Genomic DNA, 57,671 nt, shown 5'->3' with positions numbered 1-57,671 from the left:
ACCGGCTGATTGAAACACTGAAGACCTACCAAGAAGCTGATGACGCAGCACTCAGGGCCTTGAGGAAAATCTACACGGGTGGAGGTCATGCGTTCGATGTTCAGGAGTGAACTGGGTACAACGGAAGACCCGAACATCCTTATTCCAGGCAATGTAGAGAGTATTTATCGCGTAGCGCGTGCGATGAGGGTCTACGGTAGGGCATTCGAACAGGTCGGCAGCACCCTGAAGAAGCTCGATGAGGGCAACTATCGTGGTGCTGCTGCGGCGGCATTTCGGCAATGTTTCGACATGCAGCCGAAACGCTGGCTTGAGGCGGCCGACGCGTTCGACATGGCGGAGGGTGCACTGGTTCCTTATGCAGCGGCGCTCGGTGAATCCAAGAGAAGAGCAGCAGAAGCAGTAGCCCTCTGGAAAAGAGGTGTTGAGTTGACGAGGGCGGCAGGAGCGGTCAACCCGCTGCTACTCCCTGCTGATAACTTGGTTGGCTTGGGAGGTGCCCTCGGAGGTATAGATTCGAAGAACCCGTCCGACCCAGGCGTCGAACTACGAGCTGCCGCAAGAGACATGCTTCATCGAGCCCGGTTGCATCTCAGTGACATCGGAACGGAAGCGGCCCGGAAGGTTAGGGAGGCGAGCGAAATAGCTCCGCCGGAGCCTACCCTGTGGCAACGGTTCCAAGGCTTCCTTGATGGCGCACGTGGAGAAGTTGGTGGGACGCTAGAAGTTATTAATCCGGCGAACTGGGCAGATGTTGCAACTGGCTTGGCCGGCATGTCTGACCTTGCCCTTAAGGATCCCGTTGCTGCTGGAAAGATCGTTCTCGATTACGAGACAATGCGGGATGATCCAACGAAATGGGTTGGCGGGATGGTTGCTGGCGCGCTCCTCGGTAAGGGGCTTAGCAGAATTTCGAAGGCGTCGAACTTACCGAGCAGTCTGACCGGTCATGTGTTCGAAGGTCATCACAAAGAAGACCGAATCACCGGATACCACCATCGGTACGGAGGTCAGGACACCGGTGAGTTCAAGGTCGTGAAAGAGGGGCGGCATGACGAAAACGGCGTTTACCGCGCTACCGTTTGCGGTCCGAACGTCGAGGGAGCCTGGAGGTGTAAGGGAAGTACATTTTTTCCGGACGACTGGACTCGTGCACAGGTTGAATCGGTAATCGAGCGGGCTTTCGAGGCCCGTCGGCCAGTATATGATAGCGAAGGCGTACTCGTCCCCGAGAAATGGCAGGCGCGTGTAGATGGCGTATTGGTGGAAGGAAAACTCGACAAAAGCTTTACCGGCAGTGTCGATCAAGCCAAACTTTTCGACGTAGAAACGGCATACCCGAAGTATAATAAGTAGTGGCACAATAATAATATGAGGAAAAGCGAATCATGAATCTACTTCAAAAACTGACTATTGCAATGCGCGATGATGGCGAGCTCGATGTTTCGGGGTCAACGGATCTGTCAGTTTTGGTGAGAGTTATTGAGGATATCGGCGGCTTTGAGGATCTATGGAGCGGAGTGCTTGATGCCATAGATGGAAAGGGTGATCTGCCGTTCTGGACAGGTGGCGATGAGGGAGAGGTTCGAGTTGATGGTGACGGTGTGTGGTTTGGAATGCAGTCTGACCCAGGCGTAGGTATTAGAGTTGCGCCGTCAGATGCTCGGCCGTTGGTCTCTTATGTTCTGCAACTTATCCAGGAATCTGAGTCTGAGTAGCGGAACTGGGACGGCAGGGCCTCTCATGGCTATCCTTTAGTCGCGACCCCCGACCTCCGCAAAACCTCCACCGAAGCAGTCACCTCTCGCGTCCAGCAAACCCTCGCCGTCGACTTCGACCCCCCAGTCCGAAGTCCGCAAACGTCGCTCCTTCGGCTACGCCACCACGCGCGACACCTGGGTGCGCATCGAAGTCAAAGACCTGGCGCGGATGGACGGACAGGGCTGGGGCCTCGAAACTGCCGCCGTCCTAGACGGCGTCGCCATGCCCGCCTGGCTGCAAGGCGTCTCTTGGATTGACCACGACCTCGGCGTCATGTGGCGAGCCGACGAAACCGAACTGGTGGCAGACGCGCCCATCAAGGCCGGAGGCACCCTGAAGCAGGACCCCGACCTGTCCGAGTCGTGGTGGGATACGTTCCGGAGTTCCATGCAGGCCTTGGCCGCCCACACCACGACCCGAACCGCCACACCGCACTCCGCCCGGTCACCCAGGAACGGCTTACGAACACTATCCACAAGCCGAGCCGCAGCTTCCGCCACTTGTTGCCGCGAAGCTCGGGGTGGATGAGGTCGTCCCGCTTGAGGTGCAGCCGGACACCCCGCGTGCTGAGCCACTCGTCGTGGAGCTGGGCGAGGGGTGAGGGCAGCTGGAGAGCGGGAGCGGGCATAGCGGCAATGTACGGGGCAGGACGGTGCGCTGGCAGCTGACGACTATGCACGGGGTCTGTGAAGGATGTTGCGGCTCCGTCACGGTAGATCACCGAGGGCTAACGAGTATCAGGCGAGCGGCGATACCAGTTCGAGTCGAGTTTCGGTGTTGCTCGCATTATGCAGAAGTGAGTTTCGGAGGCTGACCGAGTGGCGAAGCGTAAGGTGAACACTGAGAACCACGTCAGCGGTACCGTCGAGGGCAATGTCCTTCAGTCCGGGCGTGTTGACGCGGCCTATATGGCACCTGTCAACGCGGGCATCCAAAACTTCTCTACTACTCACCTCCACGGACGGCGCCGGAGCCTGTCGGAACTTGGCCCGGTTCCGCTCCCTTGGCGATTAATGATCCTTGGTGTTCTGATAGTAGAGTTATTTGCCCTGATCGTTGTGCCGAAATCCGAGTCGGTTGCAGGTAGAGCGACGGCGTCGCCGCGGGTCGTAGCCGCATTGCCGCCTGAAGCTCACGAGGTCTTCAACATAAAAGTCCTCACAGATACCACAGACGTCAACTTCGGCATAAAGACCGGTGGTGCAAGTAGCTATCTGTTCCCTCCGGGAGCGTTGGCAGGCTTACCGGCGCCCTATCCGCCGAACGGTTGCTACGACTGGCAACAGTGGGCGCTGGATAACGGCGGCGTTCCGACGGGTACGAGTTATGTTTCCTTCACGGTATCTGCGATCTCGGACGAGACTGTCCGAGTGCACGGCGTCAAGGTTCACGTCGAGCGACTGGTAGGGGAGCTGGTTGGTGACGTTGCTGCTTGTCAGCAAGGAAGCCCTCCTGAGATGTCGTACCTGCGCATTGACCTCGACAAGGCCCAGGCAACATATCGGTACTCTGAAGATGCGGCCGACCCTGACCCCCCGATCCGGCCATTTGCACTTGAGGTAACCGCAGCCAGGTCTGATCAAGTTATGGTAATGGCAGATTCCGGGCCTTGCTACTGTCGCTGGCACCTTGACCTCGACGTCGAGGTGGGAGGTCACTACTACCCTTATAGAGTGGATAATGGTGGGGAACCTTTCGTGGCCGCTCCACTGCACGCGCCAGGTTATAGTTACTTCGCCTACAGTTCGACCTGGATTAGTTTGAACTAGTGGATTCCGACTGCGGCCGATGTCGCGACGAGGAGTTCGGGGGCATCGAGGGCGTCGGGCGCTGTATGCGGGTTACCGAGACGTACCGCCAGCTGCTCGGCTGCATGATGATGACCCGGTACACCCCTAACACCATGGTGCAGGACGTCGTGGTCAGCCGGATCGCCACGCTCGAGGGCTTCGACCGGCAGCGCTTTGGTGGCAACATCACGCTGTTGGCCAGGCTGGAGCGGCTTGCCGATCATGCTGGTGCACCGTTCGAGCGGCTGGTCGGTTGTGGCAGGGGCACTGCGTGGTGCACGAAGGCCAAGGACTACCGCAACGACATCGCGCACCACTTGGCGCGCTTCCCTGGTGTCGACGGGCGGAGATGCACTACGTCGGCCAAGCCGCCTACTGGCTGTTCGTCCTGTGCCTGCTCCGCGGGGCCGAAGCACCCGAGGCTTGCTTCGACCGCCTGGTGCAGTCGCAGCGGTTTCTGTTCGAAGCGGAGGAGATCCGACGGCTTCTCGAGCGCATCGCCCGTGTCCTGCGGGAGCATCCGCGAGAGGCCATCGGCGCCGCCGAGGAGCTGATCGAGTCCACGGCGAAGGTGGTTCTGGTGCAGCTCGGTCGAGGCAGTTGACGAGCGCAACGATGACCTCCCAGCCCTCATCAGCCGAGCGCAACGCGCCTTGCACCTGCACCCGGCAAGCGCCACGCAAGGGCCGGATGGTTCGGATGCCGTCAAGAAGTTCCTTGGCGGCTTGGTCTCAGCCGCAATCGGGGTGGCCGAGCTACGCAACCGCGGGTACGGCACCGGTCATGGCCCTGCACAAGCGCCTGTCGGACTTCGACCGCGCGATGCGTATCTGGCGGTCGGTGCCGCACACACGTGGTGTCAGCTCATCCTCGACACACTGGCCGATCCCGAAGCGCCATGGCAGCGAAGCAACGAGCCATAGCGCCAGCCCGGTTCTCGGGAGCCGGTCACTGCCGTGGAGCGGCTTCCTAACCCCTTGCTCGCTCATGATCCGCCGCACCGTCCGCGCGCTGATGCCGTACCGCTTCGCCAACACCTCTCCGGTAGTGCCCTCGGCGTACAGCTCAGCCATCTTTTCCAGCTCCCGCTCGCCGAGCCGATCCTTCGCCGACCATGGTCGAGGGTTGGGTGATGCGACCGATGACATGGCCTCCATCGTCTCGTCCACGCCCGAGTCGATCATCTCCATGACCTGACCAGCGGCCCCAGGAGCTCGGGGCGGTTGGAATATCTGGATAGGAGCTCCACCAGAGACCAAGGTGTACGAACACCTTCAGAGGCGGGAACCGGTAAGCCGGTTTCCGCCTCTTCTGTGCGTGGCCGCGTCGGGCACGGTGGGTTCGTTCTCCAGTTCTTCGAGGAGATCGGCTTCGCGTTCGCGGAGTCGGCGTTGTCGGGTCCGGTGCTTGAGCGGTCGGGCCTTGTCGTCGGCGTCGGCGTCGGCGTCGGTGTCGGCGTCGGTGTCGGCGTCGGCGTCGGCGTCGGCGTCGGCGTCGGCGTCGATACGGTCCATGTCGACGACGTCCTCGCATGTCACCGATCGCACCGCGGGCCGGTAAACGGAGTGGGCCATGCGCTTCGGCAAACACCCGGATCGAGTTCCTGGGTGGCCGCACGGGGTTCCTGACGATGCCGGTGATCGCGGAAAGCGCGAACCATCTCGCCCGCCGCCCCGGAACTCAGCCATCCGCGCCCGTCTTCGTGGCGACCTCCGCGGTGGGTGCGGCTTGGCCGAGTGGCTTCGCGTGGCGGAGCAGCACGACCGTCGCCACGGTCAGCGCCGACACGATCACCGCGCTGGTGCCCGCCGCGAGCGTCACACCGCCGGTGAACGCCTCGCGAGCCTCCGACAACAAGCCCGCGGCCACGTCCGGCGGCAGTCCCTCCGCCGCGGTCAACGCGCCCGGCACCGTGTCGCGGGCGTCGACGACGGACGAGGTCGCCATGTCGGCCCGGTAGACGGCGACCGCGATCGTGCCGAAACCGGCGATGCCCAGCGCGGTGCCCAACTCGGTCCCCGTCTGCACCAACGATGAAGCGGAACCCGCCGCCTCCGCCGGCGCCGTACCGACGACCAGGTCGGTCCCCAACGACCCGCCGGCCCCGATGCCGAACTGCACCATGATCGACCCGGTCACGAGCAGCGCGACACCGCTGGTCGTGGTCATCTGCGTCAGCACCGCGAAACCGGCGGCGGCGATCGCCAGACCGACCGCCATCACGTAGCCGGGCCTCAGCCGTCGTGCGGCGATCGGCGACAGCAGTGAAGCCGTCACCAGCCCGATCGCCGGCACCACGAGCCAGAACCCGGCCCGCACCGCCGAGAACCCGAGCACCTGCTGCAGGTACTGGCTGGCCAGCAGCATCGAGCCGGAGATGTTCGCCGACGCCAGCAGCATGATCCCGATACCGCCCGCGAACGTGCGGTTGCGGAACAGCTTGAGGTCCAGCAGCGGGCTGGGCAGCTTGTGCTGCCGCACCACGAACACCGTGCCGAAGCCGAGGCCGACCAGCAGCGCGACCGCGTTCACGGCGGTGACGCCGTCGCGGGCGAAACCCTTGAGCCCGTACACCACGGGCAGGATCGCGGCCAACGACAGCACCACGCTCGGCAGGTCGATCCGCCCGGCCCGCGGGTTGCGGAACTCCGGCAGCGTCAGCGGACCGAGCACCAGCAGGGCCACCATGACCGGCACGCCGACCAGGAACGCCGCGCCCCACCAGAACGCGTCGAGCACCAGCCCGCCGATCACCGGGCCGACCGCGATGCCCGCCATGAAGCAGCTGATCCAGACGCCGATCGCGAGGCTGCGCTGCTTGGGGTTGGTGAACATGACCACCACCAGCGCCAGCGTGTTCGGCAGCATGATCGCGCCGGCCACCCCGAGCAGCGCCCGGGCCGCGATGAGCATGCCGGGGCTGCCGGAGTAAGCGGTCAGGATCGACGCCAACCCGAACAGCGCGCCGCCGATGAGCAGCAGCTTCTTGCGGCCGACCCGGTCGCCGAGGGTGCCCGCCGTGACGAGGGAACCGGCGATCATGAAGGGGTAGATGTCGCCGATCCACAGCAGCTCGGCGCTGTCGGGCGCCAGGACGGCGCTGAGCTCCGGCAGCGCCAGGAACAGCACGCTGACGTCGAGCGAGAGCAGCACCGGGACCAGCGCCAGGACCGCGAAGCCCAGCCAGTCGCGGCCACTGGCGCGCGGTTCGGACCCGCCGTCCGCTCCCACGTCACGCCTTCCCGGTCGACCGCGTCACGCGGTGCGCCCGCGCCGCGCCGCTTCCTCCAGTTCCGGGACCACGTCGTGCGGGCTGGGGGTCGCCATCAGCTCGGCGTGGACCCGCTCGACGCCGTCGCGGATGCCCGGCTCTTCGAGCACCACCTTGATGCGGGTCCGGGCCTCTTCCGGAGCGCCCTGCACGTCCAGGGCGAAACCCGCGCCGCGGTCGGGCACGTAGCGCGCGGCGTTCTTGGAGATCATGGTCCGGCAGGCGGCGGACCACTCGTCGCCGAACGCGGGGTTCAGGTGCTGCGCGTGGGAGTCGACGATCAGCTGCGGCACCTTGAAGGTCGCCGCCGCGCCGAACGTCCCGATTGCGCCGTGGTGGATGATCGCGTCACACGTCGGCAGCAGCACGTTCAGCGGCATGTAGTCGATCACGCGCACGTTGTCCGGCACCGAGGGCACGTTCGCCAGCTGGGTCGCGTCGAGGGTCGCCACGACCTCGACGTCCAGCTGCCCGACCATGTCCAGCACGTCCGCCATCGGGTCCCAGCCGTCGTCCTTGATGACCAGGCGGCGGGACTGGCCGAGGGACAGTGCGACCCGCGGCCTGGAACGCTCGGCGTGGAGCCAGTCCGGGATGGTCGTGGTGCCGGTGAACGGCACCCAGCGCATCGGCATCGCCTTGGTGGCGTCCGGCAAGCGCATGCCGGTGGGCATCGCGTCCACGGTGAACTGGCCGAGCAGCAGCTCTTCGTCCACCTCCACGCCGTGCCGCTCGGCGGCCGGGCGCACGGTCTCCACGAACGGGTCCCAGTCACCGGGAGCGCGTTCCATCGCGCGCACCGCGAACGGGAAGTAGTCCTGGCTCCACATGAGCCGGGCGTGCGCGACACCGTTCACCTTGGCCGCGATGGAGCCGGCGAGGAACGGCGGATCCCACAGGACCATGTCCGGCCGCCACACGCGGGTGTACTCGACCAGGTCGTCGACCTCGGGGTGCGGGTCGGACGCCGCCGCGCCGAAGGGGTGGAAGTCCCACATCGGCGGCAGCATGAAGTAGCGGACGACGTCCCAGGTGGCGAGTTCGTCCCCGGACAACCCGAGCCGGGCGGCGAGGTCGTCGAAGCGCGCCGAGACGTCCGCCGGCGCGATCTTGCCCGGACCCGTGGGTGTGCCGGAGCCGTCGCCGAGGGGCACCGCGGTGAGGCCGCAGGCGCGGATCGCGTCGGCCAGGGAGGGCGCGGACGCGACGCGCACCTCGTGGCCCGCGCCCATGAGCGCGTGGGCCAGCGGAACGAGGGGGAACAGGTGCGAAGGCGTGGGCCATGCGGTGAACAGAAAACGCATACTGCGCCTTTCCCGACCATTCGGCGAACGGCGCGCGGGCAGCCGTCCGGATAAACGTCCCCATTTCTTTCCGGCACATGCTGTCAACCGGCACGCGCGTCCGTCCAGGGTCTTCTTCGAAAATGCGGATCTTCCAGGCGGCTGTACCCGGTCCGCGTGGTGGTGTGGCACGCTGCCGGTTCGCGACCGGAGGAAGAAGTCATGCATGCGGTGGTGGTGGGCGCCCGCGGATTCCTCGGATCGGCGCTCGTCGCGGGGCTGGAACGGGCATCCGCGCAGGTCTCGAAGGTCACCAGGCGTGAACCCGCCATCGTTGACGACGGGCTGTCGCCGGCACTCCGCACCGCCGGTGTGGTCTTCTACGTCGCCACCAGCGTCACGCCCGGAACAGCCGAGAAGTTCCCTGAAAGAGCGGACCGCGATCTCGCCGACTTCAGCCGGCTCGTCACCGCCCTGGGCGCTCTGGGAACCAATCCGACGGTAGTTCTGGCCGGCACCGCCGACTGCTACGACCGGGCCGCGGAACCACCATTCACCGAGCGCACGCCGCTGCGGCCGGGCACCGCGTACAGCCGGTGCAAGCTGGAGATGGAAAAGGCGCTGCGCGCCGCGCCGGGGGTGCGCCCGGTGGTGGCGCGCCTGGCCAGCCTCTACGGGCCCGGCCACCGGACGGACCCCGGGCACGGCGTGATCGCGCACTGGCTGACCGCCGTCGCCAAGGGGGAACGCCTGCGCCAGATCGGCGACGACGACATCAGCCGGGACTTCGTGTACGTGGACGACGTCGTGGACGCCCTGATCCGCGTCTCCCGGCACGACGGCGGCGACCTGCCGTTCGCCCTCAACATCGGCTCCGGCGACCCCGTCTCCCTCGGCCGGTTGCGGCGCGAGGTCGAGGACGTGACCGGCGTGCGGTCGACGGTGGACCGGTCACCCTCCCGCGAGTTCGACCGGCGGACGATCCTGCTGGACGTCGGGCTCGCCGAGGAGGTGTTGGGCTGGCGACCGTCCACCACGTTCACCGAGGGCCTGCGCCGCACCTGGAAGTCCGTCCTGAACGGCTGAGCCACCGCCCCGATGACCAGCGCGAACTCCGTGACGCGCCACGAACGCGGTGACCGGTGCGCGGTGCCTGTGGTCAGACGACGTGCACGCGGGGCACGTAGAGAATCCACTTGCCACCGGACTCGCGGAACGCGCGTTCTTTAGCCATGATCTCGTCGGCGTGGTTCCAGGCGAACAGCAGCGCGTAGTCCGGGTAGGACCGCGAGAACCGCTCCGGCGCGACGATCGGGATGTGCGAGCCCGGCGTCACGCGGCCCTGCTTCACCGGTGTCGTGTCGGAGATGTACGGCACGAGGTCCGGCCCGATACCGCAGTAGTTGGTGACCGTCGCGCTCTTCGACGTGGCGCCGTACCCGACGACGGTCTTGCCCTGAGCGCGCAAGTCGGTCAGGAGTGCCGTCAGTTCCGATCGGATCGACTTGATCTCGTCGCGGAAGCGCGCGTAGACCGCGAGCCGGTCCAAGCCGATCTCCGCTTCGCCGTCGGCCAGGTCGAGCACCGCCTGACTGACCGCACGGCGGCCGGCCCGCGCGATCGTGTAGCGCATCGCGCCGCCGTGCACCGGGATGCGCTCGGCGTCGACGAGCTCGAACCCGAACCTGGCCACCATCGCGCCGACCGACTTGATCGCGAACAGGTAGAAGTGCTCGTCGTAGATCTGGTCGAAGTAGTTGTGCTCGACCACGTCGCCGAGGTAGCGGTCCTCCACGACGAACACGCCGTCGTCCGCGAGCAGCGCGTCGACACCGCGCAGGATCGAGTCCATGTAGGCGATGTGGCTGATCGTGTTGGCGGAGAAGATCACGTCCGCCGGGCCGTCCTCGGCGCGGATCGCCCGCGCCGACGACTCCTCGAAGTAGTCGACCCGGACGCGGATGCCCTTGTCCCTGGCGACCTCTGCCGGCCCGCCGGACGGGTCGACGCCGAGGTGGCGCACGCCCGCCCGGCGGACCGTGTCGAGCATGATGCCGTCGTTGCTGCCGATCTCCACGATGAACGGGTCGGGCTTGGCCAGCTCGGTTTCCAGCAGCTGCTGCGCCGTCTGCTGGAAGTGCTTGCGCATCAACGCGGACATGCACGAGCGGTACGGGTAGTCGAAACCGAACATGGCCTCGCGCGGCACCTCCTCCAGCTGCTGCACCATGCCGCACGACTGGCACAGGCCGACGGCCAGGTGGAAGTACGTCTCGCGGCCGATGTGCTCGGGCAGCAGGAACGCGTTCGACACCGGCTGGGTGCCGAAATCGAGGCACTGCTCGACGGTGCCACCGCAGATCCGGCAGAATCGTCGCCCGGGATCCACCTGGGTCATCGAGATCGCCTCCTGCTCCGCGGTGGGCTGGACAACCCATCGTCGGCGGCTCGGCCGGCGGTGCGCTACTTCGACAATGCGAGGTTTCCGCATCGTCCGAAGTGGTGATTCGGTCCGGCGCGATGGCCGCACCCGGAAAGGGGAGCCGCCCGGTCAGGCGGACCGTGCGGCCGCGCTCAGCCGAATTCGCGCACGACAGGTCCTGGTGGTGGAGCGCATCCTGTCCGATGATGACCACCGGGCGCACGTCGCGACGCCAACCCGCGGATCTTGTTCCCGCTCGCGGCGAAGAGCGCACGCCGGCCGGGGCGAACGACAGCGGGCGCGGGCCGGGCTGCGGCCGGGGTCGGTCATCCCGACCCACCACTCCCACACGTACCCACCCGGTTCCGTCCCGACGCACGCGAGTCGGCAGAGCAGCAGGAGCGCATCCATGACCGTCCACGAGAAGGCGACACCCGACCGACCGGTGTCGGGTGAACGCACCCGGCTCGACTCCCTGACCACGCTGCGCTTCGGCGCGGCGCTGCTGGTGTTCGTCCTGCACGTCTACGTCTACGTCTGGTACACGGGCGGCGACATGGAGCAGGTGCCGTTCGGCGCGGTGGCGCTGCGCTCGGCGCTGGCCGGCGTCTCCTTCTTCTTCCTGCTCAGCGGGTTCGTGCTGACCTGGTCGGCCCGCGAGGAGGACACGCCGCGGACGTTCATCCGCAGGCGCCTGGCCAAGATCTACCCCAACCACCTGGTCACGTGGGTGGTGGCGCTGGTCCTGCTGCTGTGGGCCGGCGAGCAGGTGGGTGCGTTACGGGCGCTCAGCACGCTGCTGCTGGTGGAGGCGTGGATCTCCCTGCCGGAGGTGGGGCTCGGGGTGAACCCGGTCTCGTGGACGTTGGCCTGCGAGCTGTTCTTCTACCTCTGCTTCCCCCACCTGCACCGGCTCATCGCCAAGATCCGGCCGGAGCGGTTGTGGCACTGGGCCGCCGGCTGCCTCGCGGCGATCGCCGTGGTGCCCCTGGTGATCATGGCGGTCACCCCGGCGGAACCCAAGGGCGGTCCCTTCCAGACGACGCTGCTCCAGACCTGGCTCACCTACAACTTCCCGCCCGTCAGGCTCCTGGAGTTCGTCCTGGGCATCCTGCTGGCGCGGATCGTCATCACCGGCCGGTGGTACCCGAAGCGCCTCGGCCTCGCGCTGATCGCCGTGCCGCTCGGCTTCGTCGCCTCCTTGCAGGTGGTGTTCCCGTACCTGGTCACGGCGATCCTCGCGGTGCCGCTGGCCATGATGGTCCTGGCCTCGGCGCACTCCGACATCACCGGCTCGCCCGGCCTGCGCAGGCGGAGCTGGATCTGGCTGGGGGACATCTCCTTCGCGTTCTACATGACACACGTGCTGGTGATCCTGTACCTGCACCGGCTCCTGGACCCCGAGGGCGACGCCGGGGCCGCGGCGGACACCGGTTTCACCGTGCTCTACCTGGTGATCTCGGTGCTGGTGTCCTGGCTGCTGTACGGCGTGGTCGAGCGGCCGGCCATGCGCCGGTGGGGTTCCTCGCGCGGTCGGCGGACGGCGGCGCCGTGAGCCCAGGCGGAAACGCGCGAACGGCCCCCGCCCGGTGTCGGGCGGGGGCCGTCGTCCGTGCCCGTTACGGCAGGGACTCGCACGCGATGCGGTCGTTGTCGCTGTCCAGTTGCGCCACGTCGCCGTAGTACGGGTAGTAGAGGTCGAACCACGCCTGCGCCTCGCGCTGGGTGGCGAAGTGGTGGCAGTCCTTGCTGTTGCCGGGGTTCCCCGGCGCACGGACCTCCGGCCACGGGCTGCCGGCGCCGACCCACTCGGCGTAGCTCACGGCCCGGTGGAACGCGGGGCCCTGGTAGTAGATCGTCGGGGCGGTGCCGTACTTGTAGAAGACGTCGTTCGCGACGCGACGCACGACCTGCGGCGTCGGGAACGCCTCCGCTCGCCACTCGTCGTAGCCGATCGAGTAGCCGGAGCCGGTGGCCAGGTTGGACATCCGCATGATGTTCGGCGCCCACGACAGCTTCTGGAAGCCCTCGTTGGCACGCCGGTCGAACGCGCGGAAACCGGAGGCGGACCACTCGTCGTAGGTGAGCTTGTGGTTCACCCCGTCCTCGCCCTCGACGAAGAGCTCGTTGGACGTGCCCCACTGGTAGTAGTAGCTGCCCGCGATCCAGCCCGCGTTGCGCGGCGCCGGGCTGCCCGACGCCCGCCACTGGGATTCGGTGAGCCGGTCCCAGTCCCACGTCGTCTGCGGATCGCCCCAGAAGGTGACCGCGTAGACGGTGGGCGACCACGCGTACTTCACGTAGTCCGTCGGCGAGGCGGCGGGCTGCGGGAAACCGGCGGCGGCCCACTGGTCGTAGGTGATGGCGCGGGCGGTGCCGGCGTCGACGCGCCACACCGTCGGGTCGAAGGGCTGCTTGTAGTAGCCGTCGGCGACCGCCGCGCTCGCGGGCGCCGCCACGGCGACGGCCAGTCCCAGCCCGACGGCCGCGCCGACCAGCGCCGCCGCCACCCGTGTGATCTTGTTCAAATGACTCGCCTTCCGTCCACCCCGAACTCGCTCTGCGGTGGGACATTCGGTGCGCGCCACCAGTTGTTACGCACCGGAGTCAAAAACGGGCTCAGTTAACTCGATTGGACTAGCAACTGCGCTGATTGTGAGGATTTGTCATCACGTTCCGTACGAATCGACGGATCATTCCCTCGTGTCGCGCCACGTCGACCACCAAGCCGCCGACCCGGTGCAGCCCCGGCGCCACCGGCGCGGCCCGCCGCAGCACCGTGCGCACCCGGGCGACCAGCTCACGCGGGCTGCACGGCTTGGCGAGGTGGTCGTCGGCGCCCCCGGCCAGGCCGAGCAGCAGGTCGTCCTCGCCGGTCCGGGCGGGCATGGCCGGAAGTGTGGACCCCTCGGCTGTGGATTCCTTGGGAGAACCCGCGATGGGACGCCTCGACGTGACCTCGCGCGGGCTCGGTGTGGATCACTCGCTACGCTGTGGCCGGTGCGCTTTGTGGCGGATCTCCACATCCACTCCAAGTACTCCCGGGCCTGCAGCCGCGACTGCGACCTCGAACACCTGACCTGGTGGGCCCGCCGCAAGGGGATCTCGCTGGTCGGCACCGGCGACTTCACCCACCCCGCCTGGTACGACCACCTGACGTCGAGCCTGGTCGAGGCGTCACCGGGGCTGTACCGGCTGCGCGACGACCTCGACCGCGACATCGACCGCCGGCTGCCGCCGTCGTTGGCCGCGGCGCCGGTGCGGTTCATGCTCTCGGTGGAGATCTCGACCATCTACAAGCGCGGCGACCGCACCCGCAAGGTGCACCACCTCGTGTACATGCCCGACCTGTCGTCGGCCGCGCGGTTCAACGCCCGGCTGGCCAAGATCGGCAACCTCGGGTCGGACGGGCGGCCGATCCTCGGCCTCGACTCGCGCGACCTGCTGGAGATCACGCTGGAGTGCGGCGGCTACCTCGTGCCCGCGCACGTGTGGACGCCGTGGTTCGCGGTGCTCGGCTCGAAGTCCGGGTTCGACGCGATCCAGGACTGCTACGTCGACCTCGCGTCGCACGTCTTCGCGGTGGAGACCGGGCTGTCCTCCGACCCGGCGATGAACTGGCGGGTGTCGAGCCTGGACGGGTACCGGCTGGTCAGCAACTCGGACGCGCACTCGCCGCCGGCGCTGGGACGTGAGGCGACCGTGTTCGACACGGAGCTGGACTACCACTCGGTGCGGTCGGCGTTGGAGACCGGCGACGGGTTCGCCGGGTCGTTGGAGTTCTTCCCGGAGGAGGGCAAGTACCACGTCGACGGGCACCGCAAGTGCGGCGTGCGGATGGAACCCGAGGAGACGCTGGCGCACAACGGGATCTGCCCGGAGTGCGGCAAGCCGTTGACGGTCGGGGTGCTCAGCCGGGTGGCGGAGCTGGCCGACCGGCCGCACGGCTCCCGGCCCGCCGGCGCGGCCGGGTTCACCAGCCTGGTGCCGTTGCCGGAGATCATGAGCGAGATCGTCGGCACCGGGCCGAAGAGCAAGAAGGTGGTCGCGGAGGTCGACAAGCTGACGGCGGCGCTCGGGCCGGAGCTGGTGATCCTCCAGGACGTGCCGGCGGACGACATCGCCGTGCACTCGCCGTTGCTGGCCGAGGCGGTGACCCGGCTGCGGCGCGGCGAGGTGGTGCGCGACTCGGGGTACGACGGCGAGTACGGCGTGATCCGGGTGTTCGAGCCGGGGGAGCTGGAGCGGCGGCGCTCGGCGTTCGCGTTGTTCGACTACGCCCCTCCGGCTCCGTCCACTGTGGAGCGTGCGCGGCCGGTGCCCGCGCCGGTCCCCGTCGTCGGCCCCGAGCCTGTTCGGCCGGAGTCGGGTGGTTCGTCGTTGCTGGACGGTCTGGACCCCGAGCAGCGGGCGGCGGCCGAGGTGGACGGCGGACCGTTGCTGATCATCGCCGGGCCGGGGACGGGCAAGACGCGGACGTTGACGCACCGGATCGCGGACCTGGTGACGTCACGGGGCGTGCCGGCGTCGGAGTGCCTGGCGATCACGTTCACGCGGCGTGCGGCGGAGGAGATGGCGGAGCGGCTGGCCCGGCTGGCGCCCGACGCCGTCGGCGAGTTGACGATCGCGACGTTCCACTCGCTCGGGGTGCTGATCCTGCGTGAGCACGGCGCGTACTTCGGGTTGTCGGCGTCGTTCGGGGTGGCGGACCCGGATCTGCAGCTGGCGGTGGCGCTGTCCGTCGTCGCGGAGGAGAAGGCGGCACGGGCGCTGATCGCCGACGGGGACGCGCGGTACAAGAAGGCGTTGCGCGCGCAGGACCTGGTGGACTTCGACGACCTGATCTCGTTGCCGCTGTCGTTGTTGGAGGAGTCGCCCGCGCTGGTCTCCGGTTACCGGGCGCGGTGGCGGTGGGTGTCGGTGGACGAGTACCAGGACGTCGACGAGCAGCAGTACCGGCTGTTGCGGCTGCTGGCGCCGCCGGACGGCAACCTGACCGCGATCGGCGACCCGGACCAGGCGATCTACCGGTTCCGAGGTGCCGACGTCGGGTTCTTCCTGCGGTTCCGGGAGGACTTCCCCGCGGCGCGGACCGTGCAGCTGACCAGGAACTACCGGTCGTCGGCCGCGGTCGTGACGGGTGCGCTGGAGGTGATCGCGCCGTCGTCGCTGGTGCCGGGGCGAGAGCTGCGGCCGATGGTGGACCACGGCGACGCGCCGATCGGTGTGCACCACGCGTCGTCGGAGGCGGCCGAGGCGGGGTTCGTGGCGCGGACGATCGAGCAGGTGCTGGGCGGTGCGTCGTTCCACGCGTTCGACAGCGGGCGGGTGGTGGGTGACGGGACGCAAGGGCTCGGCTTCTCGGACTTCGCCGTGCTGTACCGGACGGATCGGCAGGCGCGGGCGTTGGTGGAGGCGTTGACGCAGTCCGGCCTGCCGTTCCAGAAGCGCTCGCACGACCGGTTGGCGGACCGGCCCGGGGTGGCGCGGATCGCGCAGGACCTGAAGTTCGCGGCCGGCTCCACTGTGCTGGAACGCGTGCGTGCCGTCGCGGGTGACGACCACACTGCCTATGAGCTGCTGAAACCTCTGGCGGCCGAGTGCGGGGCGGACTTCGAGCGCTTCCACACGGCGCTCGCGCTGGGGGTGGAGGTGGACACGTGGGACCCGCGGGCGGACCGGATCTCGCTGCTCACGCTGCACGCGTCGAAGGGCTTGGAGTTCCCGGTGGTGTTCGTCGTCGGGTGCGAGGACGGTCTGCTGCCGTTGCGCTGGCCGGGGTCGGTCGACGCGGAGGCGGTGGACGAGGAGCGGCGGCTGTTGTTCGTCGGGATGACCCGGGCGCAGCGACACCTGTTCCTGAGTCATGCGGCCGGCCGACCGCGCTCTCCGTTCCTGGCGGCGCTGAAGGCCTACGACCAGCTGGGCGACACCCAGCCGCGCCGGAAGCGCAAGGGCACCCAACTCAGCCTGCTGTGAACCGTGTTCGGACTTACCGGACCTCCGGGCTGCGGGGAATTGTCGGACCTGGGCGCTACCGTCGCGGCATGGCGCACACCATTGGCTTGGCCCTCGACTGCCACCACCCGAGCGAGCTGGCGGAATTCTGGAAACTGGCCCTGAACTACGAAACCGAGCCCCCGCCCGCGCCGTTCAAGACGAGGGAGGAGTGGGCGGCGCAGTTCGCCGATCCGGACGATGATCAGGAGGACGGCGCCTGGCTGCACGACCCAGCCGGCGTCGGTCCGCGACTGTTCCTGCAACAGGTGAGGGAGCCGAAGACCGAGAAGATCCGCCTGCACTTGGACGTCCGCGTGAGCTCGGCGGTGCCGGAGGCGGAGCGTTGGTCGGCGATCACGAACGCCGTGGGGCAGTTGGTCGCGGCCGGCGGCAGCGTGGTGAAGGAACATCCGGAACACCACGTGGTCATGGCCGACCCGGAGGGCAACGAGTTCTGCGTCTGCTAACCCCGTGGCACACCTTCGAGTGATCATCGCCCCAAACTGTACGGAAACACTGTTCCCGTACCTCGGTTAAAACGAAGCCGACCCCCGAACCCGCATCCAGTCGCCCTGCCATCTGGTGCGCCGACTGTCGCATGATCGCCGAACTCCAACGCCCGCCGCCTGCGCTTGCGGTTGCCGTGTCTGCGGCCGTTGATCGCGCCCATTGACGGTCGGCGGTGCGCGTTGGCGTGGGCGTTGTTCGCCTCGGGTGGCAAACGTTTGCGGGGGTGCCGGGGTGGCGGTGGGTGGGAGGTCTTCGTGCGGTGGTGAGTTGTGAGTTGTGAGTTGTGGGGTGGTGGGTGGGTGGCGGATGGGGTTGAGGTGCGGAAATGGGTGGGTGAAGATCGGGAGTGGACTGGACCATAACGTGGCGTTATGACTTGACTGGCATATCCGGTGGGCGTTTCGGCCGGCTAGCGTCGGGTTCAACGGCCCCGCATCCCGTGTCACCACCCCTGCAAGGAGACAAGCGGATGACTCGACGTAGCGTCGCCGCGGTCGCCGTGGCGGTTCTGAGCGCTGCCGGATTGGCAGCTGCGCTGGCCACCACCGCGAACGCGGGTCCACCACCGCCACAGCTCGCCGTCGACGGAGCCGTGGTCGCGGCCATGGCGCGCGACCTCCACCTCACCCCCGACCAGGCCCGCGCCCGCATCGAACGCGAAGCGGTCGCCGCACGGACCGAGAGCACGCTCAAGGCACGGCTCGGCCCGGGCTTCGCCGGCGCCTGGCTCAACGCCGACGCCACCCGACTCGTCGTCGGCGTCACGGCCGCGTCGCAGATCCAGACCGTCGAGGCCGAGGGCGCGCGGGCGACGGTGGTGCCCCGGTCGCTGGCCCAGCTCGACGCGCTGAAGGACAAGCTCGACCGGAACGCGCGGAGCGCACCCCGGTCCGTGCCCGGCTGGTACGTCGACGCCCCCACGAACACCGTGGTCGTCCTCGCCCGCGACACCGCCGCCGCGAAAGCGTTCGCGCACGCCAGCGGCCTGGCCGACGACGACGTCCGGGTCGAACCCTCCACTGAGGAACCGCGCCCGCTGATCGACGTGATCGGCGGCAACGCCTACTACATCGGCAGCGGCTCCCGCTGTTCGGTCGGGTTCGCGGTCAACGGTGGCTTCGTCACCGCCGGGCACTGCGGCCGCACGGGCGCGACCACGACCCAGCCCAGCGGCACGTTCGCCGGCTCCAGCTTCCCCGGCAACGACTACGCCTGGGTCCGCACGGCCGCCGGCAACACCGGCCGCCCCCTGGTCAACCGCTACCCCGGCACGGTGCCGGTCGCCGGTTCCACCGAGGCTCCGGTGGGCGCCTCCGTCTGCCGCTCCGGCTCCACCACGGGCTGGCGCTGCGGCACCATCCAGCAGAAGAACACCTCCGTGACCTACCCCGAAGGCACGATCACCGGCCTCACCCGCACGAACGCCTGCGCCGAACCCGGCGACTCCGGCGGCTCGTGGCTGACCGGTGACCAGGCGCAGGGCGTCACCTCCGGTGGCTCCGGGAACTGCACGTCCGGCGGGACGATCTACTTCCAGCCGGTCAACGAGATCCTCCAGGTCTACGGCCTCCAGTTGATCGTCAGCGGCGGCACGCCAACCAGCACCACCTCGCCGACCACGACGACCACCACGGACCCCGGCCAGACCACCTGGCAGCCAGGCGTCGCGTACGCGACCGGCTCCCTCGTGACGTACGACGGCGTCGGGTACAGGTGCTTGCAGGGGCACACGTCCCAACCAGGCTGGGATCCGCCGACGGTGCCCGCCTTGTGGGAGCGCGTGTGAGCTAGCGGCAAGCGCACGCGCGGGGTCCGGCTCGCACCCGGTGAGCCGGACCCCTTCCCGTCGAGGCCGCGTCAGCAGTCGAGGTCACGTCACAAGTGGGCGCCTCCTGTCGCATCGAGCCACGCTCCCGTCATCCACCGCGATTCCTCCGATGCCACGAACGACACCACGTCGGCTATGTCCTCCGCGTAACCGATCCGGCCCAACGCCGAACGCGCCGCCATCGCCGCTTCCGCCGCCGGATCCCCGCGCAGCCACGACGCGTTCGCATCGGTGTCGACCACCCCCGGCGCGACGGTGTTCACGGTGATCCCGCGCGGCCCCAGGTGCTGCGCGAGGGTCCGCGTGAACGTGTCCAACGCGCCCTTCGTCATCGAGTACGCGATGCCGACCGGCATGGCGATGCGCGTCGCCCCGGACGAGATGTTCACGATCCGCCCACCGTCCCGCAACACCGGCAGCGCGCGCTGCACCAGGAAGAACGGCGCCCGCACGTTCACCGCGAACACCGCGTCGAACGCCTCGGGCGTCACGTCCTCGATCGGCGCCGGCAACCCGATCGCCGCGTTGTTCACCAGCACGTCCAACGGCGGCAGCGCCGCCACCAGCGCGTCGAGCTCCGAGGGCAACGACGCCCGCACCGCGAACGCGCCACCACCGGCCTCCTCCACCACGGCTCGCGCCGCGTCGTCGTCCCGCGCGTAGTGCACGACCACCCGCATCCCGTCCGCCGCCAGCCGCAACGCGATCGCCCGCCCGATCCCGCGACTCGCCCCGGTCACCAATGCCGTCTTCACCAGCACCCCAATCTGTAACGACCACTACACAAAGCCGAACTGTAGCGGACGTTATAAAATGACCGCCGTGGTGGGGCGCAAACGCGGGTTCGACCGGGACGAGGTGCTGGACCAGGTCACGCGCGCCTTCTGGCGCGACGGCTACCAGGCGACCTCCGTCGCCGACCTCACCGCGACCACCGGTGTCAACCCGCCGAGCCTCTACGCCGCGTTCGGCGACAAACGCGCCCTCTTCGCCGAAGCCGTCGCGCGCTACCAGCAGACCTACGGCGCGTTCACCGCGCGAGCCCTCGAAGAGGAGCCCACCGCACGTCAGGCCGTCGAACGGATCCTGACCGAAGCCGCGGTCGAGTACACGACCCCGGACCGGCCCAAGGGCTGCCTGATCCTCAGCGCACCCGAGCTGACCGGCCCGCGCGACCAGGCGAGACGGGCGGTCGAGGCCAAGATCCGGCACGACGTCGCGACCGGCGCGCTCCCCGCGGGCACCGACGCGCGCCGCCTGGCCGTGTTCGTCGCCGCCACCGTCCGGGGCATGTCGTCGCTCGCCCGGGACGGCGCCACGCGGGCTGAACTGCACGATGTTGCCCGGACGGCGCTGTCGGTGTGGCCCGCACCCGTACCCTGAGAGGCGACGAGAAGGGGTGGTGCGGGTCGTGGAGCTGGCCGAGTCGCTGCTGGCGTGGCTGCACGGCTGGTCAGGTGTGCCCCTCTGCCCCGGCGACTGGGCCTGGACCGTCACCGCGTTCGGCGCCCTGATCGGCGTGCTGCCGACGATCGCCGCGCTGCTGTCGATCACCGTCCGCCGCGTGGTCGGCAACTCCTACGGACCGTTCACCGGCGCGATCTTCGCCGTGCTCGGCGTGGTCAGCACGCTGGTGCTGCCGTGGATGGCCTTCTCGGCCACCTACAAGCTCCTGCGCACCCGCGCGCTGCCCGGCATGGAGTCGCTGGACGCGTCGCCGTGCATGGTGATCAGCCAGTACGACTACCTGATCGTCACCGACCCGATCATCACGGCGATCACCGGCCGGTCCGGCGTGCCGGACGTCATCTTCGCCGGTGTGACGGCGCTGCTCGCCCTGCTCTGCCTGCTGTTCGTGATGCTCCAGGCGGGCTCGGCGTTCCGGCTCGGCCCGAACTGGCCGCGCCGGGTGTTCTGGCCGCCGTTCCTGGTCCTGCTGCTGTCGACGTCCGCGCTGCCGGTCACGCTGGTGGGCCACCTGCTGCTCGGGTTCTTCCCGATCGCGGTGTTGGGCTCCCTCGTCGTGCGGGTTTTCGGGTTGACTACCGCCATGCTGAACCGCCCCGGTCGCGATCGCGGGAACCCGAGCCCGCAACCCGCGGTGTCGAGAACGCCACCGCCGTCGTCCCAGCAGCCGCACCAGTCGTCCTCGCAGCCGCGGCAGTCGTCGTCGCAGCCGCGGCAGTCGTCGTCGCAGCCGCCGCGCCAGCCGCACCAGCCGCCGCCGTACAAGGTGGAGAAGCCGCCGCCCTACCAGCCCGCGCAGATCCCGCCCTACCAGCCGGTCCCGCCCTACCGGCCGACGCCGCCGGCGCGGCACTACCCGCCGACGCGGGTCGCCGACGTGCCCGTGGAGTCGCCGAGGCCGACCAAGCCGGAGCAGCCCGCGCCGTTGGCCGACACGCCCGGCCCGCTGCCGTTCGGCCCGGCCGGCGCCGGCAGCAGCGCGCCGACACCGACGCCGGACTCCGGCAAGGTGTGGAACCCGGCGGGCGGCCGGTTCCGGCGGATCCGCCAGCTCGGCCGCGGCGGGTTCGGCACGGTGTGGCTGGCGGTGGACGAGCAGTTGGCGCGCACGGTCGCGGTGAAGCTCGCGCACGCGCCCGACAACGACACCGAGCAGCGCATGCTGCGCGAAGCGCGCGCTCTGGCCGCCGTGCGGCACCCGAACTGCGTGCGCGTGTTCGACATCGTGCAGGACCCGGACGGCCTCGCGATCGTCATGGAGTACATCGACGGCCAACCGCTGTCGGACGTCGTGCGCGACAGCGGTCTGCTCGCCGACACGCTCGCCGCCCGGCTCTGGGTGAACATGGCGGACGCGCTGGCGGCCGCGCACGAGCAGGGCGTGCTGCACCGGGACGTGAAGCCGTCCAACGTCATCGTGGACACCCAGGGCACCGCGCACCTGATCGACTTCGGCATCGCCAGGTCGAAGGGCGACAGCACGCTCACCGCCACCGGGATGATGGTCGGCACGCCCGACTTCCTGGCGCCGGAGACCGCCCGCGGCGAGGCGGCCAGTCCCGCGTCGGACGCCTGGCAGCTGGCCGCGACGGTCAGCTACGCGCTCACCGGCCACCCGCCGCGCGGGTCGAGGGAGAACCCGATCTCGTCGCTGATGGCCGCCGCGCAGGGCGAGCCGTGCGTGAAGCTGCCGCAGCACAGCGCCCACGCCCGGCTGCTCACCAGCGCGCTGGACGCCGACCCGGCCAAGCGGCCGGCGCTGGGCGCGATCCGCAACGAGCTGAGCACGTGGCTCTCGCAGGCGGGGCTGAGCAAGGAAGGACCGGTCACGAGGATGATCGACCGGCCGGAACCGCCGACCCGACCCGTGCGCTGACCAGGGCCGCGACCCCGATCACCAGCGGCACGGCCAGCAGCACGCCTGAGAACGCCAGCACCAGCGCGGTGCAGCCGAGGGCGAACGCGGCCGTGCGGCTGCGCAGGAGCGTGACGGCGGCGGCCAGCCCCGCCGCCGTCACCGCCGCGAGCGTGGTCGACGCGACGCGCATCAAGGTGTCCAGCTCGACGTGCAGGCGCAGCGTCGCGGCGGTGAGCAGCGCGCACACCACCAGCAAGCCGGTCAGGCCGTGCCGCCCGCCCAGGCGTGCGCCGCCCGCCAGGTAGGTGTTGATCGCGCCGAAGGCCAGCAGCGTCGCGGCCACCGCCGTGACCAGCCGGGCGGACGGCCCGAACACGCGTTCCAGCAGGTCGGCGAGCGGGACGTCGCTCGTCGTGCCCGCCGTCGTGACCGCCAGCCCCAGGTACAGGACGGCGACGACGACGAGCGTCCACCGGGTCGCCCGGCGCGGGTCGCCGAACTCGTCGGCCAGGTTTCCCGCCGCCTCCCAGCCGGAGAACGCGAAGAACAGCACCACCGCGGCGTGCCCGACGGCGAGCCACCCGTGCGGCGCGAAGGGCTCGAAGTCGTCCCGCGACACGGTCGGCACGGTGCCCGCGACGGCCACGGCCAGCAGCACCGCCAGCAGCCCGACCAGCAGGACCTGCGCGCCCGCCGACACCCGCAGCCCGGCGTAGTTGGCGGCGAACGCCGCGGCCAGCAGCACGATCGCGATCACCGCGGGGTCGCCGCCGCCGAGCGCGTGGGCGACGTACCGGCCGCCGACCAGCGCGCCGCCGAGCACCCCGAACGGCACGCCGACCAGGTAGAACCACCACGCGACCGGCCGTGCGGCCCGTTCGCCGAACGCCGTGCGCACGAACCCGACCACGCCGCCCCGGTGCTGTTCACCCAACCGGGCGAACGACACCGCGACCGGGACGCTCAGCGCCAGCAGCGCGACCCACGCCAGGAGGGAGGCCGGCCCGGCGGCCTCGGTGGCCAGGGCGGGCAGCACCAGCACACCGGGACCGAGCACCGCGCCCACGTACATCGCGGTGAGCCTCATGCCATCAACGGGAGCTTGCGGGTCAGCCGGGTGACCTCGGCGCGCGGGCCGTAGAGGGCGACGGCGACGAACTCCGGGTCCTCGGTGCGGGCGAGGGCTTCGAGGTACTCGGGGTAGGCGCGGGAGCGGCGGGCGACCTCGGTGAAGCCGATCTTCAGCACGCCGTCGGCGCGGTGCAGGGCCTTGAGGTGGTCGGCGGACGTGGTCAGCACCGGCACGGGGTGGGTGTTGAGGCCGAGGTGGAGGGTGCCGTCGGCATCCTTGGCGTCCTCGCCGAGCAGGTCGGGCAGGCGGGCGCCGAGGGTGAGGCCGAGGACGACGGCGGCGTTCGCGGCGAGGTTGGGCGGCAGGTCGTCACGCAGGATCAACGCGAGTGTGGTGGGCAGCACGTCCGGTCCGTCCGTTCGGTGGAATGTGCTCAGACTTGTCCACCTGAACGGCCTGATCCAGTGCTGCCGAACTTCGTTCGAGAGAGTTTGCCATGATCGGGACATGGACGAACTTGATTCGGCGATCATCGCGAATCTGCAACTGGATGCGCGGCTGACCAACCGCGAGCTGGCCCGGCGGCTGGGCGTCGCGCCGTCGACCTGCCTGGAACGCGTGCGCGCGCTGCGCGAACGCGGCGTGATCAAGGGCTATCACGCGGACGTGGACCTGAGCGCGCTCAACCGCCCCGTCCAGGCCTTCGTCGCCGCCCGCCTGCGCCCGATGAGCCGTGCGGTGATCGCCAACTTCAAGGCGGCGATCGGCGCCCTGCCGGAGGTGACCGCGATGTACGTCGTGGCGGGCGACGACGACTTCCTCATCCACCTCGCCGTGCCGGACCTGGAACACCTGCACGCTTTCCTCATCGACCGCCTGAGCGAACGGCGCGAGGTGATCAGCTTCCGCAGCTCGGTGATCTACGAGAGCATCCGCAACCCCGTGCTCACCGAGCTGCCGGGTTGACGTCCGCGCGGTCGCGGTCAACTGCGGCGAACGGGTGAACGCGGTGTCCCCGGGTAACGGACTCTTCCTCCGGGCCGAACTACGCGTTGATTCGTGCGAGCGGAACAGTCAGCGAGGTGGATGGTGTCGTCCGAGGAAAGCTGGCACGCCGCCCGGTTGATTCCCACTTCGGGAATCAACGGCGCGGATGAACAAGAAAGACGGGCGACTTCCGCATTGCTGGCGGTGATGTCCGCGGTGCGCGAGTTCGGGCGGACGCTGACGCAGCCCTTGGGCGCGCCCGCCGCTGCCGTGCGGACGTTCATCGAGGTCCCGTTCGAACTCGAAGGACGCAAGGTGATCCCGGACGGGCTGATCCGCGTGGTGCGCGGTCAGCGGTCGTGGACGGCGCTCGTCGAGGTGAAGACCGGCGCCAACCAGTTGCAGGTCGAGCAGATCGAGAACTACCTCGACGTCGCCCGGGACCGGGGTTTCGACGCGGTGATCACCATCTCCAACGAGATCCCCGCGCTGCCCGGCCAACACCCGGCGGCGGTCGACCGGCGGAAGCTCAAGAAGGTCGCCCTGCACCACTGGTCGTGGACCGAAGTGCTCTGCGAGGCCGTGGTGCAGAAGGAGCACCGGGGCGTCGCGGACACCGATCAGGCGTGGATCCTCGGGGAGCTGATCCGGTACCTGGAACACCCGCGATCAGGTGCGATGGCGTTCGAGGACATGGGGCCCGCGTGGGTGCCGCTGCGCGAGGCCGTCCAGGCCGGGACGCTGCGGGCGACCGACAAGACCGCACCCGAGGTCGCCCTGCGCTTCGACGCCCTCGTGCGGTTCGCGTGCCTCCGACTCGGGCGGAGGCTCGGTGCGGAGGTGACCCCGGCGCTGACCCGCAAGGAGCTGGCCGAGCCGCAGACGCGGGTGGCGAAGCAAGTCGGTCAGCTCGTCGCCGAGGGCAGGTTGACCGCCGGTGTCCACATCCCCGGCACGGTGGGCGTGCTCCAGGTGACCGCCGACCTGCGGGCCGGCAGGGTCTCGTGCCACGTCGACCTGGACGGGCCGCGGGAAGGGCGCCCGACCACCCGGGTCAACTGGTTGGTCCGGCAGTTGAAGGACGCCCCGGACACCGTCCGGCTCGAGGCATTCGCATTGCACGGCCGCGGCGCGGGTGCGTCGGAACTGCTGCGCACCGTGAGAAGCAACCCGATGGCGTTGGTGGCGGACCCGGCGAAGGACATCCGCGGATTCCGGGTCGCCAATTCGGTGCCTCTGGGCAGCAAGCGCGGTACCGGCCGGAATTCGTTCATAGATTCCGTGCTCGCCGCCGTCACGAGTTTCTACGAAGACGTCGTGCAGAACCTGAAGCCGTGGGCTACCGCACCGCCGCGGATCCGGCCGGAGGAAGCGTTCGCACCGCCTGTCGACGTTCCTCCGGCACTCGTGTCCACCGCGCCGTCCTCGCAGGACGGCCCCGAGATCAGTTCCAGGACGGCAGCCACTTCTGGGCGTCCCACACCTCCGGGGTGATCGGGATGCCGTTGAGGATCGGCCACAGCCACACGAAGTTGGCCACGACCAGGCCCACGTACAGCGACACCGCGAGCAGGCCGGTGCCGCGGCGTTCCTTGCCGTCGGTCCGCCTGCCCAGGACCTCGCCCAGCGCCAGCGCGATGCCCAGCACCAGGAACGGCGCCATCGGCATCGCGTAGAAGTAGTACATCTGCCGGTCGACGTTGAGGAACCACGGCAGGAAGCCCGCGCCGTACCCGACCAGCACCGCCGCGTACCGCCAGTCCAGCTTGGCGATCGACTGCCACATCGCCCACGCCAGCATCGGGAACGCCAGCCACCACAGGGCGGGCGTCCCGATCAGCATGATCGCGCCGACGCAGCTCGGCCCGCCGCAGCCCTGCACCGAGCCCTCGAAGTAGTAGAGCATCGGCCGCAGGCCCATCGGCCACGTCCACGGCTTCGACTCCCACGGGTGCTGGTTCGTCTCCGACGTCACCAGCTTGGTGTGGAACTCCAGCACGTTGCCGCTGTAGTACCAGAGCGCCCGCAGCGGCGCCGGGATCCAGCCGTCCTCGGGGATCTTCGTGCCCGCGATGTGCCGGTCGATGGCCGTCTCCGACGCGAACCACGCCCACCACGTGGCCAGGTACGCCAGCAGCGGGATCACCAGCAGCGCGAACAGCGACGGCAGCAGGTCCTTCGCGAACGCGCCGACCCACGGTCGCGCCACCCCCGCCGAACGACGCGCCAGCGCGCTCCAGAACACCGACAGCACGCCGAAGAACGCGATGTACCACAGGCCGGACCACTTCACGCCGCACGCCAGGCCGAGCGCGACCCCGCCCGCGAACCGCCACCAGCGGAAACCCAGCCACGGGCCGAACGGCGAGTTCGTCACCCAGCCCTCGCGCACCGCCTCGGCCAGCCGCGAGCGCACCTGGTCCCGGTCCACCACCAGGCAGGCGAACGCCACCACCACGAAGAACGTCAGGAACGCGTCCAGCATCCCCATCCGCGACTGCACGTGGCTCATGCCGTCCGCGATCAGCAGCACGCCCGCGATCGCCGCGATCAGGTCCGACCGCGTCATCCGCCGGGCGATCCGCACCACCAGCAGGATCGTCAACGTGCCCACGGCGGCCGACGCGAACCGCCAGCCGACGCCGTCGTAGCCGAACAGCCACTCGCCGATCGCGATGAGCTGCTTGCCCAGCGGCGGGTGCACGATCAGCTCGTAGCCGGGGTTGTCCTCGTACCCGCCGTTGCGCAGCACCTGCGCGCCCTGCGGCACGTAGTGCTTCTCGTCGAAGACCGGGGTGCCCTTGTCGGTCGGGAACCCGAGGTTCCAGAACCGCACCACACCGCCGATCAACGCCACGGTCAGCGTGACGAGCCAGCCCCTGAGGGCGTCGCTCATCGCGCCGGGTTCGAGCTGGCGGGCCCGCTGTTCGCGGTCGTTGCCCGGTGGCGGGCTCGTCGGCGGCGCCCCGCCGGCGTCGACCACGTCGTCTGCGGACTGCGGTGCGATCAGGCTCACGCGCACGATCGTAGGGTGAGACACGTGAGACCTGTATCTGGATCAGGCCGTTTGGTGCTGGCGGCTACTCCGCTCGGCGACGTCCGGGACGCTTCGCCGCGCCTGGTGGAGGCGTTGGGCACGGCCGAGGTGATCGCGGCCGAGGACACCAGACGGCTGCGGTCGCTCGCTTCGGCCCTCGACGTCACGCCGGCCGGGCGGGTGGTCAGCTTCTACGACCAGGTCGAGGCGGCCCGGCTGCCCGGCCTGCTGGAGGCGCTGCGGGACGGTCGGACGGTGCTCCTGGTGACCGACGCGGGGATGCCGAGCGTGTCGGACCCCGGCTACCGCCTCGTGGCCGCGTGCGTCGAGGAGGACATCCGGGTCACGTGCCTGCCCGGCCCGTCCGCGGTGACGACCGCGCTGGCCGTGTCGGGCCTGCCGTCGGACCGCTTCTGCTTCGACGGCTTCCCGCCGCGCAAGCAGGGCGAACGCCGGCGGTGGTTCGCGGGCCTGCTCGACGAGCCCCGGACGTGCGTCTTCTTCGAGTCACCCCATCGGCTGGCGGACACCCTCGCCGACGCCGCCCACGTGCTCGGCCCGGACCGCCGCGCCGCCGTGTGCCGGGAGCTGACCAAGACGTACGAGGAGGTCAAGCGGGGTGGCCTCGGCGAGCTGGCCGAGTGGGCGGCCGAGGGCGTGCGCGGCGAGATCACCGTCGTGCTGGCGCCCGCCGAGGCCCGCGAGGCCCCGCCGATCGAGGCCCTGGTGGCCGAGGTGAAGCAGCGCGTGGCCGACGGCGAGCGGCTGAAGACGGCGGCGGCGGAGGTCGCCGAGGCGGCGGGGGTGAGCAAGAAGGCCCTGTACGACGCCGCGATCAGCAAGAGCTGAGACGGGCGGGCGGTCCGCCGCGCACGGCCCCTCGCGGACTGCCCAACCCGCGGAAACCCGCTGGAAGCGGCTCCGTAGGCTTGGCCCATGAGTGCCTCCGTGCTGACCGCGGTGGCGTGGCCCTACGCCAACGGCCCCCGCCACATCGGTCACGTCTCCGGTTTCGGTGTCCCCTCCGACGTGTTCTCCCGCTACATGCGCATGTCGGGCAACCGGGTGCTGATGGTCTCCGGCTCGGACGAGCACGGCACACCCATCTCGGTGCAGGCCGAGAAGGAGGGCATGTCCACCCGCGACCTCGTGGACAAGTACCACCGCGTGATCGCGAACGACCTGCACGGCCTCGGGCTGTCCTACGACCTGTTCACCCGGACGACCACCGGCAACCACTACAAGGTGGTCCAGGAGCTGTTCCTCGCCCTCTGGCGCAACGGCTACGTCATCCCGAAGACCGAGATGGGCGCGATCAGCCCCTCCACCGGCCGCACGCTGCCCGACCGCTACATCGAGGGCACCTGCCCGATCTGCGGCTACGACGGCGCCCGCGGCGACCAGTGCGACAACTGCGGCAACCAGCTCGACCCCGTCGACCTGAAGAACCCGCGCTCGCGCATCAACGGCGAGACGCCGAAGTTCGTCGAGACCGAGCACCTGTTCCTCGACCTGCCGCAGTTCATCGACGCGCTCGGCGGCTGGCTCCAGACCCGCGCGGAGTGGCGGCCGAACGTGCTCAAGTTCAGCCAGAACCTCATCGGCGACCTGCGCCCGCGCGCCATCACCCGCGACCTGGACTGGGGCATCCCGATCCCGCTCGACGGGTGGCGCGAGCAGCCGATGAAGCGCTTCTACGTGTGGTTCGACGCCGTCATCGGCTACCTCAGCGCGTCCGTCGAGTGGGCCCGCCGCAGCGGGGACGACGACGCCTGGAAGGAGTTCTGGACCGGCGACGCCCAGGGCTACTACTTCATGGGCAAGGACAACATCGTCTTCCACTCGCTGATCTGGCCCTCCCTGCTGCTCGGGCAGAACGGCCAGGGCGCGAAGGGCGGCGAGCCCGGGGCGTTCGGCACGCTGAACCTGCCCACCGAGGTCGTCAGCTCCGAGTTCCTGACCATGAGCGGCTCGAAGTTCTCCACCTCCCGCGGCACGGTGATCTACGTCACGGACTTCCTGGAGCAGTTCGGGCCCGACGCGCTGCGCTACTTCATCTCCGTCGCCGGCCCCGAGAACCAGGACACCGACTTCACGTGGGAGGAGTTCGTCCGCCGGACGAACTTCGAGCTGGCCAACGAGTGGGGCAACCTGGTCAACCGGTCGATCTCGATGGCGCACAAGAACGTGGGCGCGATCCCGAAGCCGACCAGCCCGACCCAGGCCGACCACGAGCTGCTGGAGCTGTCCCGCAAGGCGTTCGACGTGGTGGGCTCGAACCTGCGCCGCTCCCGCTTCAAGCAGGCCTCCTCCGAGGCGATGAAGGTGGTCGGCGCGGCCAACCGCTACCTGTCCGACCAGGAGCCGTGGAAGCTCAAGGACGACCCCGAGCGCCGCGACACCGTGCTGCACACCGCGTTGCAGGTCGTGCAGGACGCCAACGCCCTGCTGACGCCGTTCCTGCCGCACTCGGCGCAGAAGGTGCACGAGGCGCTGGGCGGCACGGGCGTGTGGGCCGCCCAGCCGCAGCTGACCGACGTCCCCGACCTGGACGTGCCCGACCGCGAGTACCCGGTGCTGACCGGCGACTACGCGGCCGAGCAGGCGACGTGGGCGTCCACCCCGATCGAGGTGGGCAGGCTGCTGGCCAAGCCCGCGCCGCTGTTCGCGAAGCTCGACCCCGAACTGGGTGAGACCGGCCCCGAGTGGGCCCCGATCGCGAAGTGACGAAGCGACGAGGCGAACGGCCACCGGTCCCGGAAGCCCTTCCGGCGCCGGTGGTCGACGCCCACACCCACCTCGACGCGTGCGGCGCGGAGACGCCCGAGCAGGTGCGCGAGGTGCTGGACCGGGCCGTGCGGGCGGGCGTGGACCGCGTGATCACGGTGGCCGACGACCTCGACGCCGCGCGCTGGGCCGCCGAAGCCGCCACGTGGGACGACCGGGTGTTCGCCGCCGTCGCCCTGCACCCCACGCGCACGTCGACGTTCGGCGAGGTGGAGCAGGCGGAGCTGGAGCGGCTCGCCGCGCAGCCGAGGGTCGTCGCGATCGGCGAGACCGGGCTGGACTACTACTGGGACTACGCGCCGAAAGCGGCGCAGCACGAGGCCTTCCGGTGGCACATCGACCTGGCCAAACGGGTCGGCAAGCCGTTGATGATCCACGACCGGGACGCGCACGACGACATCCTCGCGGTGCTCGACGCCGAGGGCGCGCCGTCCACTGTGGTCTTCCACTGCTTCTCCGGCGACCTCTCCTTCGCGCGCGCGTGCGTGGAGCGCGGGTTCGTGCTCTCGTTCGCGGGCACCACGACGTTCCGCAACGCCCACGCGTTGCGGGAAGCCGCACTGTGGGTGCCGGAGGACCACGTGCTCGTCGAGACGGACGCGCCGTTCCTCACGCCCCACCCGTACCGAGGTCGCCCGAACGAGCCGTATTGCGCGAACTACACGCTCCGGGACCTGGCGACGCTGCGTGAGACCGACCTCGGTGAGTTGGCCACGAAGATCACCCGAAACGCCGAACGCGTCTTCGGTCTTCGTGACGCGGTGAAGTCGTAGTCCTCCTTACGACGAATGGCGGACAGACTTGCTCCCCTGACGGAGTGACTGAACTCACAAGGGTTGTCGGGGTGTTGGCACAACCCCCGTGAACCCGTTACGGTCCCGTGACCGTGCCCCGAGTCGTGATTCGGGGCGCACCCGCAGTCGGGGCGGGTCACGTTGACACCAGAAGCGAGAAGCCGAACACGCACGGGAGTTGCCGGAGATCACCAGCTGACCACCGACATCGACCGTGCGCGTCGCCGGACTTCGCGCCTTCAGGAGGTATGGCACCCCGTGAACTCGTTCAACGAGGACACCGACTGGTTTACGCCCGTGCAGTCGACACCCGCGACCGGTGTCGACGTCCTGGACAGACCCGGGCCGCCGTCCGAATGGGACACCGCGGTGTTCACCATCACCCCGGACGACGTCCTGGACGTGCTGGGACCGGACGCCGACGCGCTGCTGGAGAGCGCGAACGTCGACGTCGACGAGCTGATCCGGCTGATCAACGCCGAGACCACGCTCCTGCCGCCGATCATCATCCCCGACGAGGTCTCCCAGGACCGGGTCGCGGGCAGCCTGGCCGCAGAGCGGCCGAGCGCCCCGCCCGCCGCGCTGGTCGAAGCCGCGGGGAAGTGGAAGCGGCGCTTCCTGAAGGCCGCGGTGCTCACCGTGCTGGTCACCATCTCCGGCGGCGGCGCCACCGCGATCGCGATGGACAAGTCCGTCACGGTCGACGTCGACGGCGAAGCCACCACCGTCCGCACGTACGAGTCGACCGTGGGCGAGATCCTCGCCGACGAGGGCATCGTGATCGGCGAGCACGACGCGCTGAGCCCGTCACCCCAGGCGAAGGTGAGCGACGGCGGCAAGATCTCGCTGGACCGCGGCCGGCTGGTGAAGATGACGGTCGACGGCGAGCAGCGCGAGGGCTGGGTCCGCTCGGTCACCGTGGACGAGGCCCTGGACCAGTTGCAGGTGAACGACGAGGGCGCTTGGCTCTCCCACGACCGCAACATGGACGTCCCGCTCAACGGCCTCGCGCTCGAGGTCAAGAGCCTCAAGACCATCACGCTCTACGACGGCGGCAACGCGCCGCGGCAGATCCAGACCACGGCCGTGACCGTCGACGAGCTCCTGAAGAACGAGAACCTCTCGCTCGGCCCCGAGGACAAGCTCGAGACGGCGATCGACTTGCGCGTCACCAACGGCGCCGAGGTCCACATCACGCGCACCGGCGTGTCGGTGATCAACGCGACGGAGGCCATCCAGCCTCCCGTCGAGGAGGTCAAGGACGACACGATGATGAAGGGCCAGAAAGAGGTCCTGGACCCGGGCGAGGCCGGCGAGCAGATCGTCACCTACCGCGTCACGGTGAAGAACGGCGCCGAGATCGGCCGCGAGAAGCTGGGCGCGAAGGTCACCAAGGAGCCGAAGGCGAAGAAGGTCAAGGTCGGCACCAAGCTCCCGCCCGACGGCGCGGTCTGGGACGCGCTGGCGCAGTGCGAGGCGACCGGCAACTGGGCCATCAACACCGGCAACGGCTACTACGGCGGCCTGCAGTTCAACAAGGGCACCTGGGACGCCTACGGCGGCAGCCAGTTCGCCGCGTACCCCCACCAGGCGACCCGCGAGCAGCAGATCGCCATCGCCACCAAGCTCCGCGACGCGCGCGGCGGCTACTCGGCGTGGCCCCACTGCCAGCAGAAGCTCGGCTTGCCGTAAGAATGCGCGGGTGACTGAGGATTCGACGACGGCCGGGTCGGGGAGCCAGCTCCTCGGTCCGGCCGACGTCCGTCGGCTGGCCGCCGAGCTGGACATCCGCCCCACGAAGAAGCTGGGGCAGAACTTCGTGCACGACCCGAACACGGTGCGGCGCATCGTGTCGGCGGCCGACCTGCGCCCCGACGACGTGGTGCTCGAAGTGGGGCCCGGCCTCGGCTCGCTGACGTTGGCGTTGCTGCCCTCCTGCCGCGCGCTGGTGGCCGTGGAGATCGACGGGGTCCTGGCGGACCGCCTGCCCGTCACGGTGGCCGAGCGGGCGCCTCAGCTGGCCGACCGGCTGTCCGTCGTGCACGCGGACGCGATGCGCGTCACCCCGGACCAGCTCCCGGTCGAGCCGACCGCCCTGGTGGCGAACCTGCCGTACAACGTGGCCGTGCCCGTGGTGCTGCACCTGCTGGCCGTGCTGCCGTCGTTGCGCACGGGCCTGGTGATGGTGCAGTCGGAGGTGGCCGACCGGATGGCCGCCGGTCCCGGCAGCAAGGTCTACGGCGTGCCCAGCGTGAAGCTCGCCTGGTACGCCGACGCCCGGCGGGCCGGTCCCGTGCCGCGCTCGGTGTTCTGGCCCGTGCCGAACGTGGACTCGGCGCTGGTCGCGTTCGACCGGCACGAGCAGCTGTCCACTGTGGACCCGAAACGGCTGTTCGCCTTGGTGGACGCGGCCTTCGCGCAACGTCGCAAGATGCTCCGGGGCGCGCTGTCGGGCTGGGCGGGCTCAGCGGCCGAGGCGCAGCGGCTGCTCGTCGCGGCGGGCGTCGACCCCTCCGTGCGCGGCGAACAACTGGCCGTCGGCGACTTCATCCGGATAGCCGAGGCCGCGTCCGCTCGGTAGTCGTTGATCTTTCGGCCGAAAGTGTGATTTGCCGGACGATCCTGCTTCAGGCTTGCGTCAGCCGGGCCTGGTCAGGTCTACTCGTGGTGCCATCCCGAGCGGCCGAGAGACCTGGCTCCACGACGCCGCAGCAACCACCCCTCCACGGGGGCAGGTGCTTCCGCCAGGAACGATGGAGGAATCACGTGCCCAGGATGCGAATGCTCACCCGCCGGCGGGTAGTCGACCACGGCCGCCGCACGTCGTCCGCCTGTCGCAGCCGCTGAGCAGCCGCAGGCGCCTCGAACCCCCGCGTCCTTCATCCAGGACACCTTTCTGAGCTGAGCCGTCGGTCACGCGCGCCATGAGCGTGCGCTGCCGCATGCCGTCGTGGAGCGAAACGTGATCACTGTCGAGAACCTCACCAAGACCTTCCCCGGGAGTACCGGGCAGGTTCGCGCGCTGAACGGCGTGAACCTGGACGTCGCCGCGGGCACCGTGCTCGGCGTCGTCGGCCCCAGCGGGGCGGGCAAGTCCACCCTGGCCCGGTGCGTCGCGCTCCTGGAGCGGCCCGACAGCGGCGCGATCCGCGTCGACGGCACCGACCTCGTCTCCCTCGACGGCACCGCGCTGCGCGCCGCCCGCCGGCAGATCGGCGTGGTGCCGCAAGGGGATTCCCTGCTGCGCCAGCGCACCGCCGCGGGCAACGTCGCGCTGCCCCTGGAGGCCGCGGGCGTGGCCGGGCCGCAGCGCCGCACCCGCGTCGCCGAACTGCTCGACCTCGTCGGCCTGACCGACAAGGCGGGCTCGTACCCCGACCAGCTCTCCGGCGGCCAGCGCCAGCGGATCGCGGTCGCGCGGGCGCTCGCCGCGTCGCCGTCCGTGCTGCTGGCCGACGAGCCGACGTCCGCGCTCGACCCCGAGACGACCGGCTCCGTGCTCGCCGTGCTCGACCGGGCGCGCGCCGAGCTCGGTGTGACGGTGCTCGTGGTCACGCACGACATGGGCGTCGTCCGGAAGATCTGCGACGACGTCGCGGTGCTGGAGGACGGCCGCGTGGTGGAGCACGGCAAGGTGCTCGACCTGGTGTCGGACGCCGCGAGCCGCACGGCCGCGTCGCTGCTGCCGGGCGTGGACCAGAACCCGGCGCTGGAGGGCTCGTTCGACCGGGTCGCGGACGTCGTGCTGATCGGCTTCGCCGCCGTGGGCGCGCTGCTGCCCGAGGCCACCAGCCGGTTCGGCGTGGAGCTGAACCTGCTCGGCGGCGGCCTGACCAGGCTCGGCGAGACCCCGGTGGCGCGGTTCCGGGTCGGCCTCAAGGGCGAGCGCGCCGACTCGGCGCTGGAGTGGATCTCGGAAGCGGGCGGCGCGGTGCGACGGACCCTGTCGGGTCCGCAGGGAGTAGCTGCGTGAGGTCTGCGACACCCTGGTCCATCGTGTTCGACGACCTGCTGGTCGCCACCGGCGAGACGTTGTACATGGTGGTCGTCTCCACCCTGATCGCTGTTCTGCTCGGCGCGCCCGTCGGCATCTGGCTTCAGCTCACCGCACCCGGTGGGCTGAAGCCCCGGCCGGTGCTGCACAAGGTGCTCGGGTTCGTCGTCGACCTCGGCCGTTCCATGCCGTTCCTGGTCCTGCTGGTGGTGCTCACCTCGCTGACCAGGCTGCTCCTGGGCAGCACCATCGGGCCGACGGCGGCCATCGTGCCGCTCGCCGTGGGCGCGATCCCGTTCGTCGGCAGGCTGGTCCAGAACGTGCTGGCCGAGGTGCACGTGTCGGTGGTCGAGGCCGCCGTCACCACCGGGTCGTCCACGCTGCGGATCGTGCGCAGCGTGCTGCTCCGCGAGTCGTTGCCCGCGCTGGTCAACGCCATCGGCGTGACCGCGATCGCGCTGCTGGGCTACTCGGCGATGGCCGGCGTGGTCGGCGGCGGCGGGCTCGGCGACCTCGCCGTGCGCATGGGTTACCAGCGGTTCAACGACCGCTACCTGTGGAGCACGGTCGTCGTGCTGGCGGTCATCGCCACCGCGATCCAGTTCACCACCAACCGCGTGGCCCGCGGCGTCGACCGCCGCCGCACCGCGTCCGTCTGATCGTTCTCATCCTCACCTAAGGAATGACATGCGTATTCGTGCTGCCCTGCTGGCCGTGCTGCTGACCGCAGTGGGCTGCGGTAGTGGCGACACCGGCGCCGCGTCGGACCCGAACGCGCCGCTGAAGGTCGGCGTGAGCCCGGTGCCGCACGCCCAGGTGCTGCGGTACGTGGCGGACAACCTGGCCGCGGCGAAGGGCCTGAAGATCGAGGTCGTGGAGTTCACCGACTACGTGCAGCCGAACACGGCCCTGGTGGACGGGTCGCTGGACGCGAACTACTTCCAGACCGTGCCGTACCTGGACACGTTCAAGGCGGAGAGCGGCGCGTCGCTGGAGTGGATCGGGCCGGTCCACCTCGAGCCGCTCGGCGTGTACTCGAAGAAGCACAAGTCGCTGGCCGACCTGCCGTCCGGCGCTCGGGTGGCCGTGGCGAACGACGCGACGAACGAGGCACGCGGCCTGAAGCTGCTGCAGGACAACGGGCTGATCAAGATCACGCCGGGCGCGGAGAAGACGGCGACCATCCGGGACATCGCGGAGAACCCGCGCGGGCTGGAGTTCGTCGAGCTGGAGGCCGCGCAGCTGCCGCGTTCGCTGGACGACACCGACGCGTCCGTGGTGAACGGCAACTACGCCATCGACGCCGGCCTGAAGCCCGCCTCCGACGCGTTGGCGCTGGAGAAGGCCGAGGGCAACCCGAACGCGAACGGCCTGGTCACCCGGACCGACCTGAAGGACGACCCGCGCGTGAAGGACCTGCTGGCCCTGCTCCAGTCGCAGCAGGTCAAGGACTACATCAAGGAAACCTTCTCGGGCTCCGTCCTCTCCGTCTGACCCGAGAGCCCTACCCCCACACCGCGAGAGTCCTACGTTCAGAACGCGCGTGTCCTACGTCCAGGTCGTGCGTGTCCTACGTCCAGGACACCTGAATTCAACGCTCAGGTGTGAGGGCGCGGCAGCCGAAGGGATCAAGAGCGTCCTCGCCGGACGGGCAGGTCAGCGGGGTGACCCTTCGGGGTGGGCAAGCGAGTGCGCGAGCGGGGGTTGAGTGCTTCGCCGCAGGTCAGAGGTCGGTAGGAGCGGGCAACCCGGAAACGCCCGTACGCTTCATGGCGTGCTCGCTGTCGTCCCACCCCCGGTCACCGTCCGCGTCCCGGCCAAAGTCAACCTGCACCTGGCCGTGGGCGACTCCCGCGAGGACGGGTACCACGACCTGGTGACGATCTTCCAGGCCTTGTCGCTGACCGACGAGGTGACCGTCGCCATCGCCGAGGAGCCCGGCGTCGAGGTGCACGGCGAAGGCGCCGACTCGGTGCCCACCGGCGCGTCCAACCTGGCGTGGCGGGCGGTGCGGGTGCTGGCCCAGCACGTCGGCCGCGACCCCGACGACCCGAAGGTCCGCGTGGTCATCCGCAAGTCCATCCCGGTCGCCGGCGGCATGGCGGGCGGCAGCGCGGACGCGGCGGCGACGCTCGTCGGGCTGGCCTCGCTGTGGCGGCTGGAGATCAGCCGGGACGAGCTGGCCGGCCTCGCGGGCAAGATCGGCGCGGACGTCCCGTTCGCCATCTACGGCGGCACGGCCCTCGGCACGGACCGCGGCGACCGGATCGTGCCCGTGCTGTCCCGCCACACGTTCCACTGGGTGCTGGCGTTCGACCGGCGCGGCCTGTCCACGCCCGAGGTGTTCGACGAGCTGGACCGGCTGCGCGCCGACGGCGACCCGCCCCGCGTCGGCGAGGCGGAAGCGGTGCTCGAAGGCCTGTCCTCCGGTGACCCGCGCCAGCTCGCGCTCCTCCTCGGCAACGACCTGCAGGCCGCCGCCGTGTCGCTGCGCCCCAACCTGCGCCGCACGCTGCGCGCGGGCGTGAACGCGGGCGCGTTGGCCGGCATGGTGTCCGGATCGGGCCCGACCTGCGCGTTCCTCTGCACGGACGGCGACTCGGCGGTGCGGGTGGCGGCCGAGCTGGCCGGCGCGGGCGTCTGCCGGACGGTGCGCGTGGCGCAAGGGCCGGTGCACGGCGCGCGCGTCATCGGCACTGAGGAAGCACCCCGGCCGATCCCGCCCGAAGTGCACGCGTGACCTACTCGCCGCCTTGTTCGCCGACACCGTGACCTCGGTGTCGCGGTCGGCCACCTGACCAGCGGCGACGGGCTGCGCGGCGGTGGTCGGGTTGCGATCCACCACCAGCACGCGCCCCTGGCCGGTCGCGTCCTCCCCGCGCAGCCGGTGCAGAAGGGCGAACACGCCGACGACCCCTCTGAGCTGTGACATCGGACTCCCTGACTCGGTTGTGGCCGGTACGCCGAGCCGGGTCGGGCCGCCGTTGCGGGCGCGATAGCTAGGCTGGCGTACTGCGTTGTCACCCCGTTCTCGATGAAGGTGCTGGTACATGGCCAACTTGGTCAACTTGGAGTCCGTCTCCAAGTCGTTCGGCGTGCGTCCGCTGCTCGACGGCGTGTCCCTCGGCGTCGGCGAAGGCGACCGCATCGGGGTCGTCGGCCTCAACGGCGGCGGCAAGACGACGCTGCTGGAGGTGCTGGCCGGGCTCGCCCCGCCGGACGAGGGGCGGGTCAGCCAGAACCGCGGGCTGCGGATGGCCGTGGTCACGCAGCGCACCGAGCTGGCCGAGGGGTCGACGGTGCGCAACGCCGTGATCGACCCGCTCGGGTTCGACTCCGAGCACGAGTGGGCCTCCGACGCGCGGGTGCGGTCGATCCTGGACGGCCTCGGCATCACCGGGTTCGGGCTGGACTCGCCGGTCGGCACGATGTCCGGTGGCGAGCGGCGGCGGGTGGCGCTGGCGGCGGCCCTCGTGCAGGACCTCGACCTGGTCGTGCTGGACGAGCCGACCAACCACCTCGACGTCGAGGGCGTGCGGTGGCTGGCGGAGCACCTGCTGGCCCGTCGCACGGCACTCGTCGTGGTGACGCACGACCGGTGGTTCCTGGACACGGTGTGCAGCCGCACGTGGGAGGTCGTCAACGGGAAGGTCGAGCAGTACGAGGGCGGCTACGCGGACTGGATCTTCGCCCGCGCCGAGCGCGCCCGCCTGGCCGACACCATCGAGGAGAAGCGCCGCAACCTGGCCCGCAAGGAGCTGGCGTGGCTGCGCCGCGGCGCGCCCGCCCGCACGTCCAAGCCCCGCTACCGCATCGACGCCGCCGAGGCGTTGATCTCCGACGTGCCGCCGCCGCGCGACTCGGTGGAGCTGCTCGCGTTCGCCAAGCGGCGGCTCGGGCGCACCGTGCTGGAGCTGGAGGACGCGACGCTGACCGTGCCCGACCGGGTGCTGGTGCGCGACCTGACGTGGCGGATCGGACCGGGCGACCGGGTCGGGATCGTCGGCGTGAACGGGTCGGGCAAGACGACGCTGCTGCGGGCGTTGGCCGGTGAGCGGGAGCTGGAGAGCGGCAAGCGCGTCCAGGGGCAGACGGTGAAGCTCGCGCACCTCAGCCAGGAGCTGCACGACCTGGACGGGTCGATGCGGGTGCTGGAGGCCGTGGAGGAGATCGCGCGGCGGGTCGTGCTGGGCAAGCAGGAGATGTCGGCGTCGCAGCTGGCCGAGCGGTTCGGGTTCTCGTCGCAGAAGCAGTGGACGCCGGTGGGCGACCTGTCCGGCGGTGAGCGGCGGCGGTTGCAGCTGTGCCGGCTGCTGATGGCCGAGCCGAACGTGCTGCTGCTGGACGAGCCGACCAACGACCTGGACATCGACACGTTGCAGCAGCTCGAGGACCTGCTCGACTCGTGGCCGGGCACGCTCGTGGTGATCTCGCACGACCGCTACCTGGTGGAACGGGTGTGCGACAAGGTGGTGGCGCTGTTCGGCGACGGCGGGCTGACCGACTTGCCGGGCGGGATCGAGGAGTACCTGCGGCGGCGGGACAAGCAGAAGGAAGCCGCCGCCGTGCCGAGCGCGAAGCCCGCGTCCGCGCCGTCGTCGGCGGCGGACCAGCGCGCGGCGCGCAAGGAGCTGTCCCGCCTGGAACGCCGGTTGGAGACGTTGCAGAAGAAGGAAGCCCAGCTGCACGCCGCGCTGGCCGAAGCCGCCACCGACCCGGAACGCCTGCTGGCCCTGGACGCCGAGCTGAAGGCCGTCCTGGCCGAGGCCGAGGACGTCGAGGCCCAGTGGCTGGCCGCCGCCGAATCCGCCGAATCCTGACCCACCCGCGTGTCGAACGCTCAGGACCCGCGTGTCGAACCTCCAGGGCCTCCGAATTCAACGCTCAGGACGAACGTGAATGACGAACTCGGGGGTCCTGAGCGTTCGACACGCGGGACCTGGAGGTTCGACACGCGCGGGGGTCAGCGGCCGCGGCGGCGCAGTTCGGCCGCCAGCAACGGCATCAGCTCGTCCACGAACGCGCAGTCGTAGCCCTGCCCCGCGATCAACGCCGTGGCGAACTTCGTCGCCGCCACCTCCGCCGACGACGCGCCGAGCATGCCGTCGAGCGCGATGCCGACCTCCTCCAGCACCCGGTCCACCTGGGACGTCCGGTACCCGCGCTGCGCCGGCCCCGCCACCGGGATCTTGATCGACCGCAGCTGCTTCCACGACGTGATCGGCGGGATCGCGCTCGGCCGCGGCGGTCCGTCGCCCAGCTGCTTCTCCACCCGCGCCAGGAACGCGTCCACCTCGGTCTCGTCGTACCCGCGCCGGCCGAACATGGGCCGGCTGAAGCGGACCTCGCGGACTTCGCGCGCGGTCAGGTCGTCCTGCCCGAGCAGGGTGTTCTCGATCCGGTCGAGGAACTTGTCGACCTGCGACTCCTGGTAACCACGCCGGCCGCGCGGCGGCTTGCCGAAGGCGGCGGTGCGGACGTCACGGGCGGTCAACGGGCGCGTGCCGGGGCCAGGACGAGGCCGCAACGGAGGCGCGACGGGAGGCGCGGGAGGCGAGAGAGGGGAGGGGGGAGCGAGGGGCGCCAGGGCGGCGGAGCGGGAAGAAGGGGAGGACGCGAGAGGAGAAGGGGAGGTGAGGGGAGAAGGGAGAGGTGGTGCGGGCATCCGCTCCAAGGTCACCACGACGAGGTCGAGGAAGGTGTCCACGTCGTCCTCGTCGTACCCCACCTGCCCCGGCGGGGCGGAGCTGAACTCGAAGTCCTGCACTTCGCGGGCGGTCAGGTGGTCACGGCCCGCCAGGGTGTTCTCGATCCGGTCGAGGAACGCGTCGATCTCGCCCTCGTGGTAACCCCGGTTCCCCGGTCTGGGCTTGTGGAACCGCACACCGCGCACGTCCTGCGGCGTCAGCCGGGCCGCCGGGCGCATCCCCGTCGACGTGGCGTGCGCGCCCTGCGCGGGGGCGGTGGCCTGGCGCCGCTGCGGCGTCGAGCCGAGCGTCTCGGCCACCAGGTCCATGAACGCGTCGACCTCGGCCGCGTAGTAGCCGGGCCGCGAGGGTCTGAACCGCACCTCGCGCACGTCCTGCTCGGTCACGTCGTCCCGGCCGAGCAGCGTTGCCTCGATGCGGTCCAGGAAGGCGTCCACCTGACCCTCGTCGTACCCGGGCTGGCCGGGCGGGGGGCGGTGGAAGGCGACCTGCCGCAGATCCTGCGCGCCCAACAGCGGCGCCGGATGTGCCGGCATGTGCTGACGAGCGTCGAACCCGGCCACCCAATTACCTCCTTCGTGTGGTGTACCGGGGAGTATCGCCGGACGACGTGCCCGATGTTTCGCCCTATCGGCTCAATGCGCCGGAAGATCGCTCTACCCTGACGGACATGAGCCGGTTCGTGGACACGATGGTGGCAACCGCTACGGGCGCCGGAGGACAGTCGCGGGGCATGACCACGGGGGAGCCGAACGCTCCGGTCCGCAGGTCGTGGGCGGAGGTGCACCAGCAGGCCACCCGCATGGCGGGCGCCCTCGTGGCGGACGGGGTCGCGCGCGGCGAGTCGATCGCCGTCCTGGCGGGCGACCCGGCCGAGATCGCGCCCGCCGTGCAGGCGGTGTGGCTGGCCGGCGGCAGCACGACCATGCTGCACCAGCCGACGGCGCGCACCGACCTCGCCGAGTGGGCCGGTGACACGTTGCGCGTGCTCACCATGATCGGCGCGAAGCTGGTGCTGCTCGGCGCGCCGTTCGACGCGCTGTCGGGCGTGCTGGACGAGCACGGCGTCTCCTACCGCAGGCTGGCCGAGCTGGACGGCGAGCCGCTGGCGGCGCCCGTCGACGTCGACGAGGACCTGCCCGCGCTGCTGCAGCTCACCAGCGGTTCCACGGCCGACCCGAAGGCCGTCCGCATCACGCACGGCAACCTGTGGTCCAACGCCAAGGCCATGGAGATCGCCGCCGAGCTCGACCCGGAGACCGACCGGATGGTCTCCTGGCTGCCGCTGTTCCACGACATGGGGATGGTCGGCTTCCTGACCGTGCCCATGCTGTTCGGCATCGACCTGGTCAAGGTCACGCCGGTCGACTTCCTCGGCCGGCCCACCCTGTGGCCGGACCTGATCAGCCGCTACGAGGGCACCATCACGGCCGCCCCGAACTTCGCCTACGCCATCGCCGCCCGCCGCATGCAGGGCGTGGACGACGGCGCGTTCGACCTGTCCAAGCTGCGCATCGCGCTCAACGGCGCCGAGCCCATCGACCCGGCCGCGGTGAAGATGTTCACCGACGCGGGCGCGCGGTTCGGGCTGCGCCCGGAGTGCGTGCTGTGCGCGTACGGCATGGCGGAGACGACGCTGGGCGTGGCGTTCGCGCCGGTGTTCACCGGCCTCTCGGTCGACGTGGTCGACCCGGAGGAGCTGGAGGCGGGCCACCGCGCCGTGCCCGTGCCGCCGGACAGCCCCAACGCGCGGGCGTTCCCGCTGCTCGGGCCGCCGTTGCCGGGCCTGGAGGTGCAGGTGGCGGACGACGAGGGCAAGGTGCTCGGCGAGCGCGAGGTCGGTCAGCTGCGGGTGCGCGGCGAGGCCGTGACGCCCGGCTACCTCACCGTGGACGGCCCGAAGGACACCCAGGACGCCGAGGGCTGGCTGGACACCGGCGACGAGGGGTACGTGGTGGACGGCCAGGTCGTCGTCTGCGGGCGGCGCAAGGACGTGATCATCATGGGTGGGCGCAACATCTACCCGACGGACATCGAGCGCGCTGCGACCGCCGTCGAGGGCGTGCGCGCGGGCAACGCGGTGGCCGTGCGGCTGGACGCGGGCACGCGCCGCGAGCGGTTCGCCGTGGTGGTCGAGTCGAAGCTGGCCGGTGAGGACGACGCGGTGCGGGCGTTGAGCAAGGAGATCAGCGCGCGGGTCGTGGACGCGGTCGGGCTGCGGCCGTTCTCCGTGGTCGTGCTCAAGCCGGGCAGCCTGCCCAAGACGCCGTCCGGCAAGCTCCGCCGTTCCGCCGCCGTGGGCCTGGTGCCCACCGTGTGATGTCGCCGGCGGAGCGCGCTCTGAGGCACGTGAGGGCGCGGTCGACCGGCACACCGCTCGACCGCGCCCTCCGCGTCACCCTCAACTTCCACCCCGAACGAGTGGTCGCCGCCCTCGCGGACACGGGGCGTTACGTCTCTCAGTTCGTCACCGGCACCGGCAACGGCGGCCTGACCGCGTTCGCCGGCGGCGACCGGTGGCGGTGGGAGAGCCGGATGTTCGGCGGCGCGTACGACGACGCGTCGCCGCACGAGAGGCCGGTGTACGGCGGGCTGAACTTCCGCCTCAGCCCGTACGGCGCGTCGCCGCGATTCGGGTCGTCACACCTGCGGCTGACCGAGGACGTGGTGGACCGGACCACGTTCTGCTACCCGGACAGCGTGCTGGAGCCGGAGGCGTTCGGGACGGCCGACCGGATGGCGTTGATCGAGATCGCGCGGGCGGACGAGCGCGACCCGCTGGACGACTACGTCGAGGCCCACGTGCACGGTCCCGTGTCGCTGGAGGCCGACGTGGAGGCGCTCGTGCTCGACCCGAGCTACCGGGGCACGGCCGTGGAGGAGGCGGCCCACCGCCTGCCGTGCGCCGTCGAGTGGCACACCGGGTTCCGGCTGCACGTGGACGAACTGCGCCGTCACCCGGACTTCCGGGGCCCCGAGCACGTCGACCTGGGCGTGGAGATCGCGGTGGACGGCGTGCTCACGCCGAAGGTCATCGGCGACGCCCGCGACCGTTACGACCAGCAGGGCCTGAAGAAGGTCTGGCACCTGCTCGCCCGCTTCGGCCGCGCCTGAGGACCCGGCGGACCCGGGCCTCGGGCTCAGTGGAACTTGTTCTGGGCGGCTTCCAGCCCCAGCTCCAGCAACGCCTCCACGGCGTCCGCCGCCCGGTCCAGCTCCAGCGCCAGCTGCTTGCGCTCCACCAGCGAGAAGTCGCGCAGCACGTAGTCGGCGGGGTCCATCCGGCCCGGCGGCCGGTCCACCCCGAACCGCACCCGGTGGTAGTCCTTGGTGCCCAACGACTTCGTGATCGACCGCAGCCCGTTGTGCCCGTTCTCGCCGCCGCCGAGCTTGAGCCGCACCGCGCCGAACGGCAGGTCCAGCTCGTCGTGCACGACGATGATCGACGACGGTGGCGCCTTGTAGAAGTTCGCCGTGCCCGCCACCGGACCGCCGGAGGTGTTCATGTAGCCGCGCGGCTTCGCCAGCACGACCCGGCGGCCGACCAACCGGCCTTCGAGGACCTCGGCGCCGCCCTTGTGGGCCTTGAACTTCCCGCCCACGCGTGCGGCCAACTCGTCCAGCACGAGGAAGCCGACGTTGTGCCGGTTGCCCTCGTACTTGGGGCCGGAGTTGCCCAGCCCGACGACCAGGGCGACGTCATCGACCACGGAACCGCAACTCCTGCTCAAGCTCGTCCAACAGGGCGTCCACCGCGCGCACCTGGTAGCCCCGGCGCAGCCCGGACGTGGTGGTGAACCTGGTGTGGCGCACCTCGCCGGAGGTCATCCGCCCCCGCCCGTCCAGCGCCGCGGCGGCCCGGCCGAGGAACGCGTCGACTTCGCCGCGATCGTAGCCGTTCGGCGAGCGCGGCAGCTTCACCGCCAGCACCGCCTCACCGGTCTGCAACGTGGTCGGCGGCACGTGACCGGACCGCAGCTGGTGCTCCAAGGCGGCCAGGAAGTCGTCCACGGTCCGCTGGTCGTACCCGCCGGCGATCTCGGTGAACGCGATCGTGCGCACCTGGTCGGGGTGCAGCGACGTGCGTCCGGCCAGCGCGTCGGCGATGCGCAGCACGAACGCGTCCACCTGCGCCGGGTCGTAGCCCTTGCCCCTCTTGCGGGGGAACCGGGTGGCGCGCACCTGCGCCGGGCTCAGGAACGGGAACGGCACGCCACCCCAGCCGTGCGGCGGGGGAGGCGTGCCGTTCGAGTTGCCCGACGTGATGGGCTCAGCCTTCTTCGGTGGCCTCGGGCTCGGCGGCCTCACCGGTGTCGCCGTCCAGCTCGGCGGCGGTCGGCGCGGCGTTCACCGCGAGGACCATCGCCTCGCCGTCGGTCACCAGCGTGGTGCCGGCCGGCAGGACCAGGTCGGAGGCGTGCACCTGGGTGCCCGCGGTCAGACCGGCGATCGAGTACTCGACCTGCTCGGGGATGTTCAGCGCGTCGGCCTCCACCTGGACGGTGGTGAGGTCCTGCGTGAGCAGGGTCGCCGCGGCGGCGTCGCCCGTGAGGACGATCGGCACCTCGACGGTGACCTTCTCGCCCCGCTGCACGAGCAGCAGGTCGACGTGCTCGATGTAGTTCTTGATGGGGTGCGTGGTGACGGTCTTGGTCAGCGCCAGCTCGGTGGAGGACTCGATGTCCAGCGTGAGAACTGCGTTCTGACCGTGCTCGCGGACAACACGGGCGAACTCGAGCGCCGGCAGGGCCAGGTGCTTCGGGTCGGAACCGTGGCCGTAGAGCACCGCGGGGATCTTGCCGGCGCGGCGGGTGCGGCGGGCGGCGCCCTTGCCGAACTCGGTGCGCTGCTCTGCGGCGAGACGGACCTCGGACACGGTGGGGCTCTCCTAACGGTCTGGCCTGGTAAACGTCGGCGGGTACGTCGGGCGGGGCGAAGCGGGGGTTGGCCTGCGGCGGCGGGCGGCGCGGAGGGTGAACACGCGCGGCATCACAACCGCCGCGTCGATCACGCCGAGCGTGATGCTCGCCCTCGCCGAGGCAACCTGGCCAGTGTAGGCCGATCCGCTGGGCGGGGCCTAATCGGGGGTTCGTTCCCCGCGACCGCCGCTGAACCGAGCCTCGACGCGGGCGATGGACGCCAGCTCATCGGTGATCGCGTCCAACCCCTCCGGGGTGGTCCGGCGCAGGGTGTCGATCGCGATCGGCCACGCCTTCGCGGCGAGCATCCGCGCGATCAGCCGCTGCCTCGGCCCATCGGGCAGGTCGACCGCGACATGCGCGATCTCGGTCGTCAGCCCGTCCACCGGGATCAGGTCGACCATGCGGCCCGCGTGTTCCCGTTCACCGTGGCCCAGCAGGTCGGACACGATCCGCACCACGGCCGACGCCCGCAGTGGCGTGGACCTGATCGACCGGACCAGCGTCGTTGCGCGGTCGAACTGCCGTGCGATCAAGGCCACGTCGACCAGACCCGACAGCGCCAAGTCCCGCCGGGTGTTCGGGTGCATCGCGAGCGCGGCGGCCTCGGCGCGGGTCGTCAAACGGCGTGCGCGCTCAGTCTCACCAGCGATGATCAGTGCGCGCACCGCGTCAAGGACGATCCGCCCCTCGGTAAGCGGGGCCAGAGCGAGTCTGTCCACCCGGTCCAGGTGACCGGCGGCGGCCAAGGCCCTAACCACTTTGCTCAGGGCCGACTTCCCCAAGTCGACGGCCAACGCCTCGGCCCGGTCCAGATCGCCCTCGGCGAGCGCCAGGTCCACCACGAGCGCCCGCACCCACCGTTCGTCGTGCCTTTCCAGCTCGGCGGCGATCACCTCGCCCGCGTGTGCGACCTCGCCGGTGACGCGCATTGCCGTCACCAACTGGGTGATGGCGTGCTGGCGCCACAACGGGTGCGTGATCCGGGACCCGAGCGGTATCGCCTGATCAAATGACTTTCGCGTCACCAACTCGTCGAGCAGCCACGTCAGAAGCTCGTCGGGTTCGGTGCCCTCAGGTGGCGAGAGGGCGATCAGCTCCGCCCTGTCGAGGTCGCCCTCGGCCACCGCGGTGCGGATCGAGGCGACGACCCGGTCGCGTACCCGCTTCGGCGTCGTCAACGGTGCTGCAGGGGAAGACGGGCGGTTTCCGGTGGCATCGCCCGCGGCCTCGACGTGGCGGCGCAGGGACGACCTCCTCCACACGACGTTGTCGCTCCACAGCGTCGCCATGAGTTCCTCGATCGGGTCGGCCGGATCGAGGGTGAACCCCGCCCGAAGCACCAGTCCGCGGGCGCGCTCGTGGTCTCCGTGTCGCCAGGCGGCCATCGCGACGCTGGTCAAGGCCTCGCTGAGCGCGGCAGGCTGCGTGATGGCGCCGGCCATGGCTTCGGCCCGGTCGAGGTCGCCGTCCAGGGCGATCGACTCGATCACCAGGCCGTGGACCTCCCGCAACCGGGACCCTTCGGCACGCGCGAACGTCACCGCCTCCCGCACCGCCGCCTTCGCCCGGGGCAGGTCACCGGCCGTCGCTGCCCGCACGGCGATATCGCCCAGTGCGATGCTCCGCAACCCGGGATGCCGGATCGATCGGGCGAGCGACAGCGCCGGATCGAGGTCGCCGGCAGCTACAAGCGCCCGTACTACGCGCGCGACGGCCTGGCCGCGGAGGACGGGGTCCGTGATCGAGCCCGTCACGGCTCGGGCGCGCTCCAGGTCACCGAGAGCGATCGCCGCATCGGTCATCGCACGCAGTGCCACACCCTCGTGGTACCCGTCCGGCACGGCGCGTGCGGTCTCGCGCGCCCGGGAGAACATCCGGTCGGCCCTGGCGTGATCCCCCGCCACGACCGCCGCGCGCACCGCGTGCACCAGCGCTTGGCCCTCGCGAACCGGGTACGGGCCGCTGAAGTCGAGCACCACCTCGACCCGGTCGAGCACCCTCCGGGCCTGCGCCACGTCGCCCGCCGCGACGAGGGCGCCGACCACCGCGCCCAACGCCCTGCTCAAGTGCCTGACATCGACCATCCGGTCGACCACGGCTCCTGCGAGATCCAAGCCGCCCGCGGCGATCGCGGTGTCGACCACGGCGGCGAGCACCCGGTCCCGGTCGAGCACGGCGACCCAAGGGCCGGAGCCGAGGGCCTCGGGCTTGGGAGTCGTGGTGGCCGCCGCGTCCACGGCGTCACCGAGGAGCGCCAGCGCGCGGCCAGGGTCGGTGCGAACCAGTGCGCGGGCGATGCGGACCAGCATCTCGCCGCGCACCGCACCGTCGGTGATCAGCCGGCTCAGGGCTTCGGCCCGGTCGAAGTCGTCGCGTCGCAGAACGGCCCAGACCACGTCGTTCAGCGCCCGGCCCTGAGCGGTCGGATCGGCGATCGGTACCGCGAGACCCGCCGCGCGGTCGAGGTCGCCGGACGCGGCCGCCGCCTCGACCGCGATGCGGAGGGCGTCACCCCGACGGCCGACGTCCCCGATGGACCGCGCCACGGCCACCGCCCGGTCGAGGTCCCGGTCCGCGAGGCAGGCCACGACCGCCGGCCACACCTGATCGCGCACCGGAACGCTTTCGATCGCCTCGACCAGCGCTTCGGCCCGGTCGGCCTCACCGGTGCGGACCGCGCACCTGACGAGTGACGCCATGACCTGGTCCCGCTGCCACGGGTCCCTGACCGACCGGAACGAGGTCTCGGCACGGCCGCACAGCTCACGCGCGGCGTCGAGGTCGCCGCGGTCCACGAGCGCCGCGACGACCGCCTCCAACGCTCGTCCGTAGTGCCAGGCGTCCCGGATGGTGGAGGTGAGCTCGATCGCGCGGTCGAGGTCGCCGCCCCCGATCACCGACTGCACGACGCCGAGCAGCGCGTGATCGCGCTGGTGGATGCCGGGGATCGAGTTGGCCAACGCCTCGGCCCGGTCGACCAGGCCGATCCGGGCCGTCAAGGCGGGCAGGTGAAGCGGCAGCGCGTCGTTGCGGCTGGTCAGGCGGTCGTGGTGGACGGCGAGTCGGCTCATCGGGACCAGGTCGGGTTCCGCCGCGGCGAGCACTGCCTCCTGCGTGGCCGTGATCTCGGCCATGGCCGCCGCATCACCGCCGGACACGTCCAGGAGCAGGTCGTGGCGGGCCGCGTCGGTGGCGCACACGACCATGCGCGGCAGGTCACCGGTCGCGGTGAGCATCGAGTAGTAGCCGCGCAGCAGGTACTCGGGGCTCGCGGCGGGCCAGCCTCGGGCGCGGTGCCGGTCGGCCCAGCGGTGCAGGCGGTCGCGGTACTCGGCCAGCCGTGGGCCCAGCATGGCGGTCGCGGTGTGGTGCAACTCCTCGTGGCCGAGCAGGTAGACGTCCGGCGACCGGCCCGGCTCGTAGTGGGCGTTGCGCCTGCGGAAGCTGCGGCCTGTCACGGTGCGCAGGTGGTCGTCGACGTCCCAAACGGACAAGCCCGTCAGCTCCGCCAGGTCGGCCGCGGTGAGGCCGCCACCCGCCGCGGTGAGCAGGCCGAGCAGGTCCTGTTCGGTCGACGAGCCGTGCAGGAGGCGCTTCAGCTCGCGTTCCATGTCGGCGCGTTCCGCCTGCGCGGCCGGGGAGGTGGTCAGCGGCCGGGCGATGGCCGGGTCCCGCAGCGGGTGGTGGTCCGGGACGTCGGCGGGGATCGGCGGGTCCGGGCGGCCTGCGACGATCACCCGCAGGCCCGCCGGCGGGTCGAGGGGGAGCAGCGCGGCGATGCTGTGGGCGTCCAGGCCCGTCGTCACGCCACGGTCTTCGTCCAACCCGTCCACCAGCAGCACGAAGTGCTCGCCGCGGTCCCGGCACGCACCCGCGGCCTCGGCCAGCAGGCCCAGCAAGTGGCCTTCGCGGGTCGCCTCGGTCACCATCGGCGGCAGGTCCTGGCCCAGGATCGTGACCAGTTGCTCCAGGACGTTCTCGATGAACGCGGTCCGGTCGTTCTGCGCGGCCAGGCGGGCCGTGATGAAGAACGACACCACGCGGACGCCTTGGGGCGGGTTCAGCACGAACGTCGACATCAGTGCCGACTTGCCCGACCACGCCGGTGCCCGCCACCACCGGTAGCCGCCCGCCGTCGACGGGGAGGTGCAGAACGAGGACAGGTCAGCCAGCTCCGCCTCGCGGCCGATCAACTCCGGCGGCGCGATCCGCCGCACCTGCTCCCGGTACCGCGTCCGCACCGGTGCGCCGGTCACGAGGTTCACGTCGCCGTGCACGACGCCGATCTGGGCGACCGGGCCGTGCACCGTGCCCGACACCGAGTTGGACGACGAACGGCCCGACGCATCAGGTGCGTCGGGCCGTTCGTGTTCGAGCGCCATCCGGGGATCATCCCGTAGAGCGCGCGAGGTGTCAGGCGTTGCCGTCGAACAGGGAGGTCACCGAGCCGTCCTCGAAGACCTCCTGGATCACGCGCGCCAGCAGCGGCGCGATCGGCAGGACGGTCATGGCGTCGAATCGCTTCTCCGCCGGGATCGGGAGGGTGTCGGTGAACACGACCTCACGGGCGCCGCAGTCGCGCAGCCGCTCGATGGCCGGGCCGGACAGGACCGGGTGGGTGGCGGCGATGACGACGTCCGACGCGCCCTCGGCCAGCAGTTGGTCCACCGCCTTGGTGATCGTGCCGCCGGTGTCGATCATGTCGTCGATGACGACGCACAGCCTGCCCTCGACCTGGCCGACCACCCGGTTGGCCACGACCTCGTTCGGCCGCAGCGGGTCGCGGGTCTTGTGGATGAACGCGATCGGCGTGCCGCCGAGGGTGTCCGCCCACTTCTCGGCCAGCTTGGTGCGGCCGGCGTCGGGGGAGACGACGGTGATCTCGCGGCCCGCGTACTTGGCCTTGATGTGCTCGGCCAGCAACGGCATGGCCCAGAGGTGGTCCACCGGGCCGTCGAAGAAGCCCTGGATCTGCGCGGTGTGCAGGTCCACGGCCACCAAGCGGTCCGCGCCCGCGGTCTTGAACAGGTCCGCGACCAGGCGGGCCGAGATCGGCTCACGGCCGCGGTGCTTCTTGTCCTGCCGCGCGTACGGGTAGAACGGCATGATCACGGTGATGCGCTTCGCGGACGCGCGCTTCAGCGCGTCCACCATGATCAGCTGCTCCATCAGCCACTGGTTGATGGGCGCGCAGTGCGACTGGATCACGAACGCGTCGCAGCCGCGCACGCTCTCCTCGAACCTCACGAAGATCTCGCCGTTGGCGAAGTCGTACGCCGACTGCGGGGTCACCGACACGTTCAGGTGCTTGGCCACCTGCTCGGTCAGCTCGGGGTAGGCCCGCCCGCCGAAGAGCATCAGGTTCTTCTTGGGTGTCCCGGCCATCGTGGGGTTCACGTCAGCGCCCTTCATCGGTTGTGCCTGCATTCTCGGGCGTCAGAGCGCGCTCCGCCGCTTCGGCCGAAGGCGTGCCCGCACGGCGGGACACCACCCATCCGTCCAGGTTGCGCTGGGGGCCGCCGGACACGGCCAGGGCGCCGGGCGGCACGTCGCGCCGCACCACGGTCCCCGCGCCGGTGTACGCGCCGTCGCCGACGGTGACCGGCGCGACGAACATGTTGTCCGAACCGGTGCGGCAGTAGGACCCGATCGTGGTCCGGTGCTTGTGCACGCCGTCGTAGTTCACCGTGACGCTGGCCGCGCCGATGTTGGAGTGCTCGCCGATGGTCGTGTCGCCGATGTAGCTCAGGTGCGGCACCTTGCTGCCGGCGCCGATGTCGGAGTTCTTCGTCTCCACGAACGTGCCGATCTTGCCGCGCTCGCCGAGCCGGGTGCCCGGCCGCAGGTAGGCGAACGGGCCGACCGACGCGCCCGCGCCGATCTCCGCCCCGGAGCCGTGCGTGCGCACCACGGTCGCGCCGTCGCCGATCACGCACGCCGACAGCGTGGTGTCCGGGCCGACGACCGCGCCCTCGCCGACGGTCGTGCCGGCCCGCAGCTGCACGTTCGGCTCGATCAGCACGTCCCGCTCCAGCCGCACGTCGGCGTCCAGCCACGTGGTGGCCGGGTCGATGACGGTCACGCCCGAGCGCATCGCGGCCTCCACCAGCCTGCGGTTCAGCTCGGCGCCCAGCCTGGCCAGCTGCACGCGGTCGTTCACGCCCTCGACCAGCCAGGCGTCCGACGTGACCAGCGCGCCCACGCGCCGACCGTCGCCGCGCGCGATGGTCAGCACGTCGGTCAGGTACAGCTCGCCCTGCGCGTTGTCGGTGGACAGCCGGGACAGCCCGTCGCGCAGCACGGCCGCGTCGAACGCGTACACCCCGGAGTTGATCTCGGTGATCTCCCGCTGCTCGGGCGTGGCGTCCTTCTGCTCCACGATGCCCTCGACCGCGCCGTCCGCGGACCGCACGATCCGCCCGTACCCGGTGGGGTCGGCCGCCACGGCGGTCAGCACGGTGACGGCGTTGCCGCGCGCGCCGTGCTCGGCGAGCAGCCCGCGCAACGTGTCGGAGTCCAGCAGCGGCACGTCGCCGTAGGTCACCACGACCGTGCCGCCGAGGTCGGACGGCAGCTCGGCGAGCCCGCAGCCGACCGCGTGCCCGGTGCCCTTCTGCTGCTCCTGCACGGCCACGGTGACCTTGCGGTCCAGCGCGGTGGACAGGCTGTCGAGGTGGTCGGCGACCGCGGCGCGGCCGTGGCCGACCACGACGGCGAGGTGGTCCGGGTCCGTCCCGGCGGCGGCGCGCACGGCGTGCTCCACCAGGGAACGACCCGCGACGCGGTGCAAGACCTTCGGGGTGGCTGAGCGCATGCGGGTGCCTTCACCCGCTGCGAGGACGATCGTGCTGACTGGGGTGGGGACACCCTCGAGCATCAGCGCTCTCCCTAGCTGAGTGCGTGCCTTCAGCGGGAGGGGCCTGGCTTCCCGCCAGGTGCCGATACTAAGCCTCCGAGGAGGGCTCTACTTCCACGGCCGCAACCTGGCAGCCACCTCGCCGCTTCGCCGCGTACATCGCCGAGTCGGCTCGGGCGAGCGCCGCGTGCGCGGCCTCGCGCGGGCGCACGGAGATCACGCCCACGGACAGCGTGACCCCTCTGGACAGGTCGGAAGGCAAGGCGGCGACCGCATCCACGGCCCGGGCGAGGGCTGCTTGGGCGGCGTGCAGCGGCGCACCGGGCAGCAGCACGACGAACTCGTCGCCGCCGTAGCGGGCCACCAGGTCGTCGCCCCGCAACGCCTGGCGCAGTGTGCTCGCAATCACGCGGAGGACGTCGTCACCCTCGGCGTGCGAGTGCTTGTCGTTGACGACCTTGAACCCGTCGAGGTCGACCAGCGCGATGGCCATCGGGTGGGTCTGCGCGTTGATCAGCGCGGCCAGCCGGTCGTCGAGCGCGCGGCGGTTGGGCAGCCCGGTCAGCGGGTCCTGCAACGCCTGCTGCGCGATGGCGCCGTGCGCGCGGGTCAGCCGTTCGTGGTCGCGCCGGGTGAGCAAGGTGGCGGTGCGCGCCTCCTGCATCAGCCACAGCTCCACCTCCAGCGCGTTGGCGTAGGTCTGCAACGCCGAGATGGTGCGCTCGCCGTGCGGGCCGGACATCCGGGCGTACTCCCGGGTCAGGCACAGCATCAGGGTCGGCTCGGAGGTGTCGTGCTCCAGCCGGTCCTGCGCGTCGTGCAGCACCTGCAACGCCTGCTGCGGCAGCTCCTCCATCTCCAGGCAGCGGGCCAGCGCGATCGACACGATGATCAGCTCGCGGGCGTACATGGACAGCTCGCGCAAGGCCCACAGCCGCGCGATGTGCTCCGCGCCCGGCTTGGCCAGCGCGTGCGCCGCGCCGATCACCGGCACCTGCTCGGCGGCGGTGCGGTCGCGCCGGCCGGGGTGCAGCGACTCGCGGAACGGCCCCTCGACGGCGGTGGCGATGGCCGACGCGGTGGCGAACCGCTCGGCGGCCTCCTCGAAGTTGTCCACCCGCTCCAGCCGCAGGCCCCAGCCGATCAGCAGCCGGGCCCGGTTGACCAGGTGGACGTAGATCTGGTGCGGGTTGGCGCTGTCCCGGATCGCGTTGTGCGCCCGCGCCAGCACCTCGTCGGCCATCTCGTAGACGCCGAGCTGGGTGAGCACGAGCCCGGTCGACTGCAACGCGGAGGCGAGCAGCCGGTCCCAGGTGCGCTTGTCGATCATCGGGTCGGGCGCGAGGTCCTCCTCCAGCATCGCCAGGCCGCCCGCGACCTCGGTCAACGCCTTGTCCTCGAAGCCGCCGAGCAGGTAGCGCCGCCCGCGCAGGGCGTGCGCCTCCGCCTCCAGCACCAGCAGGCCGTGCCGGCGGCAGTGCGCCACCATCTCGTCCAGGACGGAGTCGGACAGGTCGACCAGGCCGGGGGTGACGATCCTGACCACCGCGGCCGCGCGCAGCAGCTGGCCGACGATCCGCGGCTCGCCGCGGCCCTGCGCCTCGGCCAGGATCTCGTCGACCTCGTGCGCCGCGTCGAGCTGGTCGGACAGGTGGCTGCTCTGGGCCACGGCCACGAGCTCACTCGCGCGGCCGACCAGCCACGCGTCGGACATCTCGTGGAGCGTCGGCGCCACGTTGTCCTGCTCGTCGACCGCTTCCTCGTGCAGCGACTCACACCCCCATGCAGACGCAGGGCGGCCGGGGCCTTCGTGGCCCGGCCCCTCGCTCCGCCACCAGGATTCGAACCTGGACCATCGGAACCAAAATCCGAGGTGCTGCCTTTACACCATGGCGGAACGGTCGAGGCTCGCCCCGACCGCGCGAACACATGTTGTCACGAGTCCCGCTCGAAGGTCAGCACCACCACTCAAGTGGCGGCAAGCCCACCGTGACCCGATCATGACACTGTGTGTTTATACAGGTCAGAGTGCTGAAGAACGTGGCCTACATCACGGGTGGGTGAACTCTGCACCGCTGCGGGTCGCAGCTTGAGGGCTGCGTGACGGGGTCTCGTGCCCCCTGTTCGCCATGATTTCGGGCGAAACAATCACCCGCTTAACTACCTTGCGTAGTCGATCGGGCACAAGCAGGTGCGCCGCCGCGCTACCGGATGCCGCCGACCGAGTCGAGGAACTCGGTCAGGGTGCGGTCGTAGGCCTCCGGGTCGACGTTCCACGCCGCCGTGTGCTCGGCCGCGGGCACCTCGACGTACCGCATGGGCCAGTCGAGCCGGTCCGCCGCCGCGGCCAGGTCGCGCGACGCCTGCACCGGCACGGTGCCGTCCGCGCCACCGTGGAACAGCAGCGTCGGCGGCCTGCGCGCGGGCGGGTGGTCGAGCAGGTCGAAGCGGGTGAACTCCAGGTCGATCCGCCAGTCCGAGACCAGCTCCGCGATCGGAGCCAGCTGCACCGGCACGCCCCGGTTGCGCGACTGAAGCTCCAGCGTCTTCGTCCAGCTCACCACGGGCGCGTCGAGCACGACGGCGGCCACGGCGTCCGCCTCCGCCGAGCGGCCGAGGAACTGGCCGACGATCGCGCCGCCCATCGACCACCCGTACAGCACGACGTCGCGCGCGCCGTGCTCGCGGGCGTACCTGACGGCCGCCTCCACGTCACGCCACTCCGTGTCGCCGAGGTGGTAGAGGCCGTCCGGCGAGCGCGGCGCGCCCTCGTCGTTGCGGTAGGTCACGGCGAGAACGGGTAGTCCCAACTGGTGCAGAGCAGGCATCACCCGCAGCGCCTCGGCCCTCGTGCCGCCCCGACCGTGCACCGCGACGACCCACGTGTCCGACGTCGCGGGGACCAGCCATGCGGGCGCGTCACCCAGTTCGGTGGGAATTCGCACGTCCGTGTACTCCAGGTCGAGCGCGGTGGCGGGGTCCGTGCTCCAGACCGACGTCTCCAGCCGCACCTGCGTGCCGTCCGCCGGCGCCTCGCCCTGCAGCTCGCGCACCACGGTGCCCTCGGACCGCTGGGTCACCGGGCCGACCTTCGCGCCGCCGCCCGGCCAGACGAGACCCCACGTGCCGGGAAGCACTGTGACCCTGGACTCCGCCAGCGCGACGGTCCCCGAAGCCGACGACGTGACCGTGTCGCGGTAGCCGGGACGGGCGTTCTCCGGTTCGAGGAGTTGGCCGCTGTAGTACCAGCCGAACCCCAGTAGGCCCCCGGTGACCAGCAGGAACACCACCGCGAACGTGACCAGTGCGATGCGGAGGCGGCGGCGGGAGCGGACGTTCGGTGACCCCATCACCGAATGATGCCCCCGCGGTGATCGACACGCCCGACTTCCTGAGAACACGCCGTGACTTCGGCCTCGGCTCTGGCGGGACAAGGCACGGCTAACTTACGCTTCCGTAAGTTACGGTTCCGTAGGTAGCCCCGAGCACACAACGAGGTACATGTATGACCAGCACCCTTGAGAGCAGGTCCACGCCGCAGGGTCCTGAGGATCGCGGACCCAAGCCGATGATCGAAGGGCGACGGGGACACGTCGAGCAGTTCGGCGTGTACGTGTTCGTCATCGTGCCGTTCCTGGCTCTGGTCGCGGCCGTTCCGCTCGCTTGGGGTTGGGGCCTGGGCTGGGTGGACGTCGCGCTGTTCGTGGCCTTCTACTACCTGGCCGGCCTCGGCGTGACGATCGGGTTCCACCGGTACTTCACGCACGGCTCGTTCAAGGCCAACCGCGCGCTCAAGATCGGCCTGGCGATCGCGGGCATGATGGCGTTGCAGGGCCCGGTGATCGTCTGGGTCGCCGACCACCGCCGCCACCACGCGTTCTCCGACCGCGAGGGCGACCCGCACTCGCCGTGGCTGTTCGGCCGCGGCCCGGTCGCGCTGGCCAAGGGCTTCTGGCACGCCCACATGGGCTGGCTGTTCGACCGCGACAAGACCAACGCGGAGCGCTTCGCGCCCGACCTGCTGGCCGACAAGGACCTGGTCCGGATCGACAAGCTGTTCCCGCTGTGGACCGCGATCAGCCTGCTCGCGCCCGCCGTGCTCGGCGGCCTGATCACGATGTCGTGGTCCGGCGCGCTGTCGGCGTTCTTCTGGGCCGGCCTGGTCCGGGTGGCGTTCCTGCACCACGTGACGTGGTCGGTCAACTCGATCTGCCACATGGTGGGCGACCGCCCGTTCGCCGCGCGGGACCGTTCCGCGAACGTGTGGGCGCTGGCGATCCTGAGCTTCGGCGAGTCGTGGCACAACCTGCACCACGCCGACCCGACGTGCGCGCGGCACGGCGTCAAGCGCGGTCAGATCGACACGTCCGCGCGGCTGATCTGGCTGTTCGAGAAGTTCGGCTGGGCGACCAACGTGCGGTGGCCGAACCAGCAGCGGTTGGCCCGCATCAGCGCCAAGAAGTAGACGTGGCCGAGAAGTAGTCCGGCAAGCGACCGCCTGCCCCTCGCGACCCACGCGGGGGGCAGGTGTTTAGGGTGGTCTGGGTGGCGGGGAGACGGCGCGGCGACGAGACACCGGTGCCGCGCGTGCGGATGACGGGCAAGGAGCGGCGCGAGCAACTGCTCGACGTGGCCCGGGCGCTGTTCGCGGAGAAGGGCTTCGAGGTCACCTCCATCGAGGAGATCGCGCACCGGGCGGGCGTGTCCAAGCCCGTGGTGTACGAGCACTTCGGCGGCAAGGAAGGCATCTACGCGGTCGTGGTGGACCGCGAGATGCAGTACCTGATGGACCACATCGTCAACGCGCTGTCCGGCGGGCACCCGCGTGAGCTGCTGGAACAGGCGGCGTGCGCGTTGCTGGACTACATCGAGGGCTCGACGGACGGCTTCCGGATCCTCGTGCGCGACTCGCCCGTGGCGTCGTCCACCGGCACGTTCTCGTCGTTGCTGAACGACATCGCGTCCCAGGTGGAATCGATCCTGGGCCTGCACTTCTCCCGCCAGGGCTACGACCGCAAACTGGCCGCGCTCTACTCGCAGGCCCTCGTGGGCATGGTGGCGTTGACCGGCCAGTGGTGGCTCGAGGTCCGCAAGCCGAAGAAGGACGAAGTGGCCGCCCACCTGGTCAACCTGGCCTGGAAGGGCCTGTCCCACATGGACCACAAACCCCGCCTCCGCACCCGCTGACCCCGCGTGTCGAACGCTCAGGTCCCGCGTGTCGAACCTTCGGGACCGGCGTGTCGAACCCTCGCGTCCCGCGTGTCGAACGTTCAGGACCCCCGAATTCAACGCTCGGGCCCGGCCGGGGCCGACGTGAACGTAGA

50 protein-coding genes, 1 tRNA gene and 1 riboswitch (1 of these 52 running past the window's edge) are annotated in these 57,671 nt (G+C 70.4%); of the genes, 30 read left to right on the top strand and 21 right to left on the bottom strand.

The window, feature by feature from the left end; translation table 11 throughout:
- The 4 genes from AB0H12_RS08730 to AB0H12_RS08715 all read left to right on the top strand — a co-directional run.
- Positions 1-110 carry the end of a hypothetical protein gene (locus AB0H12_RS08730; protein ID WP_499621886.1) on the top strand. The gene continues 220 nt to the left of window position 1, outside the view, so the window shows 110 of its 330 coding nt (coding positions 221-330); its start codon lies beyond the left edge, outside the window; its stop codon occupies positions 108-110.
- Positions 88-1,356 (top strand): EndoU domain-containing protein, encoded by a 1,269-nt coding sequence (locus tag AB0H12_RS08725; protein ID WP_499621885.1) that lies wholly within the window; start codon positions 88-90, stop codon positions 1,354-1,356. Before AB0H12_RS08730 ends, AB0H12_RS08725 begins: the two co-directional genes overlap by 23 nt.
- A 32-nt stretch (positions 1,357-1,388) precedes the next feature.
- Complete coding sequence (locus AB0H12_RS08720; protein WP_499621884.1) at positions 1,389-1,718, top strand: hypothetical protein; 330 nt, start codon at positions 1,389-1,391, stop codon at positions 1,716-1,718.
- Between the two features lie 861 nt (positions 1,719-2,579).
- Positions 2,580-3,530, top strand: a complete 951-nt coding sequence (locus AB0H12_RS08715) for a hypothetical protein (RefSeq protein WP_499621882.1) — start codon at positions 2,580-2,582, stop codon at positions 3,528-3,530.
- Here the strand turns inward: AB0H12_RS08715 and AB0H12_RS08710 are convergent.
- Complete coding sequence (locus AB0H12_RS08710; protein WP_499621880.1) at positions 3,527-3,775, bottom strand: hypothetical protein; 249 nt, start codon at positions 3,773-3,775, stop codon at positions 3,527-3,529. The genes AB0H12_RS08715 and AB0H12_RS08710 overlap by 4 nt on opposite strands.
- 125 nt (positions 3,776-3,900) lie before the next feature.
- Here AB0H12_RS08710 and AB0H12_RS08705 point away from each other — a divergent pair, with 125 nt between their 5' ends.
- The 3 genes from AB0H12_RS08705 (at position 3,901) to AB0H12_RS08695 (ending at position 4,748) form a co-directional block, all read left to right on the top strand.
- Positions 3,901-4,155, top strand: a complete 255-nt coding sequence (locus tag AB0H12_RS08705) for a hypothetical protein (RefSeq protein ID WP_499621878.1) — start codon at positions 3,901-3,903, stop codon at positions 4,153-4,155.
- 49 nt (positions 4,156-4,204) lie between these two features.
- Complete coding sequence (locus AB0H12_RS08700; protein ID WP_499621876.1) at positions 4,205-4,474, top strand: abortive infection family protein; 270 nt, start codon at positions 4,205-4,207, stop codon at positions 4,472-4,474.
- A gap of 64 nt (positions 4,475-4,538) precedes the next feature.
- On the top strand, positions 4,539-4,748 hold the full coding sequence (locus tag AB0H12_RS08695; protein WP_499621874.1) for a hypothetical protein: 210 nt from the start codon (positions 4,539-4,541) through the stop codon (positions 4,746-4,748).
- 77 nt (positions 4,749-4,825) lie between these two features.
- On the opposite strand, the gene AB0H12_RS08690 is transcribed toward AB0H12_RS08695, so the two are convergent.
- The 3 genes from AB0H12_RS08690 to AB0H12_RS08680 all read right to left on the bottom strand — a co-directional run bounded on the left by AB0H12_RS08690 (position 4,826) and on the right by AB0H12_RS08680 (position 8,126).
- Positions 4,826-5,065, bottom strand: a complete 240-nt coding sequence (locus tag AB0H12_RS08690; RefSeq protein ID WP_499621872.1) for a hypothetical protein — start codon at positions 5,063-5,065, stop codon at positions 4,826-4,828.
- Between the two features lie 166 nt (positions 5,066-5,231).
- Positions 5,232-6,782, bottom strand: coding sequence for an MFS transporter (locus AB0H12_RS08685; RefSeq protein WP_499621871.1), 1,551 nt, complete (start codon positions 6,780-6,782; stop codon positions 5,232-5,234).
- A gap of 24 nt (positions 6,783-6,806) precedes the next feature.
- A complete protein-coding gene (locus AB0H12_RS08680) occupies positions 6,807-8,126 on the bottom strand; it encodes a nucleotide disphospho-sugar-binding domain-containing protein (protein ID WP_499621869.1) in 1,320 nt (439 codons plus the stop codon).
- A 201-nt stretch (positions 8,127-8,327) separates the two neighbouring features.
- Here AB0H12_RS08680 and AB0H12_RS08675 point away from each other — a divergent pair, with 201 nt between their 5' ends.
- Complete coding sequence (locus AB0H12_RS08675) at positions 8,328-9,191, top strand: NAD-dependent epimerase/dehydratase family protein (protein ID WP_499621867.1); 864 nt, start codon at positions 8,328-8,330, stop codon at positions 9,189-9,191.
- Positions 9,192-9,264: 73 nt separating this feature from the next.
- On the opposite strand, the gene AB0H12_RS08670 is transcribed toward AB0H12_RS08675, so the two are convergent.
- Entirely contained in the window at positions 9,265-10,503 is a 1,239-nt protein-coding gene (locus AB0H12_RS08670; RefSeq protein ID WP_499621866.1) for a methyltransferase domain-containing protein, read from the bottom strand.
- Between the two features lie 433 nt (positions 10,504-10,936).
- On the opposite strand from AB0H12_RS08670, the gene AB0H12_RS08665 reads away from it, so the two are divergent.
- A complete protein-coding gene (locus AB0H12_RS08665) occupies positions 10,937-12,082 on the top strand; it encodes an acyltransferase family protein (RefSeq protein WP_499621865.1) in 1,146 nt (381 codons plus the stop codon).
- 64 nt (positions 12,083-12,146) lie between these two features.
- Here the strand turns inward: AB0H12_RS08665 and AB0H12_RS08660 are convergent, their stop codons facing one another.
- Together AB0H12_RS08660 and AB0H12_RS08655 are read right to left on the bottom strand one after the other, a co-directional pair.
- A complete protein-coding gene (locus AB0H12_RS08660) occupies positions 12,147-13,055 on the bottom strand; it encodes a hypothetical protein (RefSeq protein WP_499621863.1) in 909 nt (302 codons plus the stop codon).
- A gap of 109 nt (positions 13,056-13,164) precedes the next feature.
- Positions 13,165-13,416 carry a hypothetical protein gene (locus AB0H12_RS08655; RefSeq protein WP_499621862.1) on the bottom strand — a complete coding sequence of 84 codons (252 nt, stop codon included), beginning with the start codon at positions 13,414-13,416 and terminating at the stop codon, positions 13,165-13,167.
- Between the two features lie 111 nt (positions 13,417-13,527).
- Here AB0H12_RS08655 and AB0H12_RS08650 point away from each other — a divergent pair, with 111 nt between their 5' ends.
- The 3 genes from AB0H12_RS08650 (at position 13,528) to AB0H12_RS08640 (ending at position 18,823) form a co-directional block, all read left to right on the top strand.
- Complete coding sequence (locus AB0H12_RS08650; protein ID WP_499621860.1) at positions 13,528-16,506, top strand: UvrD-helicase domain-containing protein; 2,979 nt, start codon at positions 13,528-13,530, stop codon at positions 16,504-16,506.
- 68 nt (positions 16,507-16,574) lie between these two features.
- A complete protein-coding gene (locus AB0H12_RS08645) occupies positions 16,575-16,994 on the top strand; it encodes a VOC family protein (RefSeq protein WP_499621859.1) in 420 nt (139 codons plus the stop codon).
- A 512-nt stretch (positions 16,995-17,506) separates the two neighbouring features.
- Positions 17,507-18,823, top strand: coding sequence for an alpha-lytic protease prodomain-containing protein (locus AB0H12_RS08640; RefSeq protein ID WP_499621857.1), 1,317 nt, complete (start codon positions 17,507-17,509; stop codon positions 18,821-18,823).
- Between the two features lie 89 nt (positions 18,824-18,912).
- On the opposite strand, the gene AB0H12_RS08635 is transcribed toward AB0H12_RS08640, so the two are convergent.
- Positions 18,913-19,620: an SDR family oxidoreductase gene (locus AB0H12_RS08635; protein ID WP_499621855.1), complete on the bottom strand. Its 708-nt coding sequence runs from the start codon at positions 19,618-19,620 to the stop codon at positions 18,913-18,915.
- A 58-nt stretch (positions 19,621-19,678) separates the two neighbouring features.
- Here AB0H12_RS08635 and AB0H12_RS08630 point away from each other — a divergent pair, with 58 nt between their 5' ends.
- Both AB0H12_RS08630 and AB0H12_RS08625 read left to right on the top strand, forming a co-directional pair.
- A complete protein-coding gene (locus AB0H12_RS08630) occupies positions 19,679-20,248 on the top strand; it encodes a TetR/AcrR family transcriptional regulator (protein WP_499621854.1) in 570 nt (189 codons plus the stop codon).
- Positions 20,249-20,264: 16 nt separating this feature from the next.
- A complete protein-coding gene (locus tag AB0H12_RS08625; RefSeq protein ID WP_499621852.1) occupies positions 20,265-22,208 on the top strand; it encodes a serine/threonine-protein kinase in 1,944 nt (647 codons plus the stop codon).
- On the opposite strand, the gene AB0H12_RS08620 is transcribed toward AB0H12_RS08625, so the two are convergent.
- Together AB0H12_RS08620 and AB0H12_RS08615 are read right to left on the bottom strand one after the other, a co-directional pair.
- Complete coding sequence (locus AB0H12_RS08620) at positions 22,159-23,277, bottom strand: APC family permease (RefSeq protein WP_499621850.1); 1,119 nt, start codon at positions 23,275-23,277, stop codon at positions 22,159-22,161. The two genes, AB0H12_RS08625 and AB0H12_RS08620, sit on opposite strands and share 50 nt — an antisense overlap.
- Entirely contained in the window at positions 23,274-23,666 is a 393-nt protein-coding gene (locus AB0H12_RS08615; RefSeq protein ID WP_499621845.1) for a DUF2000 domain-containing protein, read from the bottom strand. Before AB0H12_RS08615 ends, AB0H12_RS08620 begins: the two co-directional genes overlap by 4 nt.
- A gap of 103 nt (positions 23,667-23,769) precedes the next feature.
- On the opposite strand from AB0H12_RS08615, the gene AB0H12_RS08610 reads away from it, so the two are divergent.
- A complete protein-coding gene (locus AB0H12_RS08610; protein WP_230567439.1) occupies positions 23,770-24,228 on the top strand; it encodes an Lrp/AsnC family transcriptional regulator in 459 nt (152 codons plus the stop codon).
- 123 nt (positions 24,229-24,351) lie between these two features.
- Positions 24,352-25,743, top strand: coding sequence for a hypothetical protein (locus AB0H12_RS08605; RefSeq protein ID WP_499621844.1), 1,392 nt, complete (start codon positions 24,352-24,354; stop codon positions 25,741-25,743).
- Here AB0H12_RS08605 and AB0H12_RS08600 read toward each other — a convergent pair.
- A complete protein-coding gene (locus tag AB0H12_RS08600) occupies positions 25,694-27,265 on the bottom strand; it encodes a dolichyl-phosphate-mannose--protein mannosyltransferase (RefSeq protein ID WP_372470487.1) in 1,572 nt (523 codons plus the stop codon). The two genes, AB0H12_RS08605 and AB0H12_RS08600, sit on opposite strands and share 50 nt — an antisense overlap.
- 24 nt (positions 27,266-27,289) lie before the next feature.
- Between AB0H12_RS08600 and rsmI the strand changes: the two genes are divergently transcribed.
- From rsmI to AB0H12_RS08550, 10 genes are all read left to right on the top strand, one after another.
- Positions 27,290-28,135 (top strand): 16S rRNA (cytidine(1402)-2'-O)-methyltransferase, encoded by an 846-nt coding sequence (gene rsmI, locus AB0H12_RS08595; protein WP_499621842.1) that lies wholly within the window; start codon positions 27,290-27,292, stop codon positions 28,133-28,135.
- Between the two features lie 87 nt (positions 28,136-28,222).
- The gene (metG, locus tag AB0H12_RS08590) at positions 28,223-30,013 is read left to right on the top strand and encodes a methionine--tRNA ligase (protein WP_499621841.1); all 1,791 of its coding nucleotides are present in this window, start codon (positions 28,223-28,225) and stop codon (positions 30,011-30,013) included.
- Complete coding sequence (locus AB0H12_RS08585) at positions 30,010-30,846, top strand: TatD family hydrolase (RefSeq protein ID WP_230567435.1); 837 nt, start codon at positions 30,010-30,012, stop codon at positions 30,844-30,846. The genes metG and AB0H12_RS08585 overlap by 4 nt, the downstream gene beginning before the upstream one ends.
- A 279-nt stretch (positions 30,847-31,125) precedes the next feature.
- Positions 31,126-32,559 (top strand): resuscitation-promoting factor, encoded by a 1,434-nt coding sequence (locus tag AB0H12_RS08580; RefSeq protein ID WP_499621839.1) that lies wholly within the window; start codon positions 31,126-31,128, stop codon positions 32,557-32,559.
- A gap of 10 nt (positions 32,560-32,569) precedes the next feature.
- A complete protein-coding gene (gene rsmA / locus AB0H12_RS08575) occupies positions 32,570-33,448 on the top strand; it encodes a 16S rRNA (adenine(1518)-N(6)/adenine(1519)-N(6))-dimethyltransferase RsmA (protein ID WP_499621837.1) in 879 nt (292 codons plus the stop codon).
- Positions 33,449-33,534: 86 nt separating this feature from the next.
- Positions 33,535-33,627: riboswitch (SAM riboswitch) on the top strand.
- A gap of 202 nt (positions 33,628-33,829) precedes the next feature.
- Positions 33,830-34,840, top strand: a complete 1,011-nt coding sequence (locus AB0H12_RS08570) for a methionine ABC transporter ATP-binding protein (RefSeq protein ID WP_499621836.1) — start codon at positions 33,830-33,832, stop codon at positions 34,838-34,840.
- Positions 34,837-35,520, top strand: a complete 684-nt coding sequence (locus AB0H12_RS08565) for a methionine ABC transporter permease (RefSeq protein ID WP_499621834.1) — start codon at positions 34,837-34,839, stop codon at positions 35,518-35,520. Before AB0H12_RS08570 ends, AB0H12_RS08565 begins: the two co-directional genes overlap by 4 nt.
- Positions 35,521-35,548: 28 nt before the next feature.
- Positions 35,549-36,355: a MetQ/NlpA family ABC transporter substrate-binding protein gene (locus tag AB0H12_RS08560; protein WP_499621832.1), complete on the top strand. Its 807-nt coding sequence runs from the start codon at positions 35,549-35,551 to the stop codon at positions 36,353-36,355.
- A 280-nt stretch (positions 36,356-36,635) separates the two neighbouring features.
- Positions 36,636-37,601 carry a 4-(cytidine 5'-diphospho)-2-C-methyl-D-erythritol kinase gene (locus AB0H12_RS08555; RefSeq protein ID WP_230567429.1) on the top strand — a complete coding sequence of 322 codons (966 nt, stop codon included), beginning with the start codon at positions 36,636-36,638 and terminating at the stop codon, positions 37,599-37,601.
- 310 nt (positions 37,602-37,911) lie between these two features.
- A complete protein-coding gene (locus AB0H12_RS08550) occupies positions 37,912-39,681 on the top strand; it encodes an ABC-F family ATP-binding cassette domain-containing protein (protein ID WP_499621830.1) in 1,770 nt (589 codons plus the stop codon).
- Between the two features lie 143 nt (positions 39,682-39,824).
- Here the strand turns inward: AB0H12_RS08550 and AB0H12_RS08545 are convergent, their stop codons facing one another.
- Positions 39,825-41,132, bottom strand: a complete 1,308-nt coding sequence (locus AB0H12_RS08545) for a DivIVA domain-containing protein (protein WP_499621829.1) — start codon at positions 41,130-41,132, stop codon at positions 39,825-39,827.
- Positions 41,133-41,239: 107 nt separating this feature from the next.
- Between AB0H12_RS08545 and AB0H12_RS08540 the strand changes: the two genes are divergently transcribed.
- Both AB0H12_RS08540 and AB0H12_RS08535 read left to right on the top strand, forming a co-directional pair.
- A complete protein-coding gene (locus AB0H12_RS08540) occupies positions 41,240-42,889 on the top strand; it encodes a fatty acyl-AMP ligase (RefSeq protein WP_499621828.1) in 1,650 nt (549 codons plus the stop codon).
- Positions 42,889-43,683, top strand: coding sequence for a DUF3626 domain-containing protein (locus AB0H12_RS08535; RefSeq protein ID WP_499621827.1), 795 nt, complete (start codon positions 42,889-42,891; stop codon positions 43,681-43,683). The genes AB0H12_RS08540 and AB0H12_RS08535 overlap by 1 nt, the downstream gene beginning before the upstream one ends.
- A gap of 26 nt (positions 43,684-43,709) precedes the next feature.
- Here the strand turns inward: AB0H12_RS08535 and pth are convergent, their stop codons facing one another.
- The 9 genes from pth to AB0H12_RS08490 all read right to left on the bottom strand — a co-directional run bounded on the left by pth (position 43,710) and on the right by AB0H12_RS08490 (position 55,697).
- Positions 43,710-44,279, bottom strand: a complete 570-nt coding sequence (gene pth / locus AB0H12_RS08530; RefSeq protein ID WP_499621824.1) for an aminoacyl-tRNA hydrolase — start codon at positions 44,277-44,279, stop codon at positions 43,710-43,712.
- Positions 44,269-44,781, bottom strand: a complete 513-nt coding sequence (locus AB0H12_RS08525; RefSeq protein ID WP_230567425.1) for a DivIVA domain-containing protein — start codon at positions 44,779-44,781, stop codon at positions 44,269-44,271. The genes pth and AB0H12_RS08525 overlap by 11 nt, the downstream gene beginning before the upstream one ends.
- 58 nt (positions 44,782-44,839) lie before the next feature.
- Entirely contained in the window at positions 44,840-45,445 is a 606-nt protein-coding gene (locus tag AB0H12_RS08520) for a 50S ribosomal protein L25/general stress protein Ctc (RefSeq protein ID WP_499621821.1), read from the bottom strand.
- Positions 45,446-45,646: 201 nt separating this feature from the next.
- Positions 45,647-49,873 carry a hypothetical protein gene (locus tag AB0H12_RS08515; RefSeq protein ID WP_499621819.1) on the bottom strand — a complete coding sequence of 1,409 codons (4,227 nt, stop codon included), beginning with the start codon at positions 49,871-49,873 and terminating at the stop codon, positions 45,647-45,649.
- A gap of 31 nt (positions 49,874-49,904) precedes the next feature.
- On the bottom strand, positions 49,905-50,876 hold the full coding sequence (locus tag AB0H12_RS08510) for a ribose-phosphate diphosphokinase (RefSeq protein WP_499622514.1): 972 nt from the start codon (positions 50,874-50,876) through the stop codon (positions 49,905-49,907).
- Between the two features lie 13 nt (positions 50,877-50,889).
- Positions 50,890-52,368: a bifunctional UDP-N-acetylglucosamine diphosphorylase/glucosamine-1-phosphate N-acetyltransferase GlmU gene (gene glmU, locus AB0H12_RS08505; protein ID WP_499621818.1), complete on the bottom strand. Its 1,479-nt coding sequence runs from the start codon at positions 52,366-52,368 to the stop codon at positions 50,890-50,892.
- A 67-nt stretch (positions 52,369-52,435) separates the two neighbouring features.
- A complete protein-coding gene (locus AB0H12_RS08500) occupies positions 52,436-54,061 on the bottom strand; it encodes a GGDEF domain-containing protein (protein WP_499621817.1) in 1,626 nt (541 codons plus the stop codon).
- Between the two features lie 112 nt (positions 54,062-54,173).
- Positions 54,174-54,244: transfer RNA gene (locus tag AB0H12_RS08495), tRNA-Gln, on the bottom strand.
- Positions 54,245-54,551: 307 nt separating this feature from the next.
- Entirely contained in the window at positions 54,552-55,697 is a 1,146-nt protein-coding gene (locus AB0H12_RS08490) for an alpha/beta hydrolase family protein (protein WP_499621815.1), read from the bottom strand.
- 155 nt (positions 55,698-55,852) lie between these two features.
- Here AB0H12_RS08490 and AB0H12_RS08485 point away from each other — a divergent pair, with 155 nt between their 5' ends.
- Positions 55,853-56,812 carry an acyl-CoA desaturase gene (locus AB0H12_RS08485; RefSeq protein ID WP_499621813.1) on the top strand — a complete coding sequence of 320 codons (960 nt, stop codon included), beginning with the start codon at positions 55,853-55,855 and terminating at the stop codon, positions 56,810-56,812.
- A 128-nt stretch (positions 56,813-56,940) separates the two neighbouring features.
- The gene (locus tag AB0H12_RS08480) at positions 56,941-57,534 is read left to right on the top strand and encodes a TetR/AcrR family transcriptional regulator (protein WP_053719425.1); all 594 of its coding nucleotides are present in this window, start codon (positions 56,941-56,943) and stop codon (positions 57,532-57,534) included.
- Positions 57,535-57,671: the final 137 nt, after the last annotated feature.

Origin of the sequence: Actinosynnema sp. NPDC023794, from assembly GCF_040639675.1 — a bacterium.
GTDB classification, from domain to species: Bacteria; Actinomycetota; Actinomycetes; order Mycobacteriales; family Pseudonocardiaceae; genus Actinosynnema; species Actinosynnema luteola.
This window is presented reverse-complemented; position numbering and strand designations above follow the sequence as displayed.

What these genes read in the sequence shown, in the direction of transcription:
- metG (WP_499621841.1), top strand. Translation starts at nt 28,223, where the DNA reads ATGAGTGCCTCCGTGCTGACCGCGGTGGCGTGGCCCTACGCCAACGGC.
- AB0H12_RS08550 (WP_499621830.1), top strand. Translation starts at nt 37,912, where the DNA reads ATGGCCAACTTGGTCAACTTGGAGTCCGTCTCCAAGTCGTTCGGCGTG.
- AB0H12_RS08720 (WP_499621884.1), top strand. Translation starts at nt 1,389, where the DNA reads ATGAATCTACTTCAAAAACTGACTATTGCAATGCGCGATGATGGCGAG.
- AB0H12_RS08655 (WP_499621862.1), bottom strand. Translation starts at nt 13,416, where the DNA reads ATGCCCGCCCGGACCGGCGAGGACGACCTGCTGCTCGGCCTGGCCGGG.
- AB0H12_RS08705 (WP_499621878.1), top strand. Translation starts at nt 3,901, where the DNA reads ATGCACTACGTCGGCCAAGCCGCCTACTGGCTGTTCGTCCTGTGCCTG.
- AB0H12_RS08670 (WP_499621866.1), bottom strand. Translation starts at nt 10,503, where the DNA reads ATGACCCAGGTGGATCCCGGGCGACGATTCTGCCGGATCTGCGGTGGC.
- AB0H12_RS08640 (WP_499621857.1), top strand. Translation starts at nt 17,507, where the DNA reads ATGACTCGACGTAGCGTCGCCGCGGTCGCCGTGGCGGTTCTGAGCGCT.
- AB0H12_RS08680 (WP_499621869.1), bottom strand. Translation starts at nt 8,126, where the DNA reads ATGCGTTTTCTGTTCACCGCATGGCCCACGCCTTCGCACCTGTTCCCC.
- AB0H12_RS08710 (WP_499621880.1), bottom strand. Translation starts at nt 3,775, where the DNA reads ATGATCGGCAAGCCGCTCCAGCCTGGCCAACAGCGTGATGTTGCCACC.
- AB0H12_RS08560 (WP_499621832.1), top strand. Translation starts at nt 35,549, where the DNA reads ATGCGTATTCGTGCTGCCCTGCTGGCCGTGCTGCTGACCGCAGTGGGC.
- glmU (WP_499621818.1), bottom strand. Translation starts at nt 52,368, where the DNA reads ATGCTCGAGGGTGTCCCCACCCCAGTCAGCACGATCGTCCTCGCAGCG.
- AB0H12_RS08535 (WP_499621827.1), top strand. Translation starts at nt 42,889, where the DNA reads ATGTCGCCGGCGGAGCGCGCTCTGAGGCACGTGAGGGCGCGGTCGACC.
- AB0H12_RS08540 (WP_499621828.1), top strand. Translation starts at nt 41,240, where the DNA reads ATGAGCCGGTTCGTGGACACGATGGTGGCAACCGCTACGGGCGCCGGA.
- AB0H12_RS08500 (WP_499621817.1), bottom strand. Translation starts at nt 54,061, where the DNA reads ATGTCCGACGCGTGGCTGGTCGGCCGCGCGAGTGAGCTCGTGGCCGTG.
- AB0H12_RS08510 (WP_499622514.1), bottom strand. Translation starts at nt 50,876, where the DNA reads ATGGCCGGGACACCCAAGAAGAACCTGATGCTCTTCGGCGGGCGGGCC.
- AB0H12_RS08630 (WP_499621854.1), top strand. Translation starts at nt 19,679, where the DNA reads ATGACCGCCGTGGTGGGGCGCAAACGCGGGTTCGACCGGGACGAGGTG.
- AB0H12_RS08665 (WP_499621865.1), top strand. Translation starts at nt 10,937, where the DNA reads ATGACCGTCCACGAGAAGGCGACACCCGACCGACCGGTGTCGGGTGAA.
- AB0H12_RS08675 (WP_499621867.1), top strand. Translation starts at nt 8,328, where the DNA reads ATGCATGCGGTGGTGGTGGGCGCCCGCGGATTCCTCGGATCGGCGCTC.
- AB0H12_RS08490 (WP_499621815.1), bottom strand. Translation starts at nt 55,697, where the DNA reads ATGGGGTCACCGAACGTCCGCTCCCGCCGCCGCCTCCGCATCGCACTG.
- AB0H12_RS08515 (WP_499621819.1), bottom strand. Translation starts at nt 49,873, where the DNA reads ATGGCGCTCGAACACGAACGGCCCGACGCACCTGATGCGTCGGGCCGT.
- AB0H12_RS08620 (WP_499621850.1), bottom strand. Translation starts at nt 23,277, where the DNA reads ATGAGGCTCACCGCGATGTACGTGGGCGCGGTGCTCGGTCCCGGTGTG.
- AB0H12_RS08485 (WP_499621813.1), top strand. Translation starts at nt 55,853, where the DNA reads ATGACCAGCACCCTTGAGAGCAGGTCCACGCCGCAGGGTCCTGAGGAT.
- AB0H12_RS08725 (WP_499621885.1), top strand. Translation starts at nt 88, where the DNA reads ATGCGTTCGATGTTCAGGAGTGAACTGGGTACAACGGAAGACCCGAAC.
- AB0H12_RS08695 (WP_499621874.1), top strand. Translation starts at nt 4,539, where the DNA reads ATGATCCGCCGCACCGTCCGCGCGCTGATGCCGTACCGCTTCGCCAAC.
- AB0H12_RS08610 (WP_230567439.1), top strand. Translation starts at nt 23,770, where the DNA reads ATGGACGAACTTGATTCGGCGATCATCGCGAATCTGCAACTGGATGCG.
- AB0H12_RS08645 (WP_499621859.1), top strand. Translation starts at nt 16,575, where the DNA reads ATGGCGCACACCATTGGCTTGGCCCTCGACTGCCACCACCCGAGCGAG.
- AB0H12_RS08690 (WP_499621872.1), bottom strand. Translation starts at nt 5,065, where the DNA reads ATGGACCGTATCGACGCCGACGCCGACGCCGACGCCGACGCCGACGCC.
- AB0H12_RS08480 (WP_053719425.1), top strand. Translation starts at nt 56,941, where the DNA reads ATGACGGGCAAGGAGCGGCGCGAGCAACTGCTCGACGTGGCCCGGGCG.